Origin of the sequence: Thalassospira marina, from assembly GCF_002844375.1 — a bacterium.
GTDB classification, from domain to species: domain Bacteria; phylum Pseudomonadota; class Alphaproteobacteria; order Rhodospirillales; family Thalassospiraceae; genus Thalassospira; species Thalassospira marina.
This window is the reverse complement of record NZ_CP024200.1, coordinates 712,166-768,728: the sequence shown is the minus strand read 5'-3', so window position 1 is coordinate 768,728 and position 56,563 is coordinate 712,166. Positions and strand designations below refer to the sequence as shown.

57 protein-coding genes (2 of these 57 cut by a window edge) are annotated in these 56,563 nt (G+C 54.6%); 31 read left to right on the top strand and 26 right to left on the bottom strand.

The features are described from left to right. Nucleotides 1-69: the final stretch of a fumarylacetoacetate hydrolase family protein gene (locus CSC3H3_RS23665; protein ID WP_101286774.1), read on the top strand. 870 nt of this gene lie to the left of the window's left edge; only the last 69 of its 939 coding nucleotides appear in the window; its start codon lies off the left edge, out of view; the stop codon is at nt 67-69. Nucleotides 70-640: 571 nt separating this feature from the next. On the opposite strand, the gene CSC3H3_RS23660 is transcribed toward CSC3H3_RS23665, so the two are convergent. Next, entirely contained in the window at nt 641-1,264 is a 624-nt protein-coding gene (locus CSC3H3_RS23660; protein WP_101286773.1) for a hypothetical protein, read from the bottom strand. Nucleotides 1,265-1,464: 200 nt separating this feature from the next. Further along, entirely contained in the window at nt 1,465-2,223 is a 759-nt protein-coding gene (locus CSC3H3_RS23655; RefSeq protein ID WP_101286772.1) for a DeoR/GlpR family DNA-binding transcription regulator, read from the bottom strand. Nucleotides 2,224-2,503: 280 nt separating this feature from the next. On the opposite strand from CSC3H3_RS23655, the gene deoC reads away from it, so the two are divergent. The 8 genes from deoC (at nt 2,504) to CSC3H3_RS23615 (ending at nt 10,946) form a co-directional block, all read left to right on the top strand. After that, a complete protein-coding gene (gene deoC, locus CSC3H3_RS23650) occupies nt 2,504-3,175 on the top strand; it encodes a deoxyribose-phosphate aldolase (protein ID WP_101286771.1) in 672 nt (223 codons plus the stop codon). Nucleotides 3,176-3,316: 141 nt separating this feature from the next. Beyond that, nucleotides 3,317-4,363 (top strand): autoinducer 2 ABC transporter substrate-binding protein, encoded by a 1,047-nt coding sequence (locus tag CSC3H3_RS23645; RefSeq protein ID WP_101286896.1) that lies wholly within the window; start codon nt 3,317-3,319, stop codon nt 4,361-4,363. An 86-nt stretch (nt 4,364-4,449) separates the two neighbouring features. Further along, on the top strand, nt 4,450-5,952 hold the full coding sequence (locus CSC3H3_RS23640) for a sugar ABC transporter ATP-binding protein (protein WP_101286895.1): 1,503 nt from the start codon (nt 4,450-4,452) through the stop codon (nt 5,950-5,952). An 11-nt stretch (nt 5,953-5,963) separates the two neighbouring features. Continuing rightward, nucleotides 5,964-6,941 (top strand): ABC transporter permease, encoded by a 978-nt coding sequence (locus CSC3H3_RS23635; protein WP_101266893.1) that lies wholly within the window; start codon nt 5,964-5,966, stop codon nt 6,939-6,941. A 10-nt stretch (nt 6,942-6,951) separates the two neighbouring features. Then, nucleotides 6,952-7,944: an ABC transporter permease gene (locus CSC3H3_RS23630; RefSeq protein WP_101267209.1), complete on the top strand. Its 993-nt coding sequence runs from the start codon at nt 6,952-6,954 to the stop codon at nt 7,942-7,944. A 12-nt stretch (nt 7,945-7,956) separates the two neighbouring features. After that, entirely contained in the window at nt 7,957-9,042 is a 1,086-nt protein-coding gene (locus tag CSC3H3_RS23625; protein ID WP_101286770.1) for an aldose 1-epimerase family protein, read from the top strand. A 15-nt stretch (nt 9,043-9,057) separates the two neighbouring features. Then, nucleotides 9,058-9,984, top strand: coding sequence for a ribokinase (gene rbsK / locus CSC3H3_RS23620; protein WP_101286769.1), 927 nt, complete (start codon nt 9,058-9,060; stop codon nt 9,982-9,984). 194 nt (nt 9,985-10,178) lie between these two features. Next, nucleotides 10,179-10,946, top strand: coding sequence for an SDR family oxidoreductase (locus CSC3H3_RS23615; protein ID WP_101286768.1), 768 nt, complete (start codon nt 10,179-10,181; stop codon nt 10,944-10,946). A 25-nt stretch (nt 10,947-10,971) separates the two neighbouring features. Here the strand turns inward: CSC3H3_RS23615 and CSC3H3_RS23610 are convergent, their stop codons facing one another. Beyond that, nucleotides 10,972-11,649, bottom strand: a complete 678-nt coding sequence (locus CSC3H3_RS23610) for a GntR family transcriptional regulator (RefSeq protein WP_101286767.1) — start codon at nt 11,647-11,649, stop codon at nt 10,972-10,974. 129 nt (nt 11,650-11,778) lie between these two features. Here CSC3H3_RS23610 and CSC3H3_RS23605 point away from each other — a divergent pair, with 129 nt between their 5' ends. The 7 genes from CSC3H3_RS23605 to eutC all read left to right on the top strand — a co-directional run bounded on the left by CSC3H3_RS23605 (nt 11,779) and on the right by eutC (nt 18,765). Further along, nucleotides 11,779-12,600 (top strand): carbon-nitrogen hydrolase family protein, encoded by an 822-nt coding sequence (locus CSC3H3_RS23605; protein ID WP_101286766.1) that lies wholly within the window; start codon nt 11,779-11,781, stop codon nt 12,598-12,600. An 86-nt stretch (nt 12,601-12,686) separates the two neighbouring features. After that, nucleotides 12,687-13,424, top strand: coding sequence for an HpcH/HpaI aldolase family protein (locus CSC3H3_RS23600; protein ID WP_101286765.1), 738 nt, complete (start codon nt 12,687-12,689; stop codon nt 13,422-13,424). Further along, entirely contained in the window at nt 13,421-13,936 is a 516-nt protein-coding gene (locus tag CSC3H3_RS23595; RefSeq protein WP_101286764.1) for a TRAP transporter small permease subunit, read from the top strand. The genes CSC3H3_RS23600 and CSC3H3_RS23595 overlap by 4 nt, the downstream gene beginning before the upstream one ends. A gap of 28 nt (nt 13,937-13,964) precedes the next feature. Then, complete coding sequence (locus tag CSC3H3_RS23590; protein WP_101286763.1) at nt 13,965-15,305, top strand: TRAP transporter large permease; 1,341 nt, start codon at nt 13,965-13,967, stop codon at nt 15,303-15,305. 19 nt (nt 15,306-15,324) lie between these two features. Next, the gene (locus CSC3H3_RS23585; RefSeq protein WP_157832002.1) at nt 15,325-16,308 is read left to right on the top strand and encodes a TRAP transporter substrate-binding protein; all 984 of its coding nucleotides are present in this window, start codon (nt 15,325-15,327) and stop codon (nt 16,306-16,308) included. A gap of 244 nt (nt 16,309-16,552) precedes the next feature. Beyond that, nucleotides 16,553-17,944, top strand: a complete 1,392-nt coding sequence (locus tag CSC3H3_RS23580; protein WP_425444985.1) for an ethanolamine ammonia-lyase subunit EutB — start codon at nt 16,553-16,555, stop codon at nt 17,942-17,944. Further along, nucleotides 17,944-18,765 carry an ethanolamine ammonia-lyase subunit EutC gene (gene eutC, locus CSC3H3_RS23575; RefSeq protein WP_101286893.1) on the top strand — a complete coding sequence of 274 codons (822 nt, stop codon included), beginning with the start codon at nt 17,944-17,946 and terminating at the stop codon, nt 18,763-18,765. Before CSC3H3_RS23580 ends, eutC begins: the two co-directional genes overlap by 1 nt. Nucleotides 18,766-18,851: 86 nt before the next feature. Here eutC and CSC3H3_RS23570 read toward each other — a convergent pair whose 3' ends face one another. Beyond that, nucleotides 18,852-20,012, bottom strand: coding sequence for an iron-containing alcohol dehydrogenase (locus CSC3H3_RS23570; protein ID WP_101286761.1), 1,161 nt, complete (start codon nt 20,010-20,012; stop codon nt 18,852-18,854). A 279-nt stretch (nt 20,013-20,291) separates the two neighbouring features. Here CSC3H3_RS23570 and CSC3H3_RS23565 point away from each other — a divergent pair, with 279 nt between their 5' ends. Further along, the gene (locus CSC3H3_RS23565; RefSeq protein WP_101286760.1) at nt 20,292-20,858 is read left to right on the top strand and encodes a peroxiredoxin; all 567 of its coding nucleotides are present in this window, start codon (nt 20,292-20,294) and stop codon (nt 20,856-20,858) included. 36 nt (nt 20,859-20,894) lie between these two features. On the opposite strand, the gene CSC3H3_RS23560 is transcribed toward CSC3H3_RS23565, so the two are convergent. The 6 genes from CSC3H3_RS23560 to CSC3H3_RS23535 form a co-directional block, all read right to left on the bottom strand. Next, nucleotides 20,895-21,659 (bottom strand): metallophosphoesterase family protein, encoded by a 765-nt coding sequence (locus CSC3H3_RS23560; RefSeq protein ID WP_101286759.1) that lies wholly within the window; start codon nt 21,657-21,659, stop codon nt 20,895-20,897. 146 nt (nt 21,660-21,805) lie between these two features. Further along, a complete protein-coding gene (locus CSC3H3_RS23555; protein WP_101286758.1) occupies nt 21,806-22,849 on the bottom strand; it encodes an L-idonate 5-dehydrogenase in 1,044 nt (347 codons plus the stop codon). 7 nt (nt 22,850-22,856) lie between these two features. Next, entirely contained in the window at nt 22,857-24,131 is a 1,275-nt protein-coding gene (locus CSC3H3_RS23550; RefSeq protein WP_101286757.1) for a TRAP transporter large permease, read from the bottom strand. Beyond that, on the bottom strand, nt 24,128-24,637 hold the full coding sequence (locus CSC3H3_RS23545; protein ID WP_217351145.1) for a TRAP transporter small permease: 510 nt from the start codon (nt 24,635-24,637) through the stop codon (nt 24,128-24,130). Before CSC3H3_RS23545 ends, CSC3H3_RS23550 begins: the two co-directional genes overlap by 4 nt. A 59-nt stretch (nt 24,638-24,696) precedes the next feature. Beyond that, a complete protein-coding gene (locus CSC3H3_RS23540; protein WP_101267216.1) occupies nt 24,697-25,680 on the bottom strand; it encodes a TRAP transporter substrate-binding protein in 984 nt (327 codons plus the stop codon). 29 nt (nt 25,681-25,709) lie between these two features. Beyond that, on the bottom strand, nt 25,710-26,420 hold the full coding sequence (locus CSC3H3_RS23535; RefSeq protein WP_101266923.1) for a GntR family transcriptional regulator: 711 nt from the start codon (nt 26,418-26,420) through the stop codon (nt 25,710-25,712). 130 nt (nt 26,421-26,550) lie between these two features. On the opposite strand from CSC3H3_RS23535, the gene uxuA reads away from it, so the two are divergent. The 5 genes from uxuA (at nt 26,551) to CSC3H3_RS23510 (ending at nt 32,343) form a co-directional block, all read left to right on the top strand. Next, nucleotides 26,551-27,771 carry a mannonate dehydratase gene (gene uxuA, locus CSC3H3_RS23530; protein ID WP_101286756.1) on the top strand — a complete coding sequence of 407 codons (1,221 nt, stop codon included), beginning with the start codon at nt 26,551-26,553 and terminating at the stop codon, nt 27,769-27,771. Between the two features lie 2 nt (nt 27,772-27,773). Next, the gene (locus tag CSC3H3_RS23525; protein ID WP_101286755.1) at nt 27,774-29,228 is read left to right on the top strand and encodes a mannitol dehydrogenase family protein; all 1,455 of its coding nucleotides are present in this window, start codon (nt 27,774-27,776) and stop codon (nt 29,226-29,228) included. Nucleotides 29,229-29,450: 222 nt separating this feature from the next. Further along, complete coding sequence (locus tag CSC3H3_RS23520; RefSeq protein ID WP_101286754.1) at nt 29,451-30,785, top strand: DUF445 domain-containing protein; 1,335 nt, start codon at nt 29,451-29,453, stop codon at nt 30,783-30,785. A gap of 55 nt (nt 30,786-30,840) precedes the next feature. Further along, entirely contained in the window at nt 30,841-31,212 is a 372-nt protein-coding gene (locus CSC3H3_RS23515; RefSeq protein ID WP_101286753.1) for a DUF427 domain-containing protein, read from the top strand. Between the two features lie 228 nt (nt 31,213-31,440). After that, nucleotides 31,441-32,343: an AraC family transcriptional regulator gene (locus CSC3H3_RS23510; protein ID WP_101266934.1), complete on the top strand. Its 903-nt coding sequence runs from the start codon at nt 31,441-31,443 to the stop codon at nt 32,341-32,343. A 95-nt stretch (nt 32,344-32,438) separates the two neighbouring features. Here CSC3H3_RS23510 and CSC3H3_RS23505 read toward each other — a convergent pair whose 3' ends face one another. The 3 genes from CSC3H3_RS23505 to CSC3H3_RS23495 form a co-directional block, all read right to left on the bottom strand. Continuing rightward, complete coding sequence (locus CSC3H3_RS23505; RefSeq protein ID WP_101266935.1) at nt 32,439-33,020, bottom strand: UbiX family flavin prenyltransferase; 582 nt, start codon at nt 33,018-33,020, stop codon at nt 32,439-32,441. Between the two features lie 303 nt (nt 33,021-33,323). After that, entirely contained in the window at nt 33,324-34,235 is a 912-nt protein-coding gene (locus CSC3H3_RS23500; RefSeq protein ID WP_101286752.1) for an NADP-dependent oxidoreductase, read from the bottom strand. Next, on the bottom strand, nt 34,232-34,702 hold the full coding sequence (locus CSC3H3_RS23495; protein ID WP_101286751.1) for an ester cyclase: 471 nt from the start codon (nt 34,700-34,702) through the stop codon (nt 34,232-34,234). The genes CSC3H3_RS23500 and CSC3H3_RS23495 overlap by 4 nt, the downstream gene beginning before the upstream one ends. 92 nt (nt 34,703-34,794) lie before the next feature. On the opposite strand from CSC3H3_RS23495, the gene CSC3H3_RS23490 reads away from it, so the two are divergent. Further along, nucleotides 34,795-35,703 (top strand): LysR family transcriptional regulator, encoded by a 909-nt coding sequence (locus tag CSC3H3_RS23490; RefSeq protein WP_101286892.1) that lies wholly within the window; start codon nt 34,795-34,797, stop codon nt 35,701-35,703. Nucleotides 35,704-35,815: 112 nt separating this feature from the next. Here the strand turns inward: CSC3H3_RS23490 and CSC3H3_RS23485 are convergent, their stop codons facing one another. Then, nucleotides 35,816-36,400: a TetR/AcrR family transcriptional regulator gene (locus CSC3H3_RS23485; RefSeq protein ID WP_101286891.1), complete on the bottom strand. Its 585-nt coding sequence runs from the start codon at nt 36,398-36,400 to the stop codon at nt 35,816-35,818. Nucleotides 36,401-36,556: 156 nt separating this feature from the next. Here CSC3H3_RS23485 and CSC3H3_RS23480 point away from each other — a divergent pair, with 156 nt between their 5' ends. Both CSC3H3_RS23480 and CSC3H3_RS23475 read left to right on the top strand, forming a co-directional pair. Beyond that, on the top strand, nt 36,557-37,318 hold the full coding sequence (locus tag CSC3H3_RS23480) for an SDR family NAD(P)-dependent oxidoreductase (protein ID WP_101286750.1): 762 nt from the start codon (nt 36,557-36,559) through the stop codon (nt 37,316-37,318). Nucleotides 37,319-37,364: 46 nt separating this feature from the next. Next, entirely contained in the window at nt 37,365-38,342 is a 978-nt protein-coding gene (locus CSC3H3_RS23475) for an SDR family NAD(P)-dependent oxidoreductase (RefSeq protein WP_101286749.1), read from the top strand. A gap of 119 nt (nt 38,343-38,461) precedes the next feature. Here CSC3H3_RS23475 and CSC3H3_RS23470 read toward each other — a convergent pair whose 3' ends face one another. Further along, nucleotides 38,462-39,478, bottom strand: a complete 1,017-nt coding sequence (locus CSC3H3_RS23470; protein WP_101286748.1) for a GlxA family transcriptional regulator — start codon at nt 39,476-39,478, stop codon at nt 38,462-38,464. A gap of 114 nt (nt 39,479-39,592) precedes the next feature. Between CSC3H3_RS23470 and CSC3H3_RS23465 the strand changes: the two genes are divergently transcribed. Next, the gene (locus CSC3H3_RS23465) at nt 39,593-40,234 is read left to right on the top strand and encodes an HD domain-containing protein (protein WP_101286747.1); all 642 of its coding nucleotides are present in this window, start codon (nt 39,593-39,595) and stop codon (nt 40,232-40,234) included. A 76-nt stretch (nt 40,235-40,310) separates the two neighbouring features. Here the strand turns inward: CSC3H3_RS23465 and solA are convergent, their stop codons facing one another. The 6 genes from solA to CSC3H3_RS23435 form a co-directional block, all read right to left on the bottom strand. Continuing rightward, nucleotides 40,311-41,498 (bottom strand): N-methyl-L-tryptophan oxidase, encoded by a 1,188-nt coding sequence (gene solA / locus CSC3H3_RS23460; RefSeq protein WP_101286746.1) that lies wholly within the window; start codon nt 41,496-41,498, stop codon nt 40,311-40,313. 174 nt (nt 41,499-41,672) lie between these two features. Continuing rightward, entirely contained in the window at nt 41,673-43,199 is a 1,527-nt protein-coding gene (locus CSC3H3_RS23455; RefSeq protein WP_101286745.1) for an HAL/PAL/TAL family ammonia-lyase, read from the bottom strand. Further along, nucleotides 43,186-43,971: an ABC transporter ATP-binding protein gene (locus tag CSC3H3_RS23450; RefSeq protein WP_101266957.1), complete on the bottom strand. Its 786-nt coding sequence runs from the start codon at nt 43,969-43,971 to the stop codon at nt 43,186-43,188. The genes CSC3H3_RS23455 and CSC3H3_RS23450 overlap by 14 nt, the downstream gene beginning before the upstream one ends. Before the next feature lie 40 nt (nt 43,972-44,011). Then, nucleotides 44,012-44,746, bottom strand: a complete 735-nt coding sequence (locus CSC3H3_RS23445) for an ABC transporter permease (RefSeq protein ID WP_101286744.1) — start codon at nt 44,744-44,746, stop codon at nt 44,012-44,014. Nucleotides 44,747-44,755: 9 nt separating this feature from the next. Beyond that, entirely contained in the window at nt 44,756-45,478 is a 723-nt protein-coding gene (locus CSC3H3_RS23440; RefSeq protein ID WP_101266961.1) for an ABC transporter permease, read from the bottom strand. A 151-nt stretch (nt 45,479-45,629) separates the two neighbouring features. After that, complete coding sequence (locus CSC3H3_RS23435; protein ID WP_101266963.1) at nt 45,630-46,475, bottom strand: transporter substrate-binding domain-containing protein; 846 nt, start codon at nt 46,473-46,475, stop codon at nt 45,630-45,632. 209 nt (nt 46,476-46,684) lie between these two features. Here CSC3H3_RS23435 and hutC (CSC3H3_RS23430) point away from each other — a divergent pair, with 209 nt between their 5' ends. Then, a complete protein-coding gene (gene hutC / locus CSC3H3_RS23430; RefSeq protein WP_101266965.1) occupies nt 46,685-47,479 on the top strand; it encodes a histidine utilization transcriptional repressor HutC in 795 nt (264 codons plus the stop codon). A 42-nt stretch (nt 47,480-47,521) separates the two neighbouring features. On the opposite strand, the gene hutC (CSC3H3_RS23425) is transcribed toward hutC (CSC3H3_RS23430), so the two are convergent. Further along, complete coding sequence (gene hutC / locus CSC3H3_RS23425; RefSeq protein ID WP_101286743.1) at nt 47,522-48,265, bottom strand: histidine utilization transcriptional repressor HutC; 744 nt, start codon at nt 48,263-48,265, stop codon at nt 47,522-47,524. 88 nt (nt 48,266-48,353) lie between these two features. After that, nucleotides 48,354-49,700 carry a formimidoylglutamate deiminase gene (locus CSC3H3_RS23420; RefSeq protein ID WP_101286742.1) on the bottom strand — a complete coding sequence of 449 codons (1,347 nt, stop codon included), beginning with the start codon at nt 49,698-49,700 and terminating at the stop codon, nt 48,354-48,356. Between the two features lie 213 nt (nt 49,701-49,913). Here CSC3H3_RS23420 and hutG point away from each other — a divergent pair, with 213 nt between their 5' ends. Genes hutG through CSC3H3_RS23405 form a run of 3 tightly spaced genes read left to right on the top strand, consistent with a single transcriptional unit; the run spans nt 49,914 to nt 52,996 of the window. Continuing rightward, entirely contained in the window at nt 49,914-50,720 is an 807-nt protein-coding gene (gene hutG, locus CSC3H3_RS23415; RefSeq protein WP_101286741.1) for an N-formylglutamate deformylase, read from the top strand. 3 nt (nt 50,721-50,723) lie between these two features. Beyond that, nucleotides 50,724-52,397: a urocanate hydratase gene (hutU, locus tag CSC3H3_RS23410; protein WP_101266973.1), complete on the top strand. Its 1,674-nt coding sequence runs from the start codon at nt 50,724-50,726 to the stop codon at nt 52,395-52,397. A gap of 2 nt (nt 52,398-52,399) precedes the next feature. Further along, on the top strand, nt 52,400-52,996 hold the full coding sequence (locus tag CSC3H3_RS23405; protein WP_172963489.1) for a HutD/Ves family protein: 597 nt from the start codon (nt 52,400-52,402) through the stop codon (nt 52,994-52,996). An 86-nt stretch (nt 52,997-53,082) separates the two neighbouring features. Here the strand turns inward: CSC3H3_RS23405 and CSC3H3_RS23400 are convergent, their stop codons facing one another. Next, nucleotides 53,083-53,841: an SDR family oxidoreductase gene (locus CSC3H3_RS23400; RefSeq protein ID WP_101286889.1), complete on the bottom strand. Its 759-nt coding sequence runs from the start codon at nt 53,839-53,841 to the stop codon at nt 53,083-53,085. A 130-nt stretch (nt 53,842-53,971) separates the two neighbouring features. Between CSC3H3_RS23400 and CSC3H3_RS23395 the strand changes: the two genes are divergently transcribed. Further along, on the top strand, nt 53,972-54,937 hold the full coding sequence (locus tag CSC3H3_RS23395; RefSeq protein ID WP_101286740.1) for a LysR family transcriptional regulator: 966 nt from the start codon (nt 53,972-53,974) through the stop codon (nt 54,935-54,937). A 27-nt stretch (nt 54,938-54,964) separates the two neighbouring features. On the opposite strand, the gene CSC3H3_RS23390 is transcribed toward CSC3H3_RS23395, so the two are convergent. Further along, the gene (locus CSC3H3_RS23390; protein WP_245881408.1) at nt 54,965-55,822 is read right to left on the bottom strand and encodes a tetratricopeptide repeat protein; all 858 of its coding nucleotides are present in this window, start codon (nt 55,820-55,822) and stop codon (nt 54,965-54,967) included. Between the two features lie 88 nt (nt 55,823-55,910). Beyond that, nucleotides 55,911-56,563, bottom strand: partial view of a methyl-accepting chemotaxis protein gene (locus CSC3H3_RS23385; protein WP_172963488.1) — the 3' end only. Its footprint extends 1,579 nt past the window's final position; the window shows 653 of its 2,232 coding nt (coding positions 1,580-2,232); its start codon lies off the right edge, out of view — the gene reads right to left on this strand; it ends in the stop codon at nt 55,911-55,913.

Here is a 56,563-nt window from a genome sequence, read left to right as displayed (position 1 = left end):
GTGGTTGAACTGGAAGTCGAGGGTATCGGCATTTTGCGAAATCGGGTTTATCGCAATAAAAACCTTTGATCCTGCCGGAATGAATTCACACGATTTGCGCTAAGACGGCCTAACCAACAGCCCGCCAGTTTTGTCACTGGCGGGCTGTTGTTTGTTTGTAAACGGGTTTGTTGCTGGCCGGTGGCGGTGACAGCGGGCGGAAGAAAAGCGGCTGGGGAAGTTTCGGGTGAGGGTTGCGAAGCGTGTTTTGTGAGTAAGCTGTTAGAGAGTTTGCAATTTTGTTAGAATTGTAACATCCGGGCTGGGTCGATTCACAAATCGAATTCCCGGACACAGTATTTTGAGGTCCACAAAATACCGGAATGGCTGGCTTAAAGACTAAGCGACTTACGTTCCGGCGGTGGTCAGTCCCTGCATAAGATTACAGGCCCCGATAAACCCCGCGACTTTTTACCAGCATCCCTACGCAACTGGCCTTTGTGCGCGTGCGTTTGCGATTTTTGGTGCCTGGTGGCCACATCCCTCATCAAATCATGCCTCATTTTATCCATGTCATCTGTGACACCCTAGAATTTGTATATGTTATCAGGTGGTTATGGATCGGGTGTTGGTGTGAATTGGGGTTTGTTTAACGCTTGCCTTATAGCAGATCGAGCTGCTTGATCCCGCCGGACCATCCGAACGGGGCCTGTTGGGCATCATTGCCGGGCTTTTGGGCGAATGATTTACGGATACTGGATTTATTCTGTGATGCCGCATCAGGAAGCCTGGAAAGCTGGGCTGAGGGTGGCGGTGTCAGCCGGTATTCGGCAATACGGCCTTTGGCCGGGGTGTCATAAAATTCACCCTGGGCATCGATATAGCGCGCAGAAAGCATGCCCGCGCGGATAAATTCATTAATCACACGCGACACATTCGCCAGCGTTGGCGAACGAACTTCTTTCAGGAAACTGTCAATCGCACGTTCACGCGCCTGTTTTAACTCGCCATATGACATGTCGCCTTTGGCGTGCTTTCCTTCCAGCGTCGCAAGGTAAAGGTCAAGGTCCTGCTGCTTTTGCCCCAGCCGTTCGGCACGCGCCTGATGGCGGGCAGGGTAGGCATGGCTGCGGTCCACTGCGGCGGCCAGTTCGGCGCGGCTGGCGTCAATTTTGCCATCCGTTTTGGCATGGGCCAGCAGCACCAGAATAAGGGCACTGGCAAAGCGGGGACGGGTGCTTTGCTGGGCGGCGGCCTGCAGGCGGTCAAGAAAAGGATTTTGCATGTTCGTTCCTTGAAAAACCAAGGAGAACCTTAGAGTCGCAAGCCTGCGAATGCAAGACAAATCGTGAACATTTTTGGGGTGTCACAGGCGGCAGCTTTGCCTGCGGGCAAGCGGTTGTTGCGCCAGATGATCAGCTATGGATTGGTAAAAACAGGCACGGCAGGTGGGAAATAGGGGGGGCAATTCGTCGCCGGAAATGGTTATTCGCAGATCAGCGGGCAACCGGTTTTCCCGGCCAAATCCGGGTCGCATTGCGGATCGGTGCAGATCATGTCGAACTGGCCCAGTTTGGCAAACAGCATCGGTTTGATGACATTGAATTTGGTTGAATCAACCACCAGAATTTTATTGGCTGCCGTATCAAGAACCGCCTGTTTGATATCCACCTCGTGCGGGTTGGAGCAACTGACCCCCCGGCTGATATTCACCCCGCCTGCCGACATGAAGGCCGTATTGATATTAAGGTTCAAAATGGCATTCACACTGTTGCTGTCTGCAAAGGATGCCGATGACGCATGATACATCCCGCCCAGCATGATTACCCGCAATCCCGGCTTTTTACACAGGATTTCAGCCACATTGATGGAATAGCAAACCACGGTAATATCGCGGTTTTCCGGCAGTGCGTTGGCAAGGTATGGGATGGTGGTGCCGCAATCAAGAAAGATGGTATCGCCCGCTTTGACATAGCGTGCCGCAATCTGGCAGGCCGCGCGTTTAAGGTCGGTATGGGCGCCGCGTTCGCGGTCCATGATATATCCCAGCCCGCCTGCCGCCGGGGATTTCAGGGTAATATAGCCGCCCATATAAGTGAAAATGTTTTCACAGGCGGCAACGTCGCGACGGACCGTCATTTCTGAAACGCCAAGCAGATCGGCAGCATCTTTAAGCCGGATAACATTGCTGACCTCAAGGTTGCGGGTCAGGGTTTCGATACGGTCCAGCGATTTGGTCGACATTCAGACTCCATTAATGGCCGCGATGCAGGCTGGCATCATATATGACCTTATTGGCACGGTGCAGCCACGTTTAAAGTGATACTGGCCGAAAACCATTCCAACCAGACAGTTTATCAGGAGGTGCCAGGTATAACCAGGCGGGGAATATTTTGATTAGGTTCTACCAAAGCATGATTTTGGCTTGACCGGATGGTAGCCTGATGACAGGATCATTTCAACAAATGTTATAAAATTCACAAAACGGCGATAAACACGTCGTCGCCGTCAAGGGAAACGTTACATGTCGAATGGTCAGATTCCGGTCGCCGCTGGCGACCTTGCCGCTTATATTGATCACACCCTGCTGGCAGCCGATGCCACCCCCGATCAGATTGTTTCCCTGTGTGCTGATGCGCGCAAACATTCCTTCAAGGCGGTTTGCGTTAACCCGATTTTCATTCCGCTTGTTGTTCGTGAACTTGCTGACAGCGGTGTGCTGGCATGCTCGGTCGTGTGTTTTCCGTTTGGGGCCGACCCGGTTTCGGCCAAGGTGTTGGAAACCCGCTGGGTTGTTGAACAGGGTGCCCGCGAAGTAGACATGGTCATCGCCCTTGGCCTGCTGAAAAGCGGCGACACCGATGCCGTGCGCGCCGATATTGCAGCAGTTAAGGAAGCCTGTGGTGATGCGGTTCTGAAGGTAATTATCGAAACGGCATTATTGACGGACGAACAAAAGGTTATTGCCTGCGAACTGTCCAAACAGGCCGGTGCCGATTTTGTCAAAACTTCCACCGGTTTTGCTGGTGGTGGCGCCACGGTCGAGGATATCGCCCTGATGCGCAAAACCGTTGGCCCGGATCTGGGGGTCAAGGCTTCTGGTGGTGTGCGCACCACCGAAGATGCTTTCAAGATGATTGCGGCTGGGGCATCGCGCATTGGCGCAAGTGCCAGCATTCGGATCATTGGTCAGTAAAGCGGGGGCCAGCGGCTGTTAAACCGGCTGTTGGCTTTTGTGCCCGTTTTGAATACGGATTGCGTGAAACGCCCCGGCTTTCATGCCAATAAGACGCAGAAAACTGCCAGCTATAAAAACGATTTCAATTTGGAGGTAACAATGAACAAGCTTCTTTCGTCGCTTGTCGTCGCGGGTTCCCTGTTTGCAGGTGCTGCCCACGCGGACGAAGCGGTCAAAACGCCGGACGTTATTCAGAAATTCACATCCGAAGCCACCGGCAAGGAATATTCCATTGCAACCGTGGTCAAGGTTGATGGTATTGCCTGGTTTGACCGCATGCGCGAAGGTGTCAAACAGTTTGGCGAAGACACCGGTCATGACACCTGGATGGTCGGACCGAGTGCCGCTGACGCCGCGGCCCAGGTGCAGCTGGTTGAAAACCTGATCGCCCAGGGCGTTGATGCCATCAATATCGTGCCGTTTTCGGTCGAAGCTGTTGAGCCGGTCCTTAAAAAGGCCCGTGATCGCGGTATCGTCGTTATCGCGCACGAAGCATCGAACCTGAAAAACGCCGATTACATTCTTGAAGCCTTCGACAACAAAGCCTATGGCGCGAAGCTGATGGAAGTTCTGGGCAAATCCATGGACGGCAAAGGCAAATATGCCGCAACCGTCGGTAGCCTGACCTCCAAATCCCAGAATGAATGGATTGATGGTGCGATCGAGTACCAGAAAGAACATTTCCCGGATATGGAACTGGTGACCAAGCGTCTCGAAACCTATGACGACGCCAACACCGACTACACCAAGCTTAAAGAAACCCTGACCACCTACCCGGACCTGAAGGGTATCGTTGGCGGTCCGATGCCGACTTCGGCTGGTGCCGGTCGTCTGATCGCGGAACGCGGCCTGCAGGGTAAACTGCACTTCGCCGGTACCGGTCTGGTTTCGGTTGCGGGTGAATACCTGGCAAATGGCGACATCCAGTACATCCAGTTCTGGGATCCGGCCGTCGCTGGTTATGCCATGAACATGCTTGCCGTTATGGCACTCGATGGCAAAGGCGACCAGATCAAAGCCGGTCTGGACCTTGGCCTGCCGGGTTACACCAATCTCAGCACCCCGGAAGGCAGCAATGCCAACCTGGTTTATGGCCAGGGCTGGGTCGGTGTGACCAAGGAAAACATGGACAAGTATAACTTCTGATTTCATCTCCTGATGAAGGCGTCCTTTTGGGGCGCCTTCATTTTATTTTGAAATCGGGCCCTTTGTTTCACGTTGACGGGCTTGTCATGTCTGAAAATTTTATTGAATTGCGAAACGTCCGGAAGGAATTTGCCGGCGTTGTTGCGCTTAACGATCTTTCGCTGACGATCCGAAAAGGCGAAATCCATTGTCTTGCCGGTGAAAACGGGTCGGGTAAATCCACCCTGATCAAGGTTATGTCTGGCGTATATCAGCCAGATGCCGGCGAAGTTTACATTGATGGTAACAAGGTTGAAAACCTCTCACCCATGGCCTCGATCGAGCATGGGGTGCAGGTTATTTATCAGGACTTTTCCCTGTTTGGAAACCTGACCGTTGCCGAAAATCTTGCCATGAACGTGCAATTGCGCGAACAGCGCCATGTGCTGAACTGGCGCAAGGTTCGTGAAATTGCCAAGGAAGCGGTCAACCGTCTTGGGGTTGATCTTGACCTCGACAAGGACGTTGAAAAGCTCTCGACCGCGGGCAAGCAGCTGGTTGCCATTGCGCGCGCGCTGATGTCGGATGCCCGTCTGATCATTATGGACGAGCCGACAACCGCGCTGACCGGCAAGGAAATCGAAACGCTTTTTCGCATCGTCAAGGATATCCAGTCGCGCGGGATTGCCATTTTGTTTGTCAGTCACAAAATGCGCGAAATGCTGGAAATCAGCGAGCATATTACCGTTATTCGTAACGGCCAGAAGGTTGCTGATGGCCCGACCAGCGAATTTGACGAAGCCCTGATCACCCGTCACATGACGGGATCGGACATTGTTTCCGAACCCTATATCTGGGATCGCCAGAAATACGGGCTGATGCCAGCCCGTGTCGAAACAAAGGATCTGTCCTTTGGCAGCGACCTTGACCACATAAACTTGGCGATCAAGCCGGGTGAAATTGTGGGGCTGTCCGGTCTTTTGGGATCGGGCCGTACCGAACTGGCCCTGTCGCTGTTTGGCATGATGCCGGGCTATAGCGGCACCATTTCGATCAATGGCCAGGAAACAACCCTGACGACCCCGCAGGATGCCATCAAGGCCGGTGTGGCCTATGTACCTGAAGATCGCCTCAGCGAAGGGCTGTTCCTGACCCAGGGAATTGATCGCAACATGCTTTCAACCAGCTATGAAAAGCTGGCACCGGGCCTTCTGATTGATCGGAAGAAGTCCGAAGAGTGGGTTGAAACCATGATCCGCGACATGCAGATCGCAACCCCGACCGGCAAAAAGCTGGTGAAGGAGCTTTCGGGTGGTAACCAGCAGCGTGTTGTGATTGCGCGCTGGCTTTTGACCAATGCCAAATTCCTGATCCTGAACGGCCCGACTGTTGGGGTGGATGTGGGCTCGAAGGCCGAAATTCACCGTATTATCCGCGAACTGGCCCAGAAGGAAGGGCTGGCCGTGCTGATGATTTCCGATGACGTGCCGGAACTGGTCCATAACTGTAACCGTATTGTCCTGATGCATCGCGGGGCCTTTGTCGAGGAAATGGCGTCAGTCGATACCTCCGAAGACCAGATCAGCGACAAGCTCAAGAACTTAACGTAAGGAAAAACTCGATGGCCTGGTTTCAAAAATCAGAGGTGGTCATCGCGGGCATTCTTGTGCTTGCCATGATCCTGATCGGGCTGGTCAACCCTGCCTTCTGGAGCCTGGACAATATGTTCAGTCTTCTGCGCAGCAACGTGATTATCGGCATCATGGCGCTTGGCGTCCTGCTGGTGATGATTTCGGGCGGGATTGACGTGTCTTTCCCGGCATTTGCTGTTGCCTCGATGTATCTGACCATCAAGGGCATGCTGTATTTCAACTATGATGGCGTTGTTCTGCCATTTGTTGCAGCAGCAACCATGGGCGCGCTGTTTGGCTGCCTGAATGCGTTTTTTGTTTATAAATTCCGCATGATCCCGCTGATCGTGACATTGGGCACGGGCAGCATGGTGCGCGGGTTCCTGCTGGGTGTTGTTGGCACCAGCATGATCAATATTAACAAAATGCCTGATGCGCTGATCGATTTTGGCAAATCCGACATCATCAATATGGTCAAGCCCGATGGCACGACCTATGGCCTGACGGCGATGATTGTCGTTTATGTTGTGCTGGCAATCGCGCTGCATTTTGTACTGCGCTATACCATGATCGGACGTGGCGTTTATGCCCTGGGCGGTGACCCGGAAGCTGCCAGCCGTGTTGGTTTCAACATTCGCAAAATCACCTTCTTCATCTATTGCGTAGCTGGTGCCCTGGCTGGTTTTGCCGGGCTGTTGCATAGCGGCATGATCTGGCTTGCCAATCCGCGCGATTTTGTCGGGCTGGAACTGGACGTGATTGCGGCAGTGGTTCTTGGCGGTGCATCCATTTTTGGGGGGCGCGGGTCTGTTTTGGGGACCATGCTGGGCGTATTCATGCTGGTGATGGTGAAAAACAGCCTGATCATCATGAAGATCGACACGACATGGCAGCGCGTTGTTGTCGGTGTCATTATTGTAATTGCCACGGCCATTACGGCATGGCGTGACCGCCGTGCAAACGCGTGAGGAGGCCGATATGAAACGTGAACTGGATTTCCGCAACCTCCTCAACAAGGACAACAATATTGTTCAGCTGATCGCAATGACGATCCTGATCTTTGTTGTCATGACCGCGCTAAGCCCGGACAAGTTCCTGCGCTATTACAACTTTGAATCCATCACCTATACCTTCCCGGAACTGGGCCTGCTGTCGATTGCGATGATGATCGCGATGCTGACAGGCGGCATTGATCTTTCGGTGATTGGTATTGCCAATCTGTCGGGCATTTTTGCCGGGGTGATGTTCAAAAAATTTGCCACCGATGCCGGTGTCGCCGAAACCGGATTTGGTATTGTGCTGATGGGCGGCGTTATTGCCCTTGGTACAGGTTTGGTGGCAGGCGCGCTTAATGGTCTGTTGATTACCAGGCTTAAAATTACGCCTATTCTGGCAACGCTGGGCACCGGGCAAATCTTTACCGGGCTTGCCATTGTCATGACGGGCGGGCCCGCCATTGTGGGCTTCCCCAATGCCTGGGCTTTTATCGGCAATGGTAAAATCCTTGGTCTGGCAACGCCGTTTGTGCTGTTTGTTGTGCTGGCCTGCTTGATAGCCTTCATGCTGCGCCGGACGACTTTTGGCATCAATCTGATGCTGATCGGCACCAACCCCAAGGCCGCCCTGTTTGCCGGCCTTAAGCGTGAAAAGATGGTGCTGCTGAGCTATATGCTGACAGGCGTTATGGCATCGATCGCCGGGATCATTCTTTCGGGCCGGACCAACGCGGCGAAGTCCGATTATGGAACGTCCTATCTGCTGCAGGCGGTTTTGATTGCTGTTCTGGGCGGAACCAACCCGGCCGGTGGCCGTGGAACGGTGCTGGGTGTATCAATTGCGGTTGCAGCGCTTATGCTGCTCTCGAGCGGTTTTCAGATCCTGCGTTTTTCCAACCATCTGATCGATTTTATCTGGGGCGTTTTCCTGTTGCTGGTGATCGCGCTCAACGCCTATAAAAATCGCACACGTTAAACGAGGTGACCCATGAGTGCGCCGACCAAGGTTAACCTGCGCAAGGCCTATTTTGGCGAAGCCGAACATGTGATTGCATCGCATGATGGCATGTCTGCCAGCCTGTTTCGTTATGAAACCGGGATCGAGGCGGTACGCCTTAAAAACGAACGCGGCCATCTCGTTATTCTGCCCTATATGGGGCAGATGATCTGGGATGCGGTGTTTGATGGTGTCGATCTGACCATGCAAAACATGTTCAGTATGCCGCGCCCGGCCGATGTTATTGTTGGCACCTATGGCTGTTTTGCCTTTCATTCGGGCCTGCTGACCAATGGTTGCCCCGGCCCGACGGACAGCCACCCTTTGCATGGTGAAATGCCCTGTGCGGCGATGGACAGTGCCGCCATTGAATTTGGCAGTGATGCGGACGGGGCCTTTATGGCCATTACCGGGACGCGTGAATATGTGATGGGCTTTGGTGCCCACTACATTGCCCGTCCGCGTGTGGTTTTGCGGCCCAATTCGACGGTTTTTGATATTCAGATGAATGTTGAAAACCTGTCGGGTGCGGCAATGGATTTGATGTATATGTGCCACGTCAATTTCGCATTTTGCGAAGGTGGCCGTATTATTCAGCCAGCAGGCTTTACGCCGGAAGATACCATTGTTCGTACCGAAGTTCCGGCCCATGTGCCGCGTAACCCGGATTACGATGCGTTCCTTGAAACCCTGGCTGCAAACCCCGCTGCCATGGAAACCATGAGCGAACCGCACCGCTATGACCCCGAACAGGTGTTTTATATTCGTAATGCCAAAACCGATGCGGATGGCAATACTGCCTATATGATGCGCCGGGTCGAAGGTGATGCCTTTCATATCGCCTATGATACCAACGATTTCCCCAAAACTGTGCGCTGGGTGATGGCAAACCAGGACCAGAAGGTTTGCGCCTTTGCCCTGCCATCGACCTGTGAACCCGAAGGTTTCAGCGCCGAACAGGCCAAGGGAAATGTGATTTCCTTGAAATCGGGTGAAAGCCGACATTTCACGGTGCGGCTGGGTTATATGACGCGGGCCGAAAGTGACACGGCTGAACAGGCGATCCGTTCGCTGTAAATCAGGAGAATAAACATGGCAGGCAAAATTGCCATTGTCGGAAGCAACATGGTTGATCTGATTACCTATACGGATCGCATGCCGTTGCCCGGCGAAACCATTGAAGCCCCGCGTTTTGAAATGGGCTGCGGCGGCAAGGGCGCCAATCAGGCGATTGCAGCAGCCCGCCTGGGGGCCGATGTAATGATGGTGACAAAGGTTGGCGATGATATCTTCGCTGATAACACCATCCGCAATTTTGAAACATCGGGCATTGATACCCGGTTTGTCGAACGTGTGCCGGGCACATCAAGCGGTGTGGCCCCCATTTTCGTCGAGCCGTCGGGGGAAAACTGCATTCTGATCGTCAAGGGTGCCAATGCGGAACTGTCGCCCGCAGATGTGGACCGTGCTGCCGATGCGCTTAAGGAATGCGACCTGATTTTGATGCAGCTCGAAGTGCCGCTGGAAACGGTTTACCACACCGTTGCCTTTGGGGCCGAACACGGCATTGAAACGCTGGTGAACCCTGCACCCGCCCCGGCGGACCTTGATAGCACCAAAATTGAGAAGGCAACCTTCCTGGTCCCGAACCAGACGGAACTTGCCACCATTTCCGGCATGCCGGTCAATTCGCTTTCTGATGCCGAAACCGCCGCCCGTAGCCTGATTGCGCGTGGTGTTAAAACCGTGATTGTCACCCTGGGCGGTGATGGTGCGCTTTTGGTTGATGGCGATAACGACGCCGTTCATATCGACCCGGTTTCGGTTAAACCGGTGGATACGACCGGTGCTGGCGACGCCTTCATTGGCAGCTTTGCCCGTTATTATGTTGAAAACCACGATGTCAAAGCAGCCCTTGATATGGCTGTGCGCTATGCGGCAGACAGCATCACCCGTGCGGGTACGCAGAAATCATATGCAACCGTGCAGGAATTTGAAAAATTCTGCCAGTCGCTGTGATTTTTCGCTGAAATATATAATTTCAAAACCGGGCGGTCCAAAAGGCGCCCGGTTTTTTTATACCCCGAATGCAATGCTGAATAAAAGAACCGTCATTCCGCTGCCGCCTAAATAGTATGATGAATACTCCTTGAACTTGCGATGCAGGGATGATGTGATCCTGTTTCTATTTATGTAAGTAACAGGAGCCCCGAATGTCTTTTCCGCTGTTTGATCTTGCCGGTCGTCGCGCGCTTGTTACCGGTTCGGGGCAGGGGATCGGTTATGCGCTGGCGCGGGGGTTGGCGCAACATGGGGCCAGGGTCGTTATTAATGGCCGCAACAGCGAGCGCACACAACAGGCCGCAACGCGGTTAAAAGCGGACGGTATTGATGCCGCCATTTCAATTTTCGATGTCACCGACCCGTTTGCGGTTGCTGCCGCCGTCGATGAAATTGAGGCCGGGCAGGGACCAATAGATATCCTGATTAATAATGCCGGTATGCAGTTTCGCACCCCGCTTGAAGATTTTCCCCATAGCGAATGGGAAAAACTGATCCAGACAAATATTTCCAGCCTGTTTTATGTGGGGCAGGCTGTGGCGCGTAAAATGATTGCGCGTCAACAGGGGGCGATCATTAATATGGCATCGGTGCAAAGCGCACTGGCCCGCCCCGGCATTGCGCCCTATACAGCCACCAAGGGGGCGGTGCGCAACTTTACCAGCGGTATGGCAACCGATTGGGCACGCCATGGTCTGCGCGTTAATGCCATTGCCCCGGGCTATTTCAAAACCCCGCTTAACGAGGCCTTGGTAAATGATGCCGAATTTTCCGCCTGGCTTGAAAAGCGCACGCCGGCGGGCCGTTGGGGCAATGTCGATGAACTGGTCGGCGCCGCCGTGTTTTTAAGCTCTGACGCCGCCAGCTTTGTAAATGGTCATACCCTGTTTGTTGATGGCGGGATCAGCGTTTCTTTGTAATTCGTATTGCGGTTACTTACAGGCCTTACACAGGCAACCGCGAGACGACGTCGATGACCGGTCGCAAATGCCGCGAGATGATCTCGATCGCGCTTTCTTCGTCGAAATTTTCCAGTGCCTGGATCAGATCATGGTGTTCCTGATCAATCGTTTCAGCACGGGACGGTTGTACCCGCATTGCAGCAATGGCAACCCGTTGTTGGCGAACCTGCAGTGATCCGTAAAGCTCGACCAGAACAGCATTATTTATCGTCGCAACGATGTTGCGATGAAATTCCTGATCATATTCAGCCCGTTGAACAAAATCGTGACTTTTGCTGGTTTCACACATCTTTTCGTAAAGTTCGCGCAGAATTGGCGGGATCGGTAATCGTTCACGGCAGATGCGTTGCATCGCATGAATTTCTATCAGGCGTCGGCTTTCGTATACTTCAACAAGTTCCTGCGCCGTAATTTGCCGCACGACAGCCCCGCGCCGCGGTGTCATGCTGATATAATGATCACCCTGCAAGCGATGAAGGGCCTCGCGCACAGGTGTGCGGGAAACACCGACGGCTTCGGAAACAACTTTTTCTTCAATGAAGTCCCCTCCGCGCCATTCGCCATTTAAAATTTTCCCCCGAACATAGTCATAGACAAGTTCTTTGGCCGGTCTTTTGGAACCGTTTTCCATATTTTTTGTCTTCTCGACAGTTTGCGTCATGATTCCTCGTTCGGGTTGTATTTTTGTCCCATGGGAGAATTACACCACGTAGACGGGGTAGACAACGAAATATTTTTTATGTACATGTCATGTATACACGGTGAATAAAATTTGTCGAAAGGACGAAAAATGCGTGTCGCGATATGTCAGTTGAACTCCCGGGACGATAAAGAACAAAACCTTGCAACAGCAGAAAAGCTGGTGCGTGAAGCGGCAGCGGACCGGGCAGATTTGATCGCGTTGCCTGAATATACCGACTATCAGGGGCCGAAAGAGGGGGCGCTTGCCTCAGCCGAGCCCGATGATGGACCCACCACCCGGCGGTTTTCTGCTCTTGCTGCGGAACTTGGCGTGAATATCCTTTTGGGTTCGATCCGCATCCAGACGGACGATGCCGAGCGCTGTAACAATCGCAGCTTCTTATTTGATCGTGGCGGTAAAATTTCCGCCCAGTATAACAAACTGCACCTTTACGATGTCGATCTGCCCGGACGTATTACCTATCGTGAATCCGATACGGTGGTACCTGGGGACGGTGTCGTTATGGGCGAAGTCGATGGCCATAAGGCTGGTTTGTCGATTTGCTATGACGTGCGTTTTCCCGAGCTTTTCCGTCTGCAGGCGTTAAATGGGGCTGAGATCCTTTTCGTGCCGGCGGCATTTGCTCTTTATACCGGACGGGACCATTGGGAAGTTCTGTTACGTGCGCGTGCAATCGAAAATCAGTGTTTTGTTATTGCACCGGGGCAGTTTGGGCCATATCCGCCTGCCGGGGCATGCAATGGACGCAGCATCATTATTGACCCGTGGGGCAATGTTTTGGCCCGCATGGCTGATTGCGTCGGATATGCCGTCGCCGATCTTGATTTTTCAATGCAGACCAAAACCCGCGAGGAATTGCCATCCCTTGGTAACCGTCGTGCGGACATGTACGACCTGAAAATCGCGTAATCCCCAACGGTGCCGCCAGGTGCCGCATCCTTACGCTTTCAGGTCTTTCTCGCGTCACCATTTGAATTGAATAAAAGGTCTTTGTTATGACTGCTTCCAAATATGGTTTCTGGATGTCCTCGCCCGGTTTTGCGTCTGCTGAAATGGCGCGACTGGCCGGATATGAATTCATCATTCTTGATATCGAACATGGTTCGTTTGATTTGCAGGACCTTGAACGCTTTATTCCGTTTCTGAAAGCCCTGGGATTTGAGGTTTTGGCAAAGGTTCTTGGCCCTGAACGCGGCCCTATTCAGCAAGCACTTGATTTTGGCGCGGATGCAGTTGTGATCCCGCATATTCTAAGCAAAGCCCATGCCGAGGAAATTTGCGCCTTTGCCAAGTTCCCGCCGCTTGGGGATCGCAGTTTTGCTGGTGGCCGGACGTCGTCTTATGCGGGTTTCAATGATAATTGGGTTGCCGAACAGGATAGCAAAACCCGCTGTTATCCAATGATCGAAGATCATGGCGCGATCGAGGAAATCGAAGGGATTTTGTCCCTGCCAACGGTCGACGGCGTTTTTATTGGTCCGTCCGATTTGTCTTTGCGTCGGGACCGTGGCGCCTATTCCCGCAAGCCCGGTGATTTTGATGATCTGGCAAAGGTCGCGGCTGCGGCACAAGCCAGCGGCAAGGTGTGGGCCCTTCCGGCCTGGAGCCCTGAAGAAAAGGCGTTCGCCCATGAAAATGGTGCCTCTTATTCCGTATTGATCATGGAACATGGGGCGATATTCCACGGCCTGAAGACGGCCATGAACGATATGAACGAGATAGCAGGAAAATGACGGAAATCCGCACGTCCTTTATCGGGCGTATTGACCGCGCAATGACCCGTTTGGGGCGCTGGCTGTCCTGGGTCTCGGCAGCACTGATTGTTTATATGCTGGTGCATATAACAGTTGAAATTGTGCTTAGGGCTTTCTTTGACACATCGACCTTCGTGTTAGAGGAATTTGTGGGTTATGCGCTGGGGGCGATGATTTTTCTCGCCCTTGCCGCAACCCACACCGAAGACCGGCTGATCCGGGTGAATCTTCTTAAGAACATTCTGGGTCCACGCGGGCGCGAAATTGCCGATGCGTTTGCCAATCTGGCGGCTATGGCAGCGTGTTTGCTGTTGTTTGGCGCGCTTTACAACATCTTTACCCGCAATTGGCGTTTTGGGATCACCAGTTCCAGCTTTGCCGAAACGCCCCTGTGGATTCCGCAGTCACTTATTATCGTTGGTCTTGGGTTTTATATCCTCCGTCTGGCGATCAATGTTCTGCTGCATGCTGAAAAATCACTAAAGGCTTAAAAAAGCCCACGTTTCAGGTGAGGTTAAATTGGACCCGTTAACATCTGCTGCGGTTGTACTTGCCGCAATCCTGCTGGTTCTTGCATCCGGCATCTGGATTTATGTCGGCCTTATTCTGGTGGCTGCCGGATCTTTGATGTTTCTTGGGCATATGCCACTGGACCGGGTCATGAATATTTTTGGCTCGATCATTTTGCGCAGTGCCGGTTCCTGGGAACTTTCAGCCATTCCACTATTCATCTGGATTGGCGAACTGATTTTAAAAACCGATATCTCAATGCGCATTTTCCGGGGGCTGGCACCCATTGTCGGTCGGTTGCCCGGTGGATTGATCCATTCAAATGTATTCGGTTGTACGCTGTTTTCGGCCATTTGCGGGTCCAGTGCGGCGACAACGGCAACGGTTGGTCGCATAACGATTACCGAACTTGGTAATAAAAACTATCGCGAAAGTCTGGTGTTGGGTTCGCTTGCCGGGTCGGGAAGCCTGGGTCTTTTGATTCCGCCGTCAATTGTGATGATTGTTTATGGTGTTCTGGCTGAAGTGCCGATTGACCGTTTGTTTGCAGCGGGCATTTTGCCGGGCATTTTTATTGCCCTGGTGTTTTCGGCCTATGTCGGTATTCGCTGTTTGCTTTCGGGTGATCGGAATGCAGAAGGATCGCCACAATACCGTGACGTCCGCGAGGACGGGAAACCGGCTGAAAATTACACATTATGGAATAGCCTGCAGGATCTAACGCCGATCCTTTTGATTGTTGGTCTGGTTCTGGGGTCGATATATACGGGGCTTGCCACACCGTCCGAGGCGGCGGGTATCGGCATGATCTGTGTGCTTGTGCTCACGGCTGTTACTGGTGCGCTAACATGGGATGTGTTTCAGTCCTCGCTGATGAGCACACTTCACACCAGTATCATGATTTTTACGGTTGTGATTGCCGCATCGCTGATTTCAACGGCATTGGGATATCTGCATATCCCGTCGGAACTCGCCAATTATATTGTTGGGTCGGACATTTCGACCGGCGAGTTCATATTGCTCACCTCGGTATTTTTCCTGTTTCTCGGCATGATCCTGGATGGCGTGTCCATCATTGTGATGACCCTGCCGATCCTGTTTTCCATTGTTCAGGGGTTGGGGATCGACCCGATCTGGTTTGGCATCTATCTCGTGATCATGGTCGAGGTGGGGCAGATCACGCCGCCAGTTGGCTTCAACCTGATGATTATCCATTCCATTTCCGGTGTGCCGATTTCGCGTATGGCGCTGTACGCCCTGCCGTTCTGCTTTTTGATGTGCATGTGCGTGGCGATTTTCTATTTCGTGCCGGAAATCGTGATGTACCTGCCCAATGTGCTTTTTAACTAAAAAATGGAGGCTTCAAAAAATGATCAAATCAATGCTGTTCGCGGCTGTTGCATTCGTCCCGCTTTGTTTGGGACAGGCACAGGCGGCGGAATATAACTGGGACCAGTCGACCGAATATGGCCCGAATTCGATCAATACGAAAACCGATGTCTTTTTCGCCGACAGGCTTAAAGAGCTATCGGATGGTAAAATCGAAATCACCATTCATTCCGGCGCAGCACTTGGTTTCCGCGAGAAGGACCATCTGTTCGCTGTTGCCGACGGAGCCTTGCCGATTGCCACCACGGTTAGCGGAACGCTGGCCGGTGTTGATCCGATCTTTTTGTTAAGCTCGCTTCCATTTGTTGCCAAAGATTTTGATGATGTTCGCAAGCTTTGGGAAATTGCACGTCCTTATTATGAAAAGGTCTTTGAAAAGTATGACCAGAAACTGATCCATGCGGGCTGGATTGATCCGTCGGGTATTTGGGCGGAGCAGGAAATCAAATCCCAGGCGGATTTGAAAAATCTGCGCATTCGGACCTATGATGCAACGGGGACCCGCGTGCTTGATGCTTTGGGGGCGTCACCCCTGCAAATTTCATGGTCCGATGTTGTTCCACAGCTTGCGACCGGCTCAATTTCGGCCGTCTTGACCGGTGTGGATGGTGGTGCTGCTGCCAATTTCTGGGATTACACAAGTGTCTTTACGCAGATCAACTATGCGATGCCGCTGACATTCGTTCATATGAATTTGGAAGTTTATAATTCGCTGCCGCCAGAATTACAAAAGGCTGTGATGCAGGCGGGGCAGGAAGCCACCGAGTGGCGCGCAGACCAGATCCGTAAAAATCAGGCTGCGAAATATGACGAATTGCGGTCACACGGTATGACAGTGGTTGAAAAAGTTGATGCTGACTTTGCTGAAACTTTGTCATCAGCGGCACAGCCGGTGATTGATGACTGGAAAGCAAAAACCGGTTCGCGTGCTGACGAAATTCTGGCGAAATTCTCTGCGAAATAAGGACATGAAAAGCACCCTGACGATATCCATCATGATGTTGTCAGGGTGTTTTTGCTTAATTCATAATCATTTTTACAATCTCCCGCCGCACTGCTGAATATTTAACACAGGTGTTTGCACCAGAAGGATCATTCTGGTTAGGGGGAAATCGCGCCATCATTGAATTGATAAATTTGAAACAGGTCTGCCCTGAATAACGGCGGGGATAGGCCTGGCTGTTCGACCCGATCTGGAGGTTGCCGTTTTGAGCTATGCTTCCGCCGCCGGTATGACCCGGTTTGCATTCCCGGATTTGAAAACAGTGCTGGCCAAGGCAAGCCCGTTGCGTTCGGGCGATATGCTGGCCGGGCTGGGTGCCGGGTCGGACGAGGAACGGGTGGCCGCGCGCTATGCGCTGGCGGAAATTCCGCTGAAACGGTTTTTGACCGAGGCCCTGGTGCCCTATGAGCGCGATGAAGTGACGCGCCTGATCATGGATGGGCATGATTATCAGGCGTTTTTGGCGGTATCGTCGCTTACCGTTGGGGATTTTCGCAACTGGCTGCTGTCAGACGAGGCTACACCGGCAGCCCTTAAGGCACTGGCACCGGGCCTGACACCGGAAATGGTGGCTGCGGTGAGCAAACTAATGCGCAACCAGGACCTGATTGCCGTTGCCAAAAAATGCCGGGTTGTCACCGCATTTCGCAATACCATCGGGCTGGAAGGCCATTTGGGTGTGCGGTTACAGCCCAATCACCCCACAGATGACCCGGCTGGTGTTGCGGCATCCATTTTGGATGGACTGATGCATGGGGCAGGGGATGCCGTGATTGGTATTAACCCGGCAACCGATAGCCCCGATGCCATGATCGAGCTTTTGAAGCTGATTGACGATGTGCGCGAACGGCTGCAAATTCCGACGCAGTCCTGTGTGCTGGCCCATGTAACAACCGCGATTGAGGCCATAAACCGCAATGCGCCGGTTGATCTGGTGTTTCAGTCCATCGCGGGAACGCAGTCCGCCAATGACAGTTTTGGCATTAACCTTGCCCTGCTGGCCGAGGCGCAGCAGGCGGCGTTATCGCTCAATCGCGGGACGGTTGGCAAGGATGTGATGTATTTTGAAACCGGGCAGGGCGCTGCCCTGTCGGCGGATGCGCATGAAGGGCTGGACCAGCAAACGGTGGAGGCACGCGCCTATGCCGTTGCCCGTGCCTTTTCGCCGTTGCTGGTGAATACGGTGGTGGGCTTTATCGGGCCGGAATATTTGTATGATGGCAAACAGATTACCCGCGCCGGGTTGGAGGACCATTTCTGTGCCAAGCTACTGGGCGTACCGATGGGGGTTGATGTGTGTTACACCAACCATGCCGAAGCCGACCAGGATGATATGGACAACCTTTTGACATTGCTGGGTGTGGCGGGCACCAATTTTGTTATTGGTGTGCCCGGTGCCGATGACATCATGCTGAATTATCAGAGCACGAGTTTTCACGATGCCATGTATTTGCGGTCAGCCCTGAATTTGCAGCCCGCACCGGAATTTGCCGCATGGCTGCGCGAACGCGAAATTTTTGACCAGATGGGCCGGACCCGCCCCAATCTGGAAAGCAGCCTGGCGCAGGACCTGCTGGCATGGTCGGGGGCGGCATAATGACAGTTTCCGATAACACCCATATTCCACGGTTGGACCCATGGTCGCGCCTGCGTGTGCATACCAGTGCGCGCATTGGCCTTGGCCGTGTCGGCGATGGCCTGCCAACAAGCCAGTTACTGGAATTTCAAATGGCGCATGCGCGTGCGCGTGATTCCGTCCATATGCCGTTTGAGGGTGAAAACCTGGCCCGTGATATTGCCGGTTTGGGCCTGCCGGTTGTGCCGGTGCAATCGCGTGCGGCCAACCGGGCGGAATATTTGCAACGGCCCGATTATGGCCGGACGCTCGATGAAGACAGCAAGGCACGGTTGTTATCTGTGCAGGGCAATGCGGCCACAGAAGGCTTAGCAGCAGGTGACTATGATGTGGTTTTCATTCTGGCTGACGGGTTATCTGCCCGTGCGGTTCATGAAAACGGGGCGGAAATGTTGCGTCAATCGCTGGGGTTGCTTGATGAAAGCTGGAAAATTGGCCCGGTGGTGATTGCAAGCCAGGCGCGCGTGGCACTGGGTGATGAAATTGCCCGCCGTTTGCAGGCAAAAATCAGCATCATTCTGATTGGTGAACGGCCGGGGCTTTCAAGTGCAGATTCATTGGGTGCCTATTTGACCTGGGCGCCAAAACCCGGATGCAGCAATGCACAGCGCAACTGTATTTCCAATATCCGCCCGGCAGGCTTCCCGTTGGGGGAAGCGGCGCGAAAGCTGGTTTATCTGATGGCAGAAGCACGCAAAAACGGCCTTTCAGGCGTGCACCTGAAAGACAATTATTCTGCCCTGCATCTGGTTGAGGCACCTTCACCGGCTTTGCCGGAATAACCCGACCATATCGCCATAAATTAAATGATTACATCGCCGCTTGCAGGGGCGAACGGCCCTTTTGGCGGCGATGTTGTTTCTGCCCTTTAAAATGCTTCGCGATAAAGTGCCAGGGCGTCTTCTTCGGTTACGTCAACCGGGTTATTGACCAGAAGGCGGCTTTGTTTCATGGCATCGCGCGCCAGCATGGACAGGCTGTTATCGGTGACATTGACATCGCGCAGGCGCCGGGGTGCGCCGCTTTGATTCATCAGGTCTTCCATATGGGCGACAAAGGCACTGGCGCGTGCCTGAACATCACCCGTGCCCGGAACGTTTAAAACATCGGCCAATTCGGCGTAATGCGGGGCGGCAACACTGGCGTTAAAGCGCAAAACCGGGCCTAACATCAACGCATTGGTCAGCCCGTGCGGCAGGTGATAATGCCCGCCGAGTGGATAGGCCAGCGCATGCACCGCCGCAACGGGCGAATTGGCAAAGGCCTGGCCTGCCAGCATGGCACCCAGCAGCATGTTTTCGCGGGCTTCGCGGTTTGTACCGTCCTCGCAGGCGGCAATCAGGTTGGTGCCCAGCAGGCGCAAGGCCTCCCGTGCCAGGGCATCGGATAGCGGGTTTTTCCGGAATTTTGATGTATAGGCCTCGATCGCGTGGACCATGGCATCAATGCCGGTGGCCGCAGTGTGGATTTTGGGCAGGCCAATTGTCAGTTCCGCATCAAGCAGCACAAAATCAGCATAAAGCTGCGGGGCGACAACCCCCATTTTGGTGGTTTCACCCGTGGTGATGATGGAAATATTGGTCACCTCGGACCCGGTGCCAGCCGTGGTGGGCACCAGCACCAGATCAGCGCGTTTGCCCTTCACATTGCCAATGCCATACATGTCTGAAAGGGGCTGGTCATTGGCAATCAGAATGGCGACCAATTTGGCGATGTCCAGTGATGAACCACCCCCAAGGCCAATGACCATGTCAATATCGCGGGATTTGGCCATATCGGCACAGCCCGTCACAATGGCTTCAGGCGGGTCGGCCACGACCTGATCAAAAATTGTGACATCAAACCTGGCAGCACGCAGGGATTTTTCAACCGGTTTGATCAACCCGGCATCAATCAGCCCGCGATCTGTTACCAGCAATGCCCGGCGGGTTTGAAACCGTGCCGATAACAAATCTCCCAGCGATTGTGACCCGGCCCATTGCACAAAAATATCCGCAACGGTGCTGAACCCGAATGGGGTGTGGGTCATTGTTCCCTCCTGATCATTATTGTTTTGGCCTGCCTTTCTGGCAGTGCCCGGATGATTGATGTGATCCTAAATCCTTTTGGCTTTCAGCAGCTATCTTTAGTTTTATTTTGGCGGGTCTTTTGACCGGCCTCTTGGCCAATGCCAGCCGGGATATTTGCAATTTATACGTAGCGGGCGGGATTTAGCCGGTTTTCGGTTGCAAGCTGGGCTGTTTTATCGCCACAAAGAATTATCGGGTTTTTACCCGGTCCCACCTTTTGCATATGGATGCCAATAACAATGACCAGCCCCGATATTTCAGCCCAAACAAAGGCACCAGGTGCCCTGCATGCCGATGATTGCGCGCATCTTTTAAACGCGGCTTTGCCCGCCATAACCCTGCCTGCAACTGATGGCACGCTGTTTGATTTTGCGGCCCGGCGTGATGGCTGGCTGATTGTTTATTGTTACCCGCGTACCAGCGCGCCCGATAGCCCGTCCCCGACAGATTGGGATGTTATTCCCGGTGCGCGGGGATGCACGCCGCAAAGCTGCGCCTTTCGCGATCATTACCGCGAATTGCAGCAAAAGGGTGCTGATGTTGTGGGCTTGAGCACGCAATCAACCACCTATCAGCAGGAAATGGTTGCGCGCCTGCATTTGCCCTTTCCGGTATTAAGCGATGCTGATCTGGCGCTGGTTACGGCCCTGAAATTGCCGGTATTTACTGTCGAAGGCATGGTCCTGACGCGCCGTTTAACCCTGGCCATCCGTGATGGGGTGATACGCCATGTGTTTTACCCCATCGAAAACCCCGCCGGCCATGCCGAGGATGTTTTGACCTGGCTGGATCAATCCGGGGACTAAGCGGTTATAAGCTGCAATGGCAAATACCAGGCCTGGTTACAGGGACTGTTTTGAAAACCCGGTGCGAATGGCATAGGCCCAATCAGGCCTGCCATTTTCATCGGCCCTTTGGGCGGCTTTTTCGTGGTCATATGCCACGGCCAACAGCTCAATATCGGGCAGGGCGGCGGGTTGGTTTTCATCGATGGTCAAAAGGGCATATCGGGCGTGGGGTGATCCGCTTTCGGAAACATGGGCGGGTTCATCATCGTCATAGGCCGGGCAACCGACCGAACCGGGATTGATAATCGTGATGCCGTTTCGCGTGTGCACGATATCGGGCCGGTGGCTGTGGCCGACCAGCACAATTTTACAATTCCCCGCGCCATTGCCCAGCCGGGCGGAAATGGCGGTTTCAGCATCGCGGACCAGCCCGCCATTCTTAATACGATCCAGCAAATAGGTGGCATCATCATCAGGGGTGGCGTGGCAGGCAAAGATGCCCGGTGCGATCACGATGGATTGCGGCAGCGCGCCCAGCCATTCGCGGTCCTGTTGTGTAATCTGGCTGGTGGCATAGCGGTCAGATGCGATCATGGTTTCAACGGGCAGGGTGGCCACCTGCCTGTCATGATTGCCGCGCACGGTGATGGCATCAAGCTTACGTAACAATTCCATGGTTTGGCGCGGCCAAAGTGGCCCGGAAATGCAATCGCCCAAATTTACAATCTGGTCAGTGCCACCGCGTTGTTTCAAATCGGCCAGAACGGCCTCAAGCGCCAGGGCATTTCCGTGAATGTCGGCAATGATCGCTATTTTCATGCTGGTATCTGCCTTTTGTGCCGTTAAGGCGTGAAATTATAGCGTTAATTGCAAGGCGGTCCAGCAGAGTAGGCGCAGGGAAGGCCCAAAACAAAAACGGGGATGCACAGAATGCACCCCCGCCTGATTGGTTGATCTGGCTGTGCTTAGCTGGCAAAGGCGAAATGCACCTTTACGGCCTTGCTGCGGTCGCGCGCCATGTCAAAGGCGGCGACGGCATCATCAAGTTCAAAGCTGGTGGTGATGATCGGTTTGACGTCGATTTTGCCGCTGTCAATGGCCTGAACCGCCTGGGCGTATTCGGCATGGAAACGGTGCGTGCCAACAATCATCAATTCCTTGGCAACAACGGGGTTGAAGGAAACCGGAATGTCGCCAGCAACACCCACCTGAACCAGAATACCCTGCGGGCGCAGCATTTTAATCGCCGATCCAATGGCAGGCGCGGCAGCCGAGCATTCAAAACAAACATCGATCTGGCCTTTGCCTTCTTCGTATTTGGCAAGGTCGGCAGCGTTTCGTGCGATGTTAACGGCCTTATCGGCGCCCATTTGCAGGGCGACATCAAGGGCATAATCCTGAAGGTCGGTGACAATGATTTCGCTAGCACCGGCCTGTTTGGCCGCCGCAACACACAAGGCACCAATCGGCCCAGCACCCGTAACCAGCACGCGCTTGCCTGAAAGGTCGCCCGCGCGATTAACGGCATGCAGGCACACGGCCAGCGGTTCGGCGCAGGCGGCTTGCGCCAGGCTGGTTTTATCCGAAACCGGCACACATTGCGCGGCATTAACCGTGATCACATCGCGAAATGCCCCCTGAACATGCGGCAGGCGAATGGCCGAACCAAAGAACCGCATATCAAGGCAATGCTGCTGCAAATCCTTTTTGCAATATTCGCATTTTCCGCACGGGTGGCTGGGGTTGAGGGCCACCTTTTGCCCAATACTAACATTGTGAACATCGTCAGATGCAGCAATGACAGTTCCGGCAACTTCATGGCCCAGAATAATGGGTTCGCGCACGCGGATCTGGCCAATCCCGCCTTCGTAAAAATAGTGAATATCCGAACCGCAAATCCCGCCAGCCCCGATACGGACAGTTACCTGCCCGGATGCAAGGGGTTCAACGTGATCGGTTTCGATACGCACATCCTGTTGTCCGTATAAACGGCAAACACGGGTTTCCATATTTTGATTACTCCATCAGGGACGGCAGCCAGGTCGAGAAGAACGGCACATAGGACACCAGAAACAGAATGATGATGTTGGTGACCAGATAGGGCACAAGTGCCCGTATCACAGGGCCGAGCGGCGACTTGGCGATATTGGCGCAAATAAACATGCAGATGCCGACTGGCGGTGTCGTCAGGCCGATCATCAGGTTCAAAACGGCAAACACGGCAAAATGGATCGGATCAATGCCGACATTTTGCGCTAGCGTTAACAGCGGCACGAACAGAATGATCAGGGCGGCAATGGTTTCCATGAACATGCCAACCACCAGCAACACCAGATTGATCAGCAGGATGACGATATATTTGTTATCGGTCAGTGCCAAAACGGCATCGGAAATCATGGTCGGGATGCGTTCGGAAACCAGGATCCAGCCAAAGACATTGGCAAAACCGACCAGTGCCAGAATGGCCGCAGCGGTAACCGCACTATCGATCAAAATGCCGGGAACGGCACGAAGCGGCAGGTCACGGTACACAAAGGCACCAACGACAAAGGCATAAAGGCTGGCAATCACGGCGGTTTCGGTCGGTGTTGCAACACCGCTAAGCAGCCCGCCAATGATAAGGGCGGTCATGGCAAGCGCCCAAAACGCGCCAAGGAACGATTTGCCCAGTTCGCCAAAACCCTGCCAGGGCTGATGCGGGAAGTTGTTTTTAACCGCCAGGATATAGGTGGTCACCATCATCGCAAGGCCCATCAACATGCCCGGAAGGGCACCGGCGATGAACATTTTGCCAACCGAAATACCCGAAAGTGCGCCAACAATAATCATCGGCATGGAAGGCGGAATAATCGGACCAACCGTCGAGGACGCAGCCGTCACAGCCGCGGCAAACGGGCCGGAATAACCAGCGCGTTTCATACCCGGGATCATCATGCCCCCGATGGAGGCTGCATCGGCAACGGCCGTGCCGGAAATACCGCCAAACAGCATGGAACCGGCAACGTTGGTCAGGCCCAGTCCGCCACGCATCCAGCCGACCATGGCATTGGCAAAACGCACGATGCGCGGGGTAATGCCGCCGCCATTCATCAAATTACCGGCCAGAATAAAGCCGGGAATGCACAGCAGGACAAACACATCCATACCGGCAAACATTTTTTGCGGAATAATCACCAGCGGCATGCCCTGCATCAGCAGATACGCCATTGATGACAGACCAAGGGTGACGGCAACGGGCAGGCCAATGATCAGGCCAATTATGAAAACACCCAGCAGGACAGCAAGGCTCATGGCAATTCTCCGGACTGGCCTTCGGGTTTGCCATCAGATGCGCCTGCAAGCATGCGAACAACGCGCAGCAGGGCAAAAAGTGACAAAAGAGTCAGTAAAACAAAAACGGAAGCATGGACCAGATCCATGCGAACACCCAGCGCAGGGGATGTTTGCCATTTCCCGATCGAAACAAACTGCCATGCCGGCATAATCAGAAGCCCGGCAAAAACCGTGGTGAAGATGGCCGATAAAAACAGCAGCGTTTTCTGGATCGGTGCTGGCAGAATATCGGTGACCAGTTCCACATTGACCAGTTCCCCGTTGCGGTATGACAGACCAACGCCGAACGCTGCCATATAAAGCAGGCACTGACGGGTCAGTTCTTCGGTCCAGACGGGGGAATCAGGCAGGAATGTGCGGGCAAAGACCTGGACCAGAACGGTCGCAAATAACAGGCCAAAGGCAACGCCGGTCATGATGCGGCAAAGCGCGATCAAAAGGGCATAAAGACGGGTGGCAATCACGATAACTCCCCTATACCGGGAATGGCCCGGCCGCCTGGGGCAGCCGGGCTTTCAGGGTCTTATTTCTTTTTGGCAAACAGGTCTTCGACAATCGGGCGAATGTCGTCAGACACGTTTTTCAGAACGGCTTCTTCTGCCTGTTTGGCAAAGGCAGCCTGGTCAACATCAACAAAGGTCATGCCTTTTTCCTGCAATTCCTTCGTCAGGCGCTGTTCGTCATCCAGGAACAGGCCACGTTCATATTCCTGGGCGCGGCTTGCGGCTTCCATAACGGCTTTCTTGTCGTCATCCGACAGTTTCTGCCAGGTCAGTTCGGAAATGGTCAGGTAAATCCAGGAACGGACATGTTCGGTTTTATTGACGTATTTCTGCACTTCGTTGAAGCTTGCGGAATCAATCAGCGCCAGCGGGTTTTCCTGGGCATCGATGGTGCCAGCCTGAAGGGATGTAAACACTTCAGAGAAGGCCATCGGGGTCGGACGGGCACCGAGCGTTTTCCATACATCAACAAACAGCGGGACGTTCGGCACGCGCAGTTTCAGGCCATTCAGGTCTGCCGGCGTTTTGATCGGGCGGTTGGATGTCAGGTTACGCGGGCCGCGTGCGAAATAGGCAATCGGGCGGATGCGGGCACGTTCAATGATCTGTTCTTCGATCTTTTTGCCAATGTCCCCGCTGGCGACTTCGTCCATTTCCTCAAGCGAGGAATAGGCATAGGGCACTGCCAGAAGGGCTGCCATCGGCGCCCAGTTCTGCAGGCTTTCGCCGGTGATGGTCATGTCGACCGAACCAAGCTGCATGCCGTTGATCAGGTCGATTTCCTTACCCAGCGTTTCGTTGGGGAAAACCTGAACGTCGATGCGGCCATCGGTCAGTTTGGACAGCTCTTCGCCAAATTTGACGGCGGCTTTGTGCCAGGAGTTTTGTTCGTTGGCAAGGTGCCCCAGTTTCAGGGTCATTTCGGCAGCATTGGCGCTGTGCATCATAAACAGCGCAGTTGCCCCGGCCATAAGCATGGTTTTTGTTTTCTTGAACGTAAGCATCATTTTTCCTCCCGTGATGTGGTGATGCCTCAGGGTGACGAAACCGGGTCGGAATCGTCGAATAGTTCGGAACGTGATTTGGCAATATCAGGCAGTGTCAGCAGAATTTCACGCGTGTGGCGGCGCATGGCGGCCCCTGCCTGTGCCGGGTCGCCTGCTTCGATGGCTGACAGGATGGCTTCGTGCTGGGCGACGATATCTTCCATCGAAAACTGGAAATAACTTAAGAACCGCACCCGGTCGAGCTGGGCACGCACATCTTCAACGACCTTCCAGGCATATGTTTTTCCCGCAGATTCCGCGAGGCAGCGGTGAAAATCATGATCAAGGGCAAGGAAGGATTTGGCGTCGTTCTGCATTGCTGTCCGTTGGGCGGCAATCAGGTCGCGCAGGCGGTCAATCGCGCCATCGGACGGGTTGCTGGCAACATAGCTTGCAATGTCAGCTTCGATGGCTTCGCGCACAAAGCGCGCATCAAGGACCGATGAAATGGAAATCTTGCGCACATAGGTCCCGCGCTGCGGGCGGATTTCAAGCAAACCTTCGTCGGCCAGCTTGATAAAGGCCTCGCGCACGGGCTGGCGGCTGACATCATAGGACCGTGCCAGTTCAGCTTCCGAAATACGGACACCGGGCAGCAGATCGGCGCACACAATCCGTTCGCGAATGATGCGATGAATTTGCGGGCCAACCGCCTGATCCGTAGAAACGGACCAGTTATATTCGCCGGGATCGGTCATATTTTAACTCCTTGCGTTTTTTGCTTATGATGCATACTACCATACTAGTCAACCATAAACTGTCATGTTATGGTGACCATCAGACTTATAGACTGTGGACATGCAACCACGCCAACACAGAGAGAACAGCATGAAACAAACCTGGAGATGGTTCGGCCCCCGCGATCTGGTCAGCATTGACGATATTTGTCAGGCCGGGGCAGAAGGGGTGGTTTCCGCCCTGCATCACATTCCCAGTGGCGCGGTATGGAGCCCGGCCGAAATCGCCAAACGGCAGGCCGAAATTGCCACCATGAAAGATGGCGCGCCTTCGGGTTTGAAATGGGACGTGGTTGAAAGCCTCCCGGTTTCCGAAGCAATCAAAAAGCAGGAAGGCCCGTGGCGCGACCATATTGATGCCTATAAGCAAAGCCTGCGGAACCTTGCGGCGGCGGGCATTGATATTGTCTGTTATAATTTCATGCCGGTGCTGGATTGGACGCGCACGCATCTTAACTGGCGTTTGCCCAATGGCGCGACCTGCATGCGGTTTGACCTGACCGATTTTGTCGCCTTTGACCGCTATATTCTGGCCCGTCCGGGCGCATCCGAAGGCTATGATGCCGCCCTTCTGGCGCAGGCCGAAGAACGCTTTGCCAAAATGGATGATGACCGCCGCGCACAATTGACCCGCACGGTTGCATTTGGCCTTCCGGGCTCGGTCGAGCAATTGACGCTTGATGACCTGCGTGGCCTGCTTGCAAGCTATGCCGGTATCCATGCCGAAAAACTGCGCCAGCACCTGATTGATTTTCTGGCCGAAGTGGTGCCGGTGGCACGTGAAGTTGGCATTCGCATGTGCTGCCACCCCGATGATCCGCCCTTCGAGCTTCTGGGCCTGCCGCGCATCATGTCGACTGAAGATGACTATCGCCGTATTGTCGAGGCGGTTGATCTGCCGGAAAACGGCATTACGCTGTGTTCGGGGTCGCTGGGTGTTCGTGCGGAAAATGACCTGCCGGGCATGATGAAGCGCCTGGGTCATCGTGTGCATTTCATTCATTTGCGCAATACACTGCGCGAAAGTGAAGGCCTGCCCTGTTCGTTCCACGAGGCCGAACATCTTGGTGGCGACACCAATATGGTGGATCTGATCGAAGCGATCCTGGCCGAGGAAACCAAGCGCAAGGCTGCGGGCCGTGCCGATTGCAACATCCCGTTCCGCCCCGATCACGGGCAGGATATTCTGGATGACCTTAACCGTCAGGGGCAGCCGGGCTACCCGGCCATTGGCCGCCTGAAGGGGTTGGCGGAATTGCGCGGGATCATGACGGCGTTGATCGCGCGTCCGCAGAACAAAGCGGCGGAATGATAATGACTGTATCCTCCCGGCCAGCCGGAAATGGCTGGCCTGAAAACCCGCTGGCAACCGCCGGGAACGGCATTGTGCATATTGGTGTGGGCGCGTTTCATCGCGCCCACCAGGCGGTTTATACCCAAAATGCCATGCTGGCAGCAGGCGGTGACTGGCGTATTATTGGCGTCACCCCGCGCAGCACCGACATTGCCGACCAGCTTAATGCGCAGGACGGTGCCTTTTGCGTAATCGTGCGTAACCCCGCCGGGGATGAATGCCACACCATTCACTCTATTTCCCATGTGTTGGCCGCGGCGCGCGACCTTGATGGGGTGCTGGATGCCCTGTGTGATCCCGCCATTCGCATTGTGACCCTGACGGTTACCGAAAAGGCCTATGGCATTGACCGGCAAGCGATGAAGGTTGCCATTGATCATCCTGCCATTGCGCATGATCTGGCCCATCCGGCGCAGCCGGGGGGTGTTATTGGCATCCTGACCGAAGCCCTGCGTCGTCGGCGTGAACTGGGCCATGCGCCATTTACCTGCATGTGCTGTGATAATTTGCCGGAAAACGGTGCGGTACTGCGCGCCGGTATGGTGGATTTCGCCCGTCGCATTGATGCCAGCCTGGGCGAATGGATTGCACAAAATGTGCATTTTCCAAGTTCGATGGTGGATCGCATCACACCGGCATCAACCGATGCCACCTATGAAACGGTGCGCGCCATGACCGGGCATGACGATGCCTGTGCGGTTGAAACCGAACCGTTTTCGCAATGGGTGGTCGAGGATGACTTCCCCACAGGACGCCCGGCATGGGAACAGGCCGGTGTCTTGATGGTCGATGATGTTCGCCCTTACGAACATATGAAGCTGCGTATGCTTAATGGCAGTCATTCGCTGATTGCCTATTTGGGGCAACTGGCGGGTTATAAATATGTGCGCGATGTGATGGCTGATGACGCATGCGCGACACTGGTGCGCATGCATATGAACGCCGCAGCAGCCACATTAAGCCCGCTGGCAGAGCTTGATTTTGCCGATTATGCCAATGATCTGGTAACCCGGTTCTGCAACCCGGCAATTGCCCATGAAACCCGGCAAATTGCCATGGATGGCACCGAAAAGCTGCCGCAACGCCTGTTGGCACCAGCCCTTGAAGCAATCAATGCAGGTGCGGACATTTCCAGCTTTGCCCTGGCTGTTGCCATGTGGATGGCCTATGCCCACAAACTGGTGGCGGACGGGCAGGGGGATGCCATTTCTGATCCAAGGCGGGATGAAATTGTTGCCGCCCTTGGCGGTAAAAACGAGGCCGCCACGATTTATGCCAGCCTGTCGGCACTGCCGGGCCTGTTTGCGCAGGATTTGCTGGACCACGCCCCATGGCAGCAGGCGGTAACGCACTGGCTTGATGTTATTTTGCGTGAAGGTGTGCTGGCCGCTGTTGGCAAACAGATTGCCCGTTAAGCTGCCTCTTAATATATAATTGGCTGATCAGCAGATATGACCCGCCCCTGCAATATGGGGGCGGGTTTTTATGTGCCGGTTGGCTGTGGCAACGTGCCTTTTGGCCGTGGTACGATCAGGACTGCTGATTGCGAAAGGGGACGGTAAAAACTATCTTCTTGGCGCAGGTGTAGGGGCCGAAAGGTGTTTTACCCTGAATGTTCAAACAGGCAGGGACCCTATATGACCAAATCAGCGATGCTTTCTGCACCGCCCATTGGCCCGGATAACAAGGTACGCGCGCAAAAGCTGGCGGCAAAAAAGCGGATCGCCCTTTTTACGCTGTTATTTGCCTGTGCCTGTTTTATCGGGCTGACGGTTTATGACCCTGGCCATCAAAACCCGTGGGTGGGTTTGTTTGTTGCCATGGCCGAGGCCGCAATGGTTGGTGGCCTTGCCGACTGGTTTGCCATTGTGGCGCTGTTTCGTCACCCGCTTGGTCTTAAAATTCCGCATACGGCGATTATCCCGCGCAGCAAGGATAAAATCGCCCGTAATCTGGCCGATTTTATTTGCGACCACTTCCTGGGCAAAGAACATGTGCTGGAAAAAATTCGCGAATTTGACCCGGCCGACAGGCTGGCAAAATATTGTGCCAATCCCAAAACATCGGCGCAAATGGCCGATCTGGTGGTGAAATTTGCCCCGCGCCTGATGTATCTGCTAGATAGTGCCGAATTGCAGGAATTTGTGCGCACAACAACGCGCGAAAAACTGCGTGATGCGGATGTCGGCAAGCTTTCGGCCCGTTTTATCACCATCCTGACGCAGGATGGCCGCCATCATGAGATGGTCGACAGCCTGTTAAATGATATTGCCGATTTCACCAATAGCGATGAAACCCGCAATATGCTGGCTGACAAAATTGCCGGTGAATTATGGTCGGTGCTGCGCTGGGTTAATCTGGATAAGGCAGTTGCCGATAATATCACTGAAAAGGTGGCGGTTGGTCTGCGCGAATTGATCCAGGATCTGGCTGATAACAAAGACCACGAACTGCGCCTGAAGTTTGAAAATAAAATTCCCGCTTTTATTGCCCGTTTGCAAACAGACCCGGTCCTGCGCGCGCGCCTTGATCAGTTCCGTGACCGGATGCTCGATAATCAGGAACTTTCGGATTATATCGCCCATATCTGGCGTAAAACCCTGAACTGGCTGCGGGCCGATCTGGGCAATCCGCAATCGGAAATTCGCCGGGCGATTATGGGGGCGTCACAAAATATCGGCACCAAGCTGGATGCCGATCCCGATATGAAAAACTGGCTAAATCTGTGGGTTTTGGAAACGGTGGACCCCTATATTGGCGAATATCGCGAAAAAATCCGCCATTTCATCAAGGAACGGGTGCAAGCCTGGAGTGCCGATGAATTAACCGCCCAACTGGAACTGGCAATGGGCAGTGATTTGCAATCCATCCGCCTGAACGGAACCCTGGTTGGTGCCATTATTGGCGGCCTGCTATTTGGCCTGATGCAATTGATTGGCTGGGCCACGACAGGCTTTCACGGGCTGGGCTGATTGTTTGTCAAACATGCGCCCACCGATATGGCAGCAATAACACAGGAAAAATGACATGAGCGATAAACCGGTTCGTATTTCCGGGCCTGACCACCCCATTACCATCGAAGCCAATCCATCAATGGTGAGCGTTACCCTGGACGGGCAGGTGATTGCGCAAACATCAAATGCGCTTACCCTGCGCGAGGCGAATTATCCACCTGTGCAATATATTCCGCTGGCCGATATCAATGCCGACATTCTGTCCCCCAGCAGCAAAACCACCTATTGCCCCTATAAGGGTACGGCCAGTTATTTTAGCATCAATACCCCAACGCAGAATTTGCCAGATGTGATCTGGTCCTATCGCGAACCCTATGATGCCGTGGCAGCGATAAAGGATTATTGCGCATTTTATCCCGATCGTGTGTCCATTAAGCAGGAATAACAGGGCATTGATATCAGGGGATTTTCGGGTGATTTCTGGCTGTTTTCAGGCGTTTTTGCAAAGTAAATGACTTTTGGTCAGTTTTCTTTTTCCTCCTGACAGAACGCTGGCAGCATTGCATGGATTCTGTAAGAATTATGCACGATCCTGCAAAACGGCGAGTTCCTGCTTTGTACTTTTTTCACTCTCGGGCATTCTTTGTTTCTAACCAGATAGGCGGAGGACTATTTGAGCCAATCCGAGCAACTTGCAGAAATTGTCCGCATTATTGAACGCTTCGTAAACGAAGATGGCCAAATCCCAACAGCGATCGATAACCTGACCATCGGTCGAAAAACTGAAACCACGCGCCCGGTGCATACGGCACAGTGGCCGTGCTTTGCCATGATTGTCCAGGGCTCGAAAGAGGCAATTGTCGGCCAGCAGAAACTTTCTTACGGGCCGGGTGATTATGTGCTGGTGTCGCTTGATATGCCTGTGCAGTCCTGGGTGGTGCAGGCCAGCCCGGATAAGCCCATGTATGGTCTGGGCCTTGCGATAAATCATGACGCGTTAAAAACCGTGATGACGCGCATCGCCTTTGACAAACGTCACCTTGATAAAAACCCCGGCCTTGGCATTGCTGTGCATAAGGCACCCGATGCCTTGCTTGATGCGGTTTTGCGCATGATGCGCCTTCTGGAACGTCCCGATGACGTTGCCGGTCTTGCCTGCCTGATTGAAGAAGAAATTTTATATCATCTGCTGCGCGGGCCGTTTGGCGCAACTCTGTTGCAGATCGCAACCGCACAAAGCCCGGCCAACCGCATTGCCGGGGCGATTTCGTGGCTGCGCGAAAATTTCAAACAGCCGCTGCGCATTGAAGACCTGGCAAAACATGTGGGTATGAGCGCGTCTTCCCTGCATCATCACTTCAAGGCGATTACCGCCATGACGCCGATGCAGTATCAAAAACAGCTTCGCCTGCGCGAAGCACGCCGCCTGATGCTGGTGGAAAAACAGGATGTTGGCATGGCTGGTTTTTTGGTGGGTTATGACAGCCCGTCACAGTTCAGCCGGGAATATAGCCGTTTGTTTGGCATGTCGCCGTCGCGCGATATCGCCGCCCAGCAGCGCCTTGTGCACAGCTAGCCTGTTGCACGATCCTGTTTACAGGGCCGTGCAATTTGCCTTTGGGCAGGAATGTTCAAGTTGAAATCAGCGATTGGAACGGGCTGAAGGTTGGATCAATCTTCGGCCTGTTCCCCATTTTCTGTCCAGCGTTTGACAACCGGCAAATGGATGCCCAGAAGGTCCAGCGCGCGGCCGGTGGTTTGCGTAACCATTTCATCAATGCTTTGCGGGCGGCTGTAAAAGGCCGGGACGGGGGGCATGATGATGGCGCCATTTTGCGTCGCCTGGGCCATCAGGTTGATATGGCCGGCATGATAGGGCGTTTCACGCAATAACAGCACCACACGGCGGCGTTCCTTCAGGCAGACATCGGCAGCACGGACAATCAGTTCATCATTGTAGCAATTGGCGATGCCGCTAAGGGTTTTGATCGAACAGGGGGCAACCAGCATGCCTGCCGTCTGGAATGAACCAGATGAAATGGCAGCACCGATATCGCGATAATTATAGATGACATCGGCATAGGACCGGATTTCATCGGCATCCATATCCAGTTCGGCGCGCGCGGTACGCAGGGCCGAAGGTGAAATTACAGCGTGGGTTTCAATATCGGCGACATCGCGCAAAAGCTGCAGGGCGCGCACACCATAAATAACGCCCGATGCCCCGGTAATGGCGATGATAACCCGCTTCATATGCTGCTCTTTTCAACTGGTCTGAGTTTTGATGCCCCACGGGCAAATAATACCGTTCGTACGGTCGCAATCTTGTCGCAGATTGCTGTGGTTTCAACCGTTTTCTGACATATGGCGCAATCCGTTACAATCACCAGCCTTTTATGCGCGGAATTCCCCAAAAAATTCGACCTGCTTCGCAGGTATATTCTCAACAATTTTCGCCCAATAAAAAAGGACCGCCGCCAAAATGGCGACGGCCCAACCCATACAGATATAATAACGGAGAGAGAGCCGGACATACCTGACGGGAAGCTAAACCTGTTACGCGTTCGTCAGGATATATTTGCCCTTCAGGGTGCCATTCACGTAGCCATCAAAAACAGTTGCAGCTTCATCGAGAACAAAGGTCTTACTGCCCGGTACAGCAAGTGGCTGCGTTGCGGCAATGGTTGCAAGTTTTTGCAAAATACCCTGATCGGTTTGCAAAAATACAAATTCGGATTTGATATTGGCCTGCTGTGCCACATCCTCGGCCATTGGCATCGCAACACTGGCAACATGTGTTTGCGGTTTGACATGGGCCAGATAGGCACTTTGCAAATGATCCGCCGTTGTATCGAGAATATGGGTGGTTTTTGCAACAATATCGGCAAGTTCCGGGTCCGTAGGTGCTACAAGTGTCGTCCCCAAACCTGCCAGGCGATCCAGCCCGTCACCCAGGACAAAAACATCATTTTTATCACGGGCAAGAATTACCGCTGCCCGTGCAACCGCGCCTGTTCCCGTAATCAGGAGGGGGGCACCTTGCGGGCAGGCCAGTTTATCAAGGGCCAACTGGGCGACACCCGCCGGGGTCGGTAGTGACGTTGCTGTTTGTGCATCCAAACCGGAAGGGCGATGGGCGATATGCGATTGATCAACGCAAATCTGTTCGGCAATGGCGCCGCCGGCAACGGGTTCTGCCCGGCCAAAAACGCTATCGCCAATGGCAAATTCGCGAACATCTTTACCCTTTGCAATCACCGTTCCGGCAAAGTCGGTGCCGGGGATATAGGGAAATGCCAGCGGGAAAAATGCCTGCATCACACCCATTGCCAGTTTGGCATCTAGCGGGTTAAAGGCGGCGGCTTCGATTTTGACAATAACGTCTGTGTCAGATGGCACCGGCGCATTGATTGACATTACATCTGCCTGGGTATCGGGCAGATATCCTTTTACGGTTAGGGCTTTCATCTTGCGTCTCCCTTGCCTGTGTTTGGCCAGGTACCGATTTGGCCGAACATGCCCAGCAGATCTTCCAGATGCCAGGTGCGACGCAGGCGATCACCTTCAAATTCGTGGAATTCATGAATGACGATATCCACCGCCTTGCCGCTGGCGGGAATGCCCATTAACGGGCCATTGTGGGTGCCCGTCATGCGCAGGCGTACTGCGGCACGGTCGGCTTCGGCAAGGATGGTTTCGATTTCAAGGCGCAAATCCGGGAAAGCCGCGCGAAACATGCCAAATACCGGTTTGATGCCATTTCGGCCTGGTTCCTGACCAGGGCCAAGCGGGATATCGTCCCAGTTTTCGGTAAGGGCATGATCAACAAGGTCGACATTGCTGGTGCCAAGGGCGCTGTAAAAATCTTCAAGCGCGCGTTTCTGACCATTGGTCAGGGCCATGGCCTGCGAGGCGGGAATGGTTGGTCGGGTCATTTCAGTCTCCGGGTTAAAAAGTAATGACCCAAAGCTAGCGGCAGGTTTATCATAATTGAAATCGATTGATGTTATATGGAATTATCAATTTCATGAATTATGCGGGATTTGACCTGAACCTGATTGTCGCCTTTGATGCCCTGATGGCAGAAAGGCACGTTACCCGTGCGGCCCAGCGTGTGGGCCTGACCCAACCTGCCTTAAGTGCGGCCCTTAACCGGTTGCGTCATATTACCGGGGACGAACTTTTCATTCGCGGGCCAAAGGGTTTAATGCCCACCCCGCGCGCGGTTGATCTGGCACCTGCCTTTCGTACCGTGCTGGCGACGGTCGATGGTGCCCTTGCCCTGCAAAAGGAATTTGAACCCGGCCGTTCCCGGCAAACATTTGCCCTGGCATTGGCGGAACATCCCGCGCATTTGCTGCTGGCCCCGCTGGAAAAAGCCGCGCGGGAACTGGCACCGGGCATTGATTTGCGCGTCAGGGAGCTGCGTAACCGGCGTGATGCCATTCGCATGCTTGATGAAGGGCAGGCGGATTTGGCAATTGGTGTATCACCCGGCAGCGAAAGCCGCATTTTATCGCGCCATTTATGGAATGAGGATTTTGTCGGTATCGCACGCAAGGGCACCGATATTTCGCCTTTTGCCCTATCTGCCCATTTGTTTGCAGCCGAACGCCATGTTCTTTTCTCGCCCGAGGCCGAGGATTACGGCCTTGTTGATACCGCCCTGGCCGAACATGGGCTGAAACGCCGGTTGGGGGTGACATCGGCCTATATGTATCTGGTGCCGGGCCTTGTGGCGCAAAGCGATATGCTGGCAACCGTGCTGCAGGGCGTGGTGCGGGGAAGTGGCCTTGGCGACCAGCTTGCCGTTTTCAAACCGCCGCTGGAATTGCCGACAATATCCTATCATTTATTGTGGCATCGCCGGACGGATGCCCACCCGGCCCATCGCTGGTTTCGCGATATTGTCGTCGGATTATGCCAAGGGTTTTAATTATGATTTTAGCCGGATGTGCCATAGATGCATTGAACGTCAATGACCGTGTCGTGATCCGTACTTGAATTGGGAGCAGTTTAGGCACCGCCCTGTTGCAGGCCGCCGTAATTTATGGCGAGGGCCAACCGGCAAGAACTTGTTTTGCAACAAGTTGCAGGGTTTCGCGGTCAAATCCTGCCTTGGCCTGCACGGCAATACCATGCACCACTGCCATCAAATAGGTTGTCAGGGCGGCGGGGTCCGTTGTTTCGGGCAGGTCACCTTCGGCATGGGCCCGTTCAAACCGTTTTTGTATTATTTCCTGCCCCTCGGCGCGGGCCAGGATCACCATCTGGCGTATGGGTTCGGCATCGTCTGACCCGGCCAGAAAGCCATTAATGCCAAGGCAGCCGGTATGTTCAGGGCTATAGGTGTGAAGTTCGATCGACCGATAAAGGATATGCGCAGCAACTTCGCGCGCCGTCGGCTTTGACAGGGCTTCCGGGATAAAATCGAGATAGTGTTCGTAATAGCGGGCCAGGGCGCGGCGAAACAGTTCTTCTTTATTGCCAAAGGCGGAATAAAGGGCAGGGCGTTCTACACCGGCGGCTTCTGTCAGGTCCGTATAGGACGCACCTTCATAGCCTTTGCGCCAGAAAACGCACACAGCAGCGTCCAGGGCCTTTTCCACGTCAATCTTGCGATGTCGTCCCATCAGTCCAAACCGGTTATTTTCATAATGGCCATTATTAAACCGCTTGACAGGCAATGTCCAGTTTTGTAACGGTCATTATAATAATGATCATTATGAAATTGGCAAGGCAGGGCCACAGCGCCTTTCGCGCCGGTTTCACTTGCAAAAGGATTGGCTATGACCAAATCACTGGACGGAAAAGTTGCCATCGTAACGGGTGGTTCACGTGGCCTGGGTGCCATGATCGCCGAACATCTGGCAGATCAGGGTGCCGCAGTTGCCATTACCTATGCCGCATCGGCGCAAAAGGCTGATGCTGTTGTTGCAAAATTGAAGGCCAAAGGCGCACGCGCAATTGCGATCAAAAGCGATCAGTCCGACCTGTCATCGGCAAAGCCGATGATTGATGCGGTCCTCGCCGAATTCGGCCAGATTGATATTCTGGTCAATAATGCCGGTATCGCCATTCAGGGCCAGCTGGTGGATGACCCGGAACTGGATGGTGATAATTATAACCGCCAATGGCAGGTTAATGTCTTGGGCACCATTGCCAATACCCGCGCTGCCGCCCCGAAAATGAAGGATGGCGGGCGTATTATTTTCATCGGTTCGCTTCTGGGGTCCTATGTGCCGTTTCCCGGTGTTGCCGATTATGCCGGGACCAAAACAGCACTTGTTGGTTATGCCCGTGGTATTGCCCGTGATCTTGGCCCGCGCAACATTACCGTGAATGTTATCCAGCCCGGCATTATGCCCACCGACATGGCGGCCGATGTTGCTGGTGAACTGCCCAATCGCGATGCCATCCTTGATATGCACCCGATCCGCCGTATTGCGACCCTCGAAGAAGTGGCCGATGCCGTTTGCTTCATTGCCGGGCCGTCGGCTGGATATATCAATGGTGAAACCATCAATATGGCAGGGGGGCTAGGAATTTAAGCACCTGTCTGGTGTTTGAATTTCGGGCTTGTTTCAGGAAAAACACATGACTGAAAAATTCAATGCAACGTCCAGCGCCGATGACGTGCTGGCAACCCGCAACCTTGCCGGGCAGCGGTTTTTGATTACCGGAGTTTCATCGGGTATCGGGCGTGAAACGGCGCGTGCCCTTCTGGCCCGCGGTGCCAGCGTGGCCGGTACGGTGCGCAATCTCGATACGGCGAAAGAAGCCATAACCGCCTTGCGTGATGCTGCCGCGCCTGCCGGTGGCAGTTTTAAGCCAGTGGTGCTTGATCTGGCATCACTTGCCAGTGTCAAGGCCGCGGCAGATGCGCTGATGGCCGATGGGGGCAAATTTGATGCGATTATTGCCAATGCGGGCATTATGGCAGCGCCCTTTGGCAAAACGGTTGACGGTTTTGAAAACCAGTTTGGCACCAACCATATCGGCCATTTTGCGCTGGTAAACCGGCTGGAACCCTTGCTGGTTGATGGCGGGCGTGTGGTGGTTTTATCCTCGCAGGCGCACCGGGTTGCCGATATTGATCTGGATGATCCCAATTTTGCCAGCCAGCCTTATGACCCGTGGGTTTCTTATGGCCGGTCCAAAACGGCAAATGCCCTGTTTGCTGTTGCCTTTGACAAGCGCCATCAACATCGCGGTGTGCGCGCAGTTTCGGTGATGCCGGGCAATAGCCTGACAGATCTTCCGCGCCATCTGTCGCCGGAAGATTTGCAAGGCCTGTTTGAAATGGTTGGCAAAGCGCGCAGCGATGCCGGGCTGCCGCCGCCCGAATTAAAGGACATCGGGCAGGCCGCCGCCACCAGTGTCTGGGCGGCAATTGTGGCCGACAACGATGTTATCGGCGGGCGCTATCTTGAGGATTGCGATATCGCCGTCACCGACGATACGCCAAACCCGTTTGCCGATGGCGTGCGGTCCTATGCGCTTGATCCTGCGCAGGCTGAATTGCTATGGACCAAAACCGAAGCCATGATTGCGGCAGTTGGCTTGGCAGACTGATTTTGGCAGGGTGATGCCTTGATGCGTCCCCTTGTTAAATGATGGGGAAAACGGCGGAACCTGTTGGGTTCTGCCGTTTTTCTATGGGCCAAAAACAAAGTGAAAGCGCTTTCACTTTGTCAGTCAGCGCGGGTGATTGCATGGCGTTTGCGGTAATCAGCCGGGGTAATGCCAACCCGGCGGACAAAGGCGCGGCGGAATGTATCAATGTCGTTAAACCCGCATAGGGATGCGACCTGTTTGGGGGCAAAATTGCCATCGTGGAACAGGGTTTTGGCATGTTCGACCCTTACATTTTCTATCCAGTCGGCCGGGGTGATGCCGACTTCGTCATGAAACAGGCGGGCGAAGTGGCGGGGGCTTAGCCCGGTGCGTTCGGCCAGCGAGGCGACCGTATGTTTCAGGTCGGGCCGGGTGCTGACCCAGCGTTGGACTTCCTGCAAGGCGGCGCGGCCAGTTGGTGCGATGGCACCGTTGCGGCGAAACTGCATTTGCCCGCCCGGCCGTTTAAAAAACATCACCAGTTGGGCCGCGATATCCTGGGCAAGGGCACTGCCCAGATCCTCGTTTACCAGGGCAAGGGCCAGGTCCATGCCTGCGGTAACACCGGCTGCCGTGCGCAACCGCCCTTCGCGGGTGTGGATGGCATCAATATCAAGGATGATATCGGGGAAACGCCGTTTCAGGGCATCGGCAACCGACCAGTGCGTGGTGACCCGGCGATTATTCAGCAAACCGGCATGGGCCAGAAAAAATGCGCCACTGCAAACCGACCCGTAACGCCGGGTTATCTGGCACATATTGGTCAACCAGTTTTGAAGTGCGATGGACGGCATGATTTGATCGGCATGTGGCGCGCCTGCGACCAGCAGCGTGTCAATGTTGCTATTGCCCGTTTCATCAATTGTAAGATCGGGCAGAAGTTTAATGCCGGATGACGCGGCAAGCGGGCCTGGATTTTCGCTAATGATTTTAAGGTCGTAATAAACCCTGCCCAGTTGGCGGTTTGCCTCGGCAAAAACATCCATGGGGCCGGACACATCAAGCATTTGAACGCCGTCAGCGGCAAAAATGGCAATGGTGCGGGCTGACTGCCCGGCAGATGCATGGCTTTGCGCAGGTTTTGACGGGGGCATCTTTGGGGTGGCCTTAAATATCGGGTATTGGCATAAATCGTCGTACTACGATGATTGAGGACAGATTAGGCAAGGCAGTAGCATTTGGCAATTCGCAATTAACGGAGTTGACCCATGACTGCTTTGCTGGCTGATATCGCCATTCCTGATAGTGCGTTGGCGCGTGAAATTACCGAATTTGTGCGCGATAGCGAAACCGACCTTCTGTTTCATCATTCCAGCCGGGTTTATTATTTTGCCGCGGCAACAGGCCAGCGAAAGGGCCTGAAATTTGACGCCGAACTGCTTTATGCCGGGGCGATGTTCCATGATATGGGCCTGATGCCCGATCACAGCAGCACCGATCAGCGATTTGAGGTTGATGGTGCCAATGCCGCCGGGCAGTTTTTAAAGGCACGCGGCATTTCGCAACAGGATATTGATATTGTATGGGCATCGATTGCCCTGCATACCACGCCCGGTATTCCCCAGCATATGCACCCGGTGATCGCGCTGGTAACAGCGGGTGTGGAAATGGATGTGCTGGGCATGGAATATGAAAATTTCCACGATGATCAGCGCAATGCCATCGTCAAGGCACATCCACGCCCGACCCAGTTTAAGGAAGATATCATTCAGGCATTTTATGATGGTATTTGCCACAAACCGCATACCACCTTTGGCAATGTCAAAGCCGATGTGATTGCCGATAAGGAACCCCATTTCCACCGGCATAATTTTTGTCAGGTTATTCGCAATTCGCGCTGGGCAGGCTGAAAATCAAACAGCCCCGCAGGCTATGCTTGCGGGGCCGTTTTGAAATGCTGATGGCTTTGTTTTTAGCGGTTGCGCCCTAGCGCGGTAAAACAAGCCCGTCGGTTTTGTTGGCCTTTGCCTTTTCTGCCGCTGCCAGCAGACGATCAAATTTGAAGGCATCGACGGGCAGGTCGGTGCCGTCCTTTGTTGCCAGATCGGCCAGGATTTCGCCAATGACACTGGTGAATTTAAAGCCATGCCCCGAACAGGGCGATGCAACGATCACCCGGCTTTCGCCTGGCAAGTGATCAAGCAGGAAGTCTTCGCCCGGCAGCATGGTATAGCGGCATGTGGTTTCATTAACACGCAAGCCCTTCATACCGGGCAAGCGACGGGCGGCAAAATCATCAAGCAGGGCGCGGTCCCGGTCATTGACAGCGGGGTTGGGCTGGTCGGGGTCGATGCTTTCCATAAAATGGGCATGACGGCCAATTTTTACGCCGTCCGGGCCAATTTCAGGGAAGCCAAAAAACGACCCGGCATCATTTTCATCGCGTAAAAAAGCAGGCATTCGCAAAGGGTTGGTGGTGAAACCGTTTTCAGGGCGATACCACGCCACCACCTGGCGGATCGGGTTTGCCATATCGGCAAGCTGGGGCACCAGTTGCGATATCCAGGAACCGGTGGCAACAATGACGCGGGCCGCGCGGTATTTTTGCCCGCCTGCGGAAATGTTAACGCCATTATCATCGGGCGTTATGGCATCAACCTTTTCGCCCAGATGCAGCTTTGCCCCGTTGGCGGCAGCAAGCCGCAAATAGCCCCAAATGGCTGCTTCGGGTTTAAGCCAGCCACCATTGGGGTCCAAGACGGCAACTTCGTCGTCATCAAGGCCAAAAACCGGGAAGCGTTTGCGCATCTGGTCGGCATCAAGGGTTTCGCTGGCAAGGTTGTGCAATTCGCACGATGCCAGGGTGCCTGTGACAATTTTGCTGTCGGTTTTGCCGATTTGCAAAACACCCGTGACATGCAGGATGCTTTCGCGAAGCAGGCTTTCCAGTTCACGCCAGTTTTCATAGGCGCGGCGTAATAGCGGCACATAGCTGGGATCTTCAAAATATCCCAGTCGGATCAATCGGCTATCACCATGTGAAGACCCCAGCCCATGGGCGGGGCTTGCGGCTTCAAACCCGATCACCCGCACACCCCGCGCGGCCAGAAACGAAATGGCGGCACTGCCCATGGCACCAAGGCCAATAACGGCGACATCATACTGGTTGGACATTGGGGCGATCCTTGTCTGCTATGGGTGTTTCGGGGTGGTGGCGGTTTGGTGGTCGCCGGGTTGTGGTGCGTGAAGGTACGTGATGGTATGTGGTTTAGGTATTTACGCGGCACCGGGATTTTGCAGGGGCGGCGCAAAAGCCCGGAATGCCGTGTTTTACATGTGCGTTTGTCTTTACGGCAATGACGGGATGGGGGCCGGTTCCTCGGTGGCGATCAGGGTGCGTAGGGCTTCCAGATCGGTGGCAAGGGCATGGTCATCGCCGTACGAAGGCAGTAAATCACGAACCTGTTGATAAATGGCATTGGTGCCCGGTGCACGCATTTTTACGCCATCGGCCGGGTCTGTCGATATCAGGTCCGATGCCTGTACAGCCGCCAGAAGCTCGATCGCAAGGACCTGTTCGGTATTATCAAGCACCTGCAACAGTTTATTGGCCGCTGCCGTGGGATGTGCCAGATAATCTTCCTGCAGGGCGGATGTGATGCCGCCATCAAGGCTGGCCGGGGCACCAAGGCGCCGGTTTTCAGCCGCTAGGGCAGCGGCCGTATATTGGGCAATCATCAAACCCGACCCCACACCAGGGTCGCTGGTTAAAAACGGTGGCAGGCCACTGACCAGCGGGTTTACCAGCCGGTCCAGCCGACGTTCGGACAGCATGGAAAGCTGGGAAATGGCAATTGCCAGGCCATCAAGTGCCAATGCCAGTGCCGGGGCAACGGCATGTGCCTCGGAGGCGACTTTGGGGTCTTCGGGCGACCCGTGAACAATGGGGTTATCCGTAACCGATGCCAGTTCCTGATCGACGATATCAGCCGTATTGGAAAATACATCGCGTACCGCACCGTGCGCGTGCGGCGTTGCCCGCAGGCTAAGCGCATCCTGCGTGCGTTTGGCATAGGACTGGTCAATATGGCGGCTTTGCGCCAGACGGGCGCGCAGGGTTGCACCAACCTTTTGAATGCCCGCCGATTTGCGCAATGCCAGAATATCGGCATCAAAGGCCGCCATTTGCGCACCCGATGATTCAAGTGTGCTGGCGGCAACCGCATCGGCCCAATCGGCCAGCCGATAGGCGCGTGCCAGCGCAAAGGACCCTAAACCTGCCGAACAGGACGTGCCATTTACCAGGCTAAGCCCTTCTTTTGCCTGCAAGGTCAGCGGTTTTTGGCCGATTTTCGCCAGCGCATCGGCACCTGAAAGCATTTGCCCATCAAGCATGGCGCGGCCTTCGCCGATCAGTACCAGTGCGATATGGGCCATATGCACCAGATAACCCGCCGATCCCTTGGAGGGGACGGCAGGGATGCAGTCATGGTTTAGAAGGGCCTGCAGGGCGGCCACGGTTTCCGGGCAAATGCCGGAATAGCCGTGGGCGAAATTGTTGATTTGTGCCGCAATAATGGCGCGCACCGCCGGGGCTGGCAGCAATGGCCCGGTGCCACAGGCATGGCTGAGGATGATGTTGCGCGAAAGTTGCGCCTGCGCACTGCGATCCACGACCGTATCGGCAAGGGCGCCAACACCGGTGGTCACGCCATAGGCGCGAATGCCGCGATCCACCAGCGCATTGACGATTTTACGGCCCTTCTCAATGCGCCCGTTTGGGGCATCGGCCAGGGTCAGGGGGGCACCATTGGCAATGGCGGCGATTTCGCGCCAGGTCAGACCGATATCAAGGACAATATCAGGCAGCGTCATTTTCGGTTTCCATGTGACGGATGAATTGCTGGAAATAGGGGGAACCCTGACCGCCAAACATTTCGTCAGGGGTGCCTTCACAATCGATCTGGCCTTCGCGCATGAAAATCACACGGTTTGACACATTGCGTGCAAAGCCCATTTCATGGGTAACGACCAGCATCGTCATTTTATCCGCCGCCAGATCGCGCATCACGCGCAGCACTTCGCCCACCAGTTCGGGGTCCAGTGCCGATGTCGGTTCATCAAACAAAATGACCTTTGGCTTCATGGCAAGCGAACGGGCAATGGCGGCACGCTGCTTTTGCCCGCCGGAAAGATGGGCAGGATAATAATCCTTGCGGTCTGCAATGCCGACCTTTTCCAGCAGGGCTTCGGCCTCGGCGATGCATTCGGCGCGCGGACGTTTTTGCACGTGAACCGGGCCTTCGATGATGTTTTCCAGAATGGTCATGTGTGACCACAGGTTAAAGGACTGAAACACCATGCCCAGTTCGGTGCGGATGCGGTCCAGCTGTTTGCGGCTGGCAGCACCCCGGCCACGGCTGGTGGTTTTCATGGTGATTTCTTCACCACTGACAATCACGTCCCCGTCATCGGCGGTTTCAAGCATGTTGATGCAACGCAGGAAGGTGGATTTGCCAGAGCCACTGGCACCCAGCACACTGATGACATCGCCATCATGGGCATCAAGGGAAATGCCGCGAAGGACTTCGTGGGCGCCAAAGCTTTTGCGGATATTGCGAACGGAAAGCCGTGGGGTGGCTGACATGGGTCGATCCTTTTATGAAAGGGGCGCAATCACGGCCCGGTTAGGGGCGGGCGCCAAACAGGGCGGTCATCACGGACGGTTTGCGTTCCGTCGGGCGGCGATGATGGCGGTTTAACCGGTTTTCCAGAATGGCCAGAACCTGCAGGATGATGAAATTCAGCAGCAGATAAAGGGCCGCAGCACACAGGAAAACTTCCATCGTGCGGTAGGTTTGCGAAATCAACCGCTGGGCCACACCGGTAATTTCCCAAACCGTTACCAGGCTTGCCAGCGCGGTTGACTTGACCATCAGGACAATTTCGGTCGAATAGGCGGGCAGGGCATGGCGAAGGGCGATGGGCGCAATGATGCGACGCAGCAGCAAAAAGCCCGACATCCCGGTGGCACGCGCGGCTTCAACCTCGCCCGGCGGGACGGCGCGAAGGCCGCTTCGGAAAATTTCGGCTGAATAACCCGCCGTGCAAAGTGTCAGCGATAGCACGGCACATACAAACGGTTCGCGCAATGCAGGCCAGACAAAGCTGTGGCGGATAACGCCAAACTGACCCAGCCCGTAAAAGACCAGAAACATTTGGATCAGAAGCGGGGAACCGCGAAAAACAAAGATATAGCCTTTGGCGAAATTGCGCGCGAATGCATTGTGACTGACACGCATGGTGACAATGACAAGTGCCAGCAGGCAACCAAAAAAGACCGAAAGCGAAAACAGGCCAAGGGTGGTCGGCGTTGCTTCAAGCAGGGCTTTCATGGTCGAAAACAGAAATTCAAAATCCATGACCTGACCTCAAACCTGACCCATGCCGCGCGGCATGGATTTGTTGCTGCGACGTTCCGCACTGTTAAAGACGCGTTCGGAAAAGCTGGTCAGCACCAGGTAAAGCAGCCCGCCAACGATATAGAACATGAAATACTGGCGGGTGGATCCGGCGGCGACCTGGGTTGTGCGCATCAGTTCGGCAAGGCCGGTCACCGAGATCAGCGCTGAATCCTTAAGCGAGAGCTGCCAGACATTGTTCAGACCGGGAATGGCAAAGCGCAGGACCTGGGGCAGAATGATACGGCGCAGGCACCGCAGCGGGGGCATGCCAATGGAGGATGCCGCCTCGATCTCGCCACGCGGAATGGCGCGATAGGCACCACGGTAAACTTCGGCCTGATAGGCACCGGAAATAAGACCAACGGCCAGCGCACCGGCCAGAAAGGACGGCATACCCAAAAAGCCTTCGATCCCCATGGCGTGGCCAATGGCGGTAACCGCTGTCGAGCCGCCAAAATAGATCAGGTAAATGATGAGAAGTTCGGGGACGCCGCGAAAAATGGTGGTGTAGGTCGTGCCCAGCACGCGAAACCACCAGATGTCGGATAATTTGGCTGCCGCGATCAGGGCGCCGATCAATGCACCGATGGCAAGGGACGCCAGGGTGACGCACAGCGTAAGCAGCATGCCGGTGAGGATAAGGGCACCCCAGCCCTTGGCCCCAAAGCCAAGAAGTTCGAAAAATTCCATTTGCCAGGCCTTCGTGTTCCGGGACGGCTTGGGAATGTTGCTGCGTTTATAGGTTTGAAACCTGGAACAGTAACAACGAAGGAAAACGGGCGGAAAGCACGTCTGTCATGCAAAGGCAGGGCTGTGCTTTCCGCCACAATAGTCGTGGCTGTTATTCAGGGCTGACGTCGGTGCCAAACCACTTCATGGACAGCTTTTTCACAGTGCCATCAGCAAGGGCTGCCTTGATGGCATCATCGAACATGGCTTTAAGTTCGGTGTCTTCCTTGCGCAGGCCAAGGCCTTCGCCGGTGCCAAAGACGTTACCGGCAATTTCCGGGCCGGTAATGGCCATGGCTTCGTCCGAGGTTTTAAACGATGCCAGCAGGTTGGTGGTGTCGTCAAAGCCAAGGTCGATACGGCCGGTCTGCAGGTCAAGGTCGCGTTCCGCACCGGTTTTGTATTCGCGGATGGTCGCGACATCCTTGAAATTGTCATAGATGAATTTGGCATAAACCGTTGCGGCCTGGATGCCGATGGTTGCGCCATCAAATGCCTTGCGCAGGGCATCGATCTGTTCTTTGCCGCCGGAATAATCCGGTGCCATTTTCACGATTTCGCCAGTGCCGATGGCCTGTGCATAATCGCTTTCGGCCGGGGCGGCAAAGGCGGCGTGGGTGTTGGCATAGGGGATCGAGAACGCGATGACTTTTTCACGTTCCGGCGTGATGGAAAGGGCATCCATGACGACATCATATTTGCCGGCATTGAGGCTGGTAATCATGCTGTCCCAGTCCGAGGCGACCAGCGTGCATTCCACTTTCATGTGGTTGCACAGATATTCGGCCAGTTCGGGTTCAAACCCGCCCAGCGACCCGTCGGGGTTGGTGCTGTTCCAGGGTGCATAGGCACCTTCCAGCGTGATCGTAACGTTTTTCCATTCTTTTGCCTGTGACGGGGTCACGCCGGCGACAGCGCAAAGTGCAGCGGCTGCCATAAGAACTGACTTGAACTTCATTGAGAGGTCTCCTTCGAACGAATGAAGCGAATTGGCCCTGATAAATTCCGCCATACCCTGATATGTTTTTCTAACGGCTTATCGCGGTCAGGGGCGGCTGGAACTATTTCGTCTGTGGTTGTATATGTAACATATGACACTTTTTTACGCTCATCAAACAAAAAGTGTATTATATGTGCAGTGCAAAAACTACGCAGGAACGGGTTATAATGACAAAAATCAACGGAAAGCGGCCAACCCGGCACAAACAGGCGAGCGCATTATTTGCTGGCGAGACGTTGCGGGACGGCCGTGAAGGCGGCGGGCCCCTGTATCTTGAGGTAAAGCAGCTTATTCTGGACCGAATCCATCGGGGAGAATGGCCGCCAAACCACCGAATCCCGTCCGAGAATGAACTGGTTGCAGAGCTGGGCATCAGCAAGATGACAGCCAACCGGGCGTTGCGCGAACTGGCGCATGAGGGCGAGCTTGTGCGTGTGCAGGGCGTAGGTTCGTTTGTGGCGCAAAAGAAGGGCTATTCCGCGCTTTTTGAGGTGCGCAACATTGCCGAGGAAATTGCCGAACGTGGCAATATTCATGCGGCTTCTGTGGTGGTTCTGGCCGACCAGGCAGCATCGCCCGATGTGGCTGATGCCCTTGATGTGCCTATTGGTGCGCCGGTTTTGCATTCTCTTATTGTGCATCGCGAAAATGATGTGCCTGTCCAGATCGAGGATCGCTTTGTTAACCCGGAACTGGTGCCGGATTACCTGTCGCAGGATTTCTCGGTTATCACACCGAATGTCTATTTGTCGCAGGTGGCACCCCTTACCGGGTCGGAACATGTTGTCGAGTCGATCCTGGCGCAGCCATGGGAAGCTAAACTGTTGGTTATCCTGCAAAATGAACCCTGCTTGATGATCCGCCGCCGGACATGGTCGGGCAGTGGAATCGTTTCGGCGGCGCGTTTGATTTACCCTGGTACGCGTTATCGGCTTGAAAGCCGTCAGGGAAAAACAACCTAGGCGATCCAAAAGGCTGAAAATCGCACTAAGTTGTATATGGAACTAAAAAGAAGATGATTTTCCCGTGGGATCGGTGGGGGTAAAGCGTGCCACAAGCGCGTGCCGGTCGCCTGGATAGGTCAGTCGCACATGGGTAACGGGGCCGTTATGGCTCCAGGTTCGCCGTTCAATAACCAGGCAGGCTGTGCCGGGGGCGATTTCCAGTGCTTTGGCGTAATGTTCGCTTGCGCCGACGGATTTGATCAGATGTTCGGCAGTTGTCCAGGGAACGCGGCTGGTTAACCAGGGGCCGGGTGCGGTTTCGGTAAAATCCTCGTCGCGGGATTCGGGCACGACGGCAAGGTTGATCAGGCGTTCTTCTAGGCAGAAAACCTTTGGCCCGGCGAAATGCTTGCCAATGATTTCAATGATCTCGGCACTGTCGCCCAGTTCAAGATTTTTGATGTCAGCCGGGGTTGCCTTGCGGCTGGTGCGCGATGAGCGGCCATAATCATAGGGCAGGCCCAAAGACTGGACTTCCGATTTGATATCGTGAATTTCCAGAATGGCCGATTGCGCCTGCGGCTGGGTGACAAAGCTGCCCGATTTTTTGCGCCGTTCAATCAGGTTGGCCTTGGCAAGCTGGCCAAGGGCCTTGTTCACGGTCATGCGCGAACATTTATATTGTTCGGCCAGGTCCAGTTCATTGGCGATGCGATGGCCCGGGGGCCATTCGCCGGAAAGAATGCATCCTTCGATGTCATTTATGATCTGCTGATGCAGGGTAGGTGCCTTTTTCGCCCGCATGAATACTGCTTCATTCCTGATTATGCTGCCTGCGACCCTTTTAGCCGATCGCAAACGCCAAGGAAAACAAACTCGTGATCGCCTGCGTTTATTTCGCCAGCAGGTTTTTCATGGTTTGCTGGAATTTCGGTGCGATCTGACCCCGTGCAATGTGGCGGCCCTGCGTGACAACCTTGCGCCCGCGGACCCAGACATCATCCACCTTGATGGTTTCGGCAAAAATCCAGGCATCAAGGATATGATCGCCTGAAAGATAGGATGCCTCGCTGGTATCAAGCGATACGAAATTGGCGGTTTTGCCTGCGGCAATGCCGTAATCGGTGGCAAGGGCGCGGGCGCCGCCTTTTAGGGCGTGGTCAAAAATCGTCCGCCCGGTGGAGGAAGACACATTGGCAATGGCATTGCGCGAATTGTGGTGCAGGCGCTGGGAATATTCCAGCTGGCGCAGTTCGGACGGGATGCTGATTTGCACATTGGAATCTGAGCCGATGCCAAACAGGCCGCCATTGGCCAAAAATGTTTCCGCCGGGAAGGTGCCATCGCCAAGGTTGCCTTCGGTGATAGGGCACAGGCCAGCAATGGCACCGGCACGCGCCATGCGGATGGTTTCATCCTCCGTCATGTGCGTGGCATGAACCAGGCACCATTGATTGCTCAGATCGGCATGGTCGAGAAGCCATTCAACCGGGCGCTGGCCCGACCAATTGATGCAGTCATTAACCTCGAGCAACTGTTCGGCAATGTGGATATGGATGGGGTTGCTGCCCACCATTTTGGTCACACGTGCCAGTTCGTCGGGGGTGGCTGCGCGCAGGCTGTGCGGGGCGACGCCGACAATCATGCCATCGTGGTTTTGGGCCGTGGCATTGCAGGCGGCAATCAGTTTTTCAAACTGCTCAACCGAATTGATGAAACGGCGCTGGCCTTCGCTGGGCGCGGTGCCGCCAAACCCGGCATGGGCATAAAAAACCGGCAGCAGCGTAAGATCAATGCCCGTGCTGGCTGCCGCACTGGCGACACGATCGGCCATTTCGCCAATATTGGCAAAGGGTGTGCCGTCGCGGTCATGATGCAGGTAATGGAACTCGCCCACCCGGGAAAACCCGGCTTCGAGCATTTCCATATAAAGCTGGCTTGCAACTGCTTCGACATCATCGGGCGTCATGGACAGGGCGAAATGATACATGTTGGTGCGCCAGCTCCAGAAGCTGTCGCTGCCGGTGCTGCGCATTTCGGCCAGGCCTGCCATGGCCCGCTGAAAGGCATGGCTATGCAGGTTGGGCATCGAGGGCACGATTACGGCATGGCATTCATCATCCGGTGCAGGGGAGACGCCGGTTTCGAGATTGGCAATTTTGCCGTTCTCAACCGATAGCCGGACATTTTTCTGCCAGCCATGTTCACCCAGAAGCGATTTTGCGTGCAGCATTGCCATGTCCCGAAATCTCCCGTTAGCGCCTGTTTTTGAAAGGCTGCAAGAAATGTGTTGTTTTGCTTTCTATTATGTATATACATAAAAACAAGTAAGGAAAAGACATAAGTTCAAATCAGGTGACCGCAAAATTTTCAACCGGCGTGAAGAGTGGCGTTAAATCGCCGTAAAAACAGCAGGTTGCGGACATTCAAACGAGGCGGGAGATATTCCAGCATGAGTGTTTTTGAAGTTGAACAGGGTTCGTCGCCGGTGATTCTGGCCTTTCCGCATACGGGAACGGACGTTCCGGCCGATATACGTGAAAAGCTGAATGACACGGGCAAAATCCTGGCTGATACCGATTGGCATATTCACAGGCTTTATGATGGCCTGCTGCCCGGTGCGACCACGGTGCGGGCACTTTTTCATCGTTACGTGATTGATGCCAACCGCGACCCGTCGGGGCAAAGCCTGTATCCGGGGCAGAACACCACCGGGCTGGTGCCGGTTACCGATTTTGACGGCAAACCGATCTGGCAGGATGGGCAGGAACCTGATGAAACCGAAGTTTCCCGCCGCCAGCAGCAGTTTCATACGCCCTATCATACTGCCCTGCGTGCGGAAATTGACCGGGTAAAGGCGATCCACGGTGTTGCCGTGCTGTATGATTGCCATTCGATCCGGTCGCATATCCCCTTCCTGTTTGAAGGAAAACTGCCTGATTTCAATATCGGCACCAATAGTGGCACCACATGCGACCCGCGCATTGAACGCGCCGTTGCCGATGTGTGCGAAAACGCGATCGGGTTTACATCGGTGTTGAACGGCCGGTTCCGCGGCGGGTGGACAACACGCCATTACGCCAACCTGCCTGAAAACATTCATGCCGTGCAGATGGAACTGGCCCAGTCCACCCATCTTGCCAGCGAAGAACTGCCTTTTGCCTATGACGAGACTGTCGCAGCACCATTGCGCGCGCATCTGAAAGACATTTTACAGAACATCGAAAAGATCGCCTTTGATCTTGCCAAGGGGAACTGAACCATGAGCAATCCGCGCCACAATATCCGCGAAATTATCGCACCGACCGGCACCGAAATTTCGGCCAAATCCTGGCTGACCGAAGCGCCGCTGCGTATGTTGATGAACAACCTGCATCCTGATGTTGCCGAAAACCCGCATGAATTGGTGGTCTATGGCGGTATTGGTCGCGCTGCGCGCACCTGGCAGGATTTTGACCGCATTGTTGCGTCGCTGAAATCGCTGGAAGAAGATGAAACGCTGCTGGTGCAGTCAGGCAAGCCGGTGGGCATTTTTCGCACGCACAAGGATGCCCCGCGTGTTCTGATTGCAAACTCCAACCTGGTGCCGCATTGGGCGAACTGGGACCATTTCAACGAACTCGATAAAAAGGGTTTGATGATGTATGGCCAGATGACCGCCGGTTCCTGGATTTACATTGGCAGCCAGGGCATCGTGCAGGGCACCTATGAAACATTCGTCGAGGTCGGCCGCCAGCATTATAACGGCGATCTGAAAGGCAAATGGGTTCTGACTGCGGGCCTGGGTGGCATGGGTGGCGCACAGCCGCTGGCCGCCGTAATGGCCGGTGCATGTTGCCTGGCGATTGAATGTAACCCGGAAAGCATCGATTTCCGCCTGCGTACCGGTTATGTCGACGCCAAGACCGACAGCCTTGATGAAGCCCTGGAAATGATTGACCGCTGGACCAAAGCGGGCGAGGCGAAATCGGTTGGGTTGCTGGGCAATGCGGCCGATATTTTGCCCGAGCTGGTACGCCGTGGCGTCAGCCCCGATGTGGTGACCGACCAGACATCCGCCCATGACCCGGTGAATGGTTACCTGCCCAAAGGCTGGACCATGGGTGAATGGAAAGCCAAACGCGAAAGCGACCCCAAAGCCGTTGAAAAGGCCGCCCGTGCATCGATGCGCGAGCATGTCGAAGCGATGCTGGCCTTCCATGAACGGGGCATTCCGACCATCGATTACGGCAACAATATTCGCCAGATGGCCAAGGAAGAAGGCCTTGAAAACGCCTTTGATTTCCCGGGTTTTGTGCCTGCCTGCATTCGTCCGCTGTTTTGCCGTGGGGTTGGTCCGTTCCGCTGGGCGGCCCTGTCGGGTGACCCGGAGGACATTTACAAAACCGATGCCAAGGTGAAGGAAATTCTGCCTGATAACCACCATTTGCATAACTGGCTGGATATGGCGCGCGAACGCATTTCCTTCCAGGGTTTGCCGGCACGTATTTGCTGGGTTGGTTTGGGCGACCGTCACCGTCTGGCCCTTGCCTTTAACGAAATGGTGGCATCGGGTGAACTCAAAGCCCCGATCGTAATTGGCCGTGACCACCTTGATAGTGGTTCGGTTGCATCGCCTAACCGCGAAACCGAAGCCATGCAGGATGGCTCGGATGCCGTTTCGGACTGGCCGCTTCTGAATGCTCTTCTGAACACCGCATCGGGGGCGACCTGGGTTAGCCTGCATCACGGTGGTGGTGTTGGCATGGGCTTCTCGCAGCATTCGGGCATGGTGATTTGTGCCGATGGCACCGAAGATGCCGCCCGTCGCCTGGAACGTGTTTTGTGGAACGACCCGGCAACGGGTGTAATGCGCCATGCCGATGCCGGTTACGACATCGCCATTGATTGCGCCCGCGAACACGGCCTGCGTTTGCCTGGTATTCTGGGTAACTGACCATGAATACGCCTTCGGCAATCCGCGTTTTGCGGGCAGGTGACTATCGCCGGATGCCGTGGAAAAACGGTGGCGGGGAAACGGTGGAAATTGCCGTTTACCCCGCCAATGCGGGGCTGGATGATTTTGCCTGGCGCATCAGCATGGCAACAGTTGCCAGCGATGGCCCGTTTTCCAGCTTTCCCGGAATTGATCGCACCCTTTCAATTTTGAAAGGGGCGGGCATGACATTGGTGATTGGGGATCAACCACCAATCACGCTGACAGGCGAAACACCGCCTTATCCCTTTGCTGCCGATGTTCCGACATCGGCAATGCTGGTGGATGGGGCGATTACCGACCTGAATGTTATGACACGGCGGAATGCCTGCAAACATGGCGTGATCCGACATGTGATTATAGGCCGCCAGACCATTCAAACAGCCGAAAATTCGGTTTCCATGCTGTTATGCATGGATATGGCCGAAATTACGGTTGCGGGTGGTGAAAACTGGCAAATGGCCCCGTTTGATGCCCTGCTGTGTGATCATATGCCGGTAGAGCTGGCCATTACGGCAGGCAAATCAGCCATCGTTTACGAAATCGTGTTAATGGCGTAAACATTGGTCTTTGCGAAGATATGTTGCAATACTGCACATGGAAAACCGTGTGCAGTATTTTGCATTTTTGCCGCGTGCCGTTTGGCTTACCATGGAACGGTTTTTCCTAAGTAATCGAGGTATTCCAGTCCCGGTTTGCCCTGTTTTGCCAGCAGGACATTGACCAGACTGGGAATACTTTCATCAATCGTCAGGCGGGCATCCGGGCCGCCAAGCTCGGTTTTGACCCAGCCCGGCGCCATAACCACCATCGCACGGCTATTAATGGCGGTCTGTCGGGCGGCGAAACTGCGCATATACATGTTAAGGGCGGCCTTGGTGCCGCGATAAAGTTCGCGTTGGCCGGTTTCGTTATTGGCGATGCTGCCCTGGCCCGATGACATAACGCCAATCATGCCATCACCCGGTACAAGGTCCTGAAATGTCTCAACAACCCGCATCGGGCTTAGGGCGTTTGTTACCATAAGATGGATGAATTCATCCGTGGTGATTTCGCCAATGGTTTGCGACGGGTCCCTGTTGCTGGTGCCAGCATTGACAAACAGGATATCAAACCGTTTCCCGGCAAGGCGCTGGTGTAAATCGGCAATTTGTTGCTGATCACAGATATCGATAAATTCGATATCCAGTTTACCGGGAAACTGATCGGCCAGGTCGTGCAATTGGGTGCGATTATGCCGGTCGCGCACAGTGCCCGTCACATGCCAGCCTTTTTGCAAAAATTCCTCCGCCATTGCCAGGCCCAACCCGCGTGAGGCGCCAATCAGCAATATTGATGGGGTTGGGGAAATATCGGTATTTGCGGTGCCGGGATTTTCCGGTTTGGTCGGGAATTGCGGTGCCATTTGCATCATCCTTGTTATGGGGGTGACGCAAATATAAATCCTGCCCATACTGGCGCCAGACGCAGGCTATTCAATATATTATTGCATTAAACGCCATATATGGGCCGATGTGTTTGCAAAGGGCGCGGGCATGAATGAAAACGAGATCGACCTTAACCTGTTGCGCGCGCTTGATGTTTTGTTAAGCGAATGCAGTGTCACCGCTGCTGCAAAACATCTTGGGCTAAGTGTTTCCGCCATGAGCAGAACATTAACCCGCCTGCGCGCCGTAACGGGCGATCCTTTGCTGGTGCGGGCGGGCAGGGGGCTGGTGCCAACGCCAAGGGCAGCCGAAATTCGCGATCAAGTGCATGAATTGATGCGTGATGTGCGCACGGTTTTGACACCGCATTTAACCCGGATTGACCCGGCCGGGTTAAAACAGACCTTTATCATCCGTGCCAGCGAAGCCTTTTTGGAGTTTTTGGCCGCGCGGGTGGTAAATGATATCGCTGCTGCCGCGCCTGACATCTGCCTGCAATTTGTTGCCAAACCGGATAAAGATGCGCAGCCATTGCGGGATGGCGCGATTGATCTGGAAATCGGGGTGCTGGGCACAAATGCGCCGGAAATTCGTACCCGGTTGTTGTTTCATGACAAGTTTGTAGGTATTGCGCGCAAAGGACACCCGTTTTTTAACGCGCAACAGCGCGATGGGGTGTCGCTTAGTGATTTTGCCTGCCAGCGCCATGTGGTTGTTTCCAAGCAGGTCAATGGCCGCGATATGATTGACGCAAAACTGGACGAGGCCGGTTTGGCGCGCCAAGTGCGCATTATTGTGCCGGGTTTTCCCGATGCGCTGCGGATTGTGCGCCAGTCCGATCTGGTCGGCGTTATTCCCCGGTCCTGCTTTGGCACCCGACTGGTGGAATTTCATCCGGGACTGGTTGATATTCAAAGTTTTGATTTGCCGTTTGATCTGCCGGAATTTCCCGTGCTGGCAATGTGGCATCCGCGCATGCAGGCGGACCCGGCACATCAATGGCTGCGCAACCGGGTGATCGACATTTGCCGCCAGGCCTATTACCAGCATGGCGCGGCGGGGGAAGACGGTTAAAGCCAGAAACGTCAGGGATGCGGGCTTTTATTGCCCGTCACTGATGACGCAGGGCCGCCAGGGCTGCCATTGCTGGTAGCTGGCAAAAAAGTCCTTTAAGAAGACATCAACCTGTTTGCGGTTTTCGGCACGGGCCTGGGGTTCCATATCGGCATCCAGATGGGCGCAGTTTTTGGCAATGGCATTACCAATTTTTTCCCAGTCGATATTGGCTTCGTGGCCGGGCAGGCCAGACGCGACAGCACACCAGCCCATTGCCCTGGCGCGGTCGTCGGATTTTTCAAAATCGGTTGCCAGATAGGCGGCAGCGTGGCTTTCGCCATGTTCTGCTGCCTTGCGCAGCCATTCCTGGCGCTGTTCTGGGTCGGTGGTGAAACGGGTGGCGATCATGGTGGCGGCACGCGGGTCGCCTGCGGCCCAGGCGTTATCAAGCTGTTCGCGGGCCTTGTCCTTGCGGTCATTTTGCAAATGATCCAGTGCCAGCCACATCGATGCCTGCGCACTGCCCTGCCGGGCGGCGTTTTCATACAGGGTGTGAATATCGCCTAGCGATCCCTGCATTGCTTCCAGCCGTTTGGCCTGCAGGATTTGGGCATCCATATTGCCATTTTGCGCCGCATGATCCAGCATTTGCCAACCGGCATCCTGATCGGCTGCCATGCCTGCCCCATTGATCATCTGGCAGGACAGCAGATATTGCGCCGTGGCGTCACCCTGATCGGCGAGCGGCGTAAAGATGCTGGCTGATTTTTCAAAATCGCCCTGTTGGTAGGCATCAATCCCGTCATCAAGCGCCGGGGCGGCCAGTGCCAGGGAGGGAACGGCAAACAGCATGGCACAGGAAGCAGCAAGGAGACGAAGCATCGGGGCAGACTGACGGGACATATTATTTCCTGACGGGGTTGGGCAGGTTGGCAATGCGGGGTGGCTTAACTTACCGGATTTTGCGGGCAGGAGGGTGAAGGCGCGCTGATCAGGAGGATGCCCCCTGATCAGCACGAATGGAACCTAGAAATTCGCGCACCCGTTCGGAAAGATCGTCGGACTGGTGGCGCAGGCGGGTGGTGGCCTGTTGCAGGCCATCCATTGCTGACAGGCTGTCATCGGCAGAGGCGCTGACCTCGGCGATGGTGCCGTTCATTTCACGGGCGGCCAGTGCGGATTGTTCAACATTGGAGGCGATTTCAGCGACAAATTCCTGCTGTTCACCAACGGCTTGCGACATCTGGCTTACGGTTTCATGAATGCCCGAAATGCTTTTGCCGATATTGGCAATGGCATCAACCGCGATGCTGGTGGTGGACTGGATATCGGTGATGCGCCGGGCAATGCGGTCGGTGGCGGAACCGGTTTGATTGGCAAGGTTTTTAACCTCGCTGGCGACAACGGCAAAACCTTTGCCGGCATCACCGGCGCGGGCAGCCTCGATCGTGGCATTCAGCGCCAGAAGGTTGGTTTGCGCAGCAATGTCCTGAATCAGGCTGAGGATTTCGCCAATTTCGCTGGCACCGGTTTCCAGTTCATGCATGGTGGTGTTGGTTTTATCGGCATTTTCAACCGCGTTCTGGGCTGCAACCAATGACTGGCGGGCGCGTTCGCCGGTTTGGCGCACCCGTTCGGACAATG

Coding starts and splice junctions, on each gene's coding strand:
- CSC3H3_RS23535 (WP_101266923.1), bottom strand. CDS start 26,420: ATGACCGATCCCGGCGAATATAACTGGTCCGTTTCTACGGATCAGGCG.
- CSC3H3_RS23505 (WP_101266935.1), bottom strand. CDS start 33,020: ATGAAGCGGGTTATCATCGCCATTACCGGGGCATCGGGCGTTATTTAT.
- CSC3H3_RS23440 (WP_101266961.1), bottom strand. CDS start 45,478: ATGGAATTTTTCGAACTTCTTGGCTTTGGGGCCAAGGGCTGGGGTGCC.
- CSC3H3_RS23595 (WP_101286764.1), top strand. CDS start 13,421: ATGACGGAAATCCGCACGTCCTTTATCGGGCGTATTGACCGCGCAATG.
- CSC3H3_RS23420 (WP_101286742.1), bottom strand. CDS start 49,700: ATGGCAATGCTGCACGCAAAATCGCTTCTGGGTGAACATGGCTGGCAG.
- CSC3H3_RS23630 (WP_101267209.1), top strand. CDS start 6,952: ATGAAACGTGAACTGGATTTCCGCAACCTCCTCAACAAGGACAACAAT.
- hutC (WP_101266965.1), top strand. CDS start 46,685: ATGACAAAAATCAACGGAAAGCGGCCAACCCGGCACAAACAGGCGAGC.
- CSC3H3_RS23570 (WP_101286761.1), bottom strand. CDS start 20,012: ATGACCCACACCCCATTCGGGTTCAGCACCGTTGCGGATATTTTTGTG.
- CSC3H3_RS23615 (WP_101286768.1), top strand. CDS start 10,179: ATGTCTTTTCCGCTGTTTGATCTTGCCGGTCGTCGCGCGCTTGTTACC.
- CSC3H3_RS23600 (WP_101286765.1), top strand. CDS start 12,687: ATGACTGCTTCCAAATATGGTTTCTGGATGTCCTCGCCCGGTTTTGCG.
- CSC3H3_RS23515 (WP_101286753.1), top strand. CDS start 30,841: ATGAGCGATAAACCGGTTCGTATTTCCGGGCCTGACCACCCCATTACC.
- solA (WP_101286746.1), bottom strand. CDS start 41,498: ATGTCCAACCAGTATGATGTCGCCGTTATTGGCCTTGGTGCCATGGGC.
- hutC (WP_101286743.1), bottom strand. CDS start 48,265: ATGCGGGCGAAAAAGGCACCTACCCTGCATCAGCAGATCATAAATGAC.
- rbsK (WP_101286769.1), top strand. CDS start 9,058: ATGGCAGGCAAAATTGCCATTGTCGGAAGCAACATGGTTGATCTGATT.
- CSC3H3_RS23390 (WP_245881408.1), bottom strand. CDS start 55,822: ATGTCCCGTCAGTCTGCCCCGATGCTTCGTCTCCTTGCTGCTTCCTGT.
- CSC3H3_RS23525 (WP_101286755.1), top strand. CDS start 27,774: ATGACTGTATCCTCCCGGCCAGCCGGAAATGGCTGGCCTGAAAACCCG.
- CSC3H3_RS23540 (WP_101267216.1), bottom strand. CDS start 25,680: ATGCTTACGTTCAAGAAAACAAAAACCATGCTTATGGCCGGGGCAACT.
- CSC3H3_RS23480 (WP_101286750.1), top strand. CDS start 36,557: ATGACCAAATCACTGGACGGAAAAGTTGCCATCGTAACGGGTGGTTCA.
- CSC3H3_RS23610 (WP_101286767.1), bottom strand. CDS start 11,649: ATGACGCAAACTGTCGAGAAGACAAAAAATATGGAAAACGGTTCCAAA.
- CSC3H3_RS23645 (WP_101286896.1), top strand. CDS start 3,317: ATGAACAAGCTTCTTTCGTCGCTTGTCGTCGCGGGTTCCCTGTTTGCA.
- CSC3H3_RS23485 (WP_101286891.1), bottom strand. CDS start 36,400: ATGGGACGACATCGCAAGATTGACGTGGAAAAGGCCCTGGACGCTGCT.
- CSC3H3_RS23560 (WP_101286759.1), bottom strand. CDS start 21,659: ATGAAAATAGCGATCATTGCCGACATTCACGGAAATGCCCTGGCGCTT.
- CSC3H3_RS23605 (WP_101286766.1), top strand. CDS start 11,779: ATGCGTGTCGCGATATGTCAGTTGAACTCCCGGGACGATAAAGAACAA.
- CSC3H3_RS23655 (WP_101286772.1), bottom strand. CDS start 2,223: ATGTCGACCAAATCGCTGGACCGTATCGAAACCCTGACCCGCAACCTT.
- eutC (WP_101286893.1), top strand. CDS start 17,944: ATGACAGTTTCCGATAACACCCATATTCCACGGTTGGACCCATGGTCG.
- CSC3H3_RS23635 (WP_101266893.1), top strand. CDS start 5,964: ATGGCCTGGTTTCAAAAATCAGAGGTGGTCATCGCGGGCATTCTTGTG.
- CSC3H3_RS23500 (WP_101286752.1), bottom strand. CDS start 34,235: ATGAAAGCCCTAACCGTAAAAGGATATCTGCCCGATACCCAGGCAGAT.
- CSC3H3_RS23405 (WP_172963489.1), top strand. CDS start 52,400: ATGAATACGCCTTCGGCAATCCGCGTTTTGCGGGCAGGTGACTATCGC.
- CSC3H3_RS23625 (WP_101286770.1), top strand. CDS start 7,957: ATGAGTGCGCCGACCAAGGTTAACCTGCGCAAGGCCTATTTTGGCGAA.
- CSC3H3_RS23465 (WP_101286747.1), top strand. CDS start 39,593: ATGACTGCTTTGCTGGCTGATATCGCCATTCCTGATAGTGCGTTGGCG.
- CSC3H3_RS23660 (WP_101286773.1), bottom strand. CDS start 1,264: ATGCAAAATCCTTTTCTTGACCGCCTGCAGGCCGCCGCCCAGCAAAGC.
- CSC3H3_RS23435 (WP_101266963.1), bottom strand. CDS start 46,475: ATGAAGTTCAAGTCAGTTCTTATGGCAGCCGCTGCACTTTGCGCTGTC.
- CSC3H3_RS23470 (WP_101286748.1), bottom strand. CDS start 39,478: ATGCCCCCGTCAAAACCTGCGCAAAGCCATGCATCTGCCGGGCAGTCA.
- CSC3H3_RS23565 (WP_101286760.1), top strand. CDS start 20,292: ATGACCAGCCCCGATATTTCAGCCCAAACAAAGGCACCAGGTGCCCTG.
- CSC3H3_RS23445 (WP_101286744.1), bottom strand. CDS start 44,746: ATGGATTTTGAATTTCTGTTTTCGACCATGAAAGCCCTGCTTGAAGCA.
- CSC3H3_RS23495 (WP_101286751.1), bottom strand. CDS start 34,702: ATGACCCGACCAACCATTCCCGCCTCGCAGGCCATGGCCCTGACCAAT.
- CSC3H3_RS23520 (WP_101286754.1), top strand. CDS start 29,451: ATGACCAAATCAGCGATGCTTTCTGCACCGCCCATTGGCCCGGATAAC.
- deoC (WP_101286771.1), top strand. CDS start 2,504: ATGTCGAATGGTCAGATTCCGGTCGCCGCTGGCGACCTTGCCGCTTAT.
- CSC3H3_RS23455 (WP_101286745.1), bottom strand. CDS start 43,199: ATGACGCTGCCTGATATTGTCCTTGATATCGGTCTGACCTGGCGCGAA.
- CSC3H3_RS23475 (WP_101286749.1), top strand. CDS start 37,365: ATGACTGAAAAATTCAATGCAACGTCCAGCGCCGATGACGTGCTGGCA.
- uxuA (WP_101286756.1), top strand. CDS start 26,551: ATGAAACAAACCTGGAGATGGTTCGGCCCCCGCGATCTGGTCAGCATT.
- CSC3H3_RS23550 (WP_101286757.1), bottom strand. CDS start 24,131: ATGAGCCTTGCTGTCCTGCTGGGTGTTTTCATAATTGGCCTGATCATT.
- CSC3H3_RS23400 (WP_101286889.1), bottom strand. CDS start 53,841: ATGGCACCGCAATTCCCGACCAAACCGGAAAATCCCGGCACCGCAAAT.
- CSC3H3_RS23555 (WP_101286758.1), bottom strand. CDS start 22,849: ATGGAAACCCGTGTTTGCCGTTTATACGGACAACAGGATGTGCGTATC.
- CSC3H3_RS23450 (WP_101266957.1), bottom strand. CDS start 43,971: ATGTCAGCCACCCCACGGCTTTCCGTTCGCAATATCCGCAAAAGCTTT.
- CSC3H3_RS23640 (WP_101286895.1), top strand. CDS start 4,450: ATGTCTGAAAATTTTATTGAATTGCGAAACGTCCGGAAGGAATTTGCC.
- CSC3H3_RS23395 (WP_101286740.1), top strand. CDS start 53,972: ATGAATGAAAACGAGATCGACCTTAACCTGTTGCGCGCGCTTGATGTT.
- hutG (WP_101286741.1), top strand. CDS start 49,914: ATGAGTGTTTTTGAAGTTGAACAGGGTTCGTCGCCGGTGATTCTGGCC.
- CSC3H3_RS23585 (WP_157832002.1), top strand. CDS start 15,325: ATGATCAAATCAATGCTGTTCGCGGCTGTTGCATTCGTCCCGCTTTGT.
- hutU (WP_101266973.1), top strand. CDS start 50,724: ATGAGCAATCCGCGCCACAATATCCGCGAAATTATCGCACCGACCGGC.
- CSC3H3_RS23490 (WP_101286892.1), top strand. CDS start 34,795: ATGAATTATGCGGGATTTGACCTGAACCTGATTGTCGCCTTTGATGCC.